The organism is Paraburkholderia sp. BL18I3N2, assembly GCF_003001875.1.
GTDB classification, from domain to species: Bacteria; Pseudomonadota; Gammaproteobacteria; order Burkholderiales; family Burkholderiaceae; genus Paraburkholderia; species Paraburkholderia phytofirmans.
This window is the reverse complement of the sequence record NZ_PVNC01000012.1, coordinates 170,649-222,161: the sequence shown is the minus strand read 5'-3', so window position 1 is coordinate 222,161 and position 51,513 is coordinate 170,649. Positions and strand designations below refer to the sequence as shown.

50 protein-coding genes and 2 pseudogenes (1 of these 52 cut by a window edge) are annotated in these 51,513 nt (G+C 61.8%); 22 read left to right on the top strand and 30 right to left on the bottom strand.

Annotation, left to right across the window (positions count from 1 at the left end; genetic code table 11):
* Positions 1-132, top strand: a 132-nt coding sequence (locus tag B0G75_RS41480) for an acyl-CoA dehydrogenase C-terminal domain-containing protein (protein ID WP_146142541.1), incomplete at its 5' end; no start/stop codon positions are given.
* 49 nt (positions 133-181) lie between these two features.
* On the opposite strand, the gene B0G75_RS27245 is transcribed toward B0G75_RS41480, so the two are convergent.
* Positions 182-1,207 (bottom strand): AraC family transcriptional regulator, encoded by a 1,026-nt coding sequence (locus B0G75_RS27245; protein WP_181309358.1) that lies wholly within the window; start codon positions 1,205-1,207, stop codon positions 182-184.
* Between the two features lie 286 nt (positions 1,208-1,493).
* Between B0G75_RS27245 and B0G75_RS27240 the strand changes: the two genes are divergently transcribed.
* Complete coding sequence (locus B0G75_RS27240) at positions 1,494-2,408, top strand: LysR family transcriptional regulator (RefSeq protein WP_106313010.1); 915 nt, start codon at positions 1,494-1,496, stop codon at positions 2,406-2,408.
* An 11-nt stretch (positions 2,409-2,419) separates the two neighbouring features.
* Here B0G75_RS27240 and B0G75_RS41475 read toward each other — a convergent pair whose 3' ends face one another.
* Genes B0G75_RS41475 through madL form a run of 3 tightly spaced genes read right to left on the bottom strand, consistent with a single transcriptional unit; the run spans position 2,420 to position 3,748 of the window.
* Complete coding sequence (locus tag B0G75_RS41475; RefSeq protein WP_258194715.1) at positions 2,420-2,548, bottom strand: hypothetical protein; 129 nt, start codon at positions 2,546-2,548, stop codon at positions 2,420-2,422.
* Positions 2,549-2,570: 22 nt separating this feature from the next.
* Positions 2,571-3,338, bottom strand: a complete 768-nt coding sequence (madM, locus tag B0G75_RS27235; protein WP_106313007.1) for a malonate transporter subunit MadM — start codon at positions 3,336-3,338, stop codon at positions 2,571-2,573.
* A gap of 14 nt (positions 3,339-3,352) precedes the next feature.
* Positions 3,353-3,748 carry a malonate transporter subunit MadL gene (gene madL / locus B0G75_RS27230; protein ID WP_106313004.1) on the bottom strand — a complete coding sequence of 132 codons (396 nt, stop codon included), beginning with the start codon at positions 3,746-3,748 and terminating at the stop codon, positions 3,353-3,355.
* A 508-nt stretch (positions 3,749-4,256) separates the two neighbouring features.
* Here madL and B0G75_RS27225 point away from each other — a divergent pair.
* Both B0G75_RS27225 and B0G75_RS27220 read left to right on the top strand, forming a co-directional pair.
* The gene (locus B0G75_RS27225) at positions 4,257-5,198 is read left to right on the top strand and encodes a DnaJ C-terminal domain-containing protein (RefSeq protein ID WP_106313001.1); all 942 of its coding nucleotides are present in this window, start codon (positions 4,257-4,259) and stop codon (positions 5,196-5,198) included.
* On the top strand, positions 5,195-5,524 hold the full coding sequence (locus tag B0G75_RS27220; RefSeq protein WP_106312998.1) for a chaperone modulator CbpM: 330 nt from the start codon (positions 5,195-5,197) through the stop codon (positions 5,522-5,524). Before B0G75_RS27225 ends, B0G75_RS27220 begins: the two co-directional genes overlap by 4 nt.
* A gap of 132 nt (positions 5,525-5,656) precedes the next feature.
* Here the strand turns inward: B0G75_RS27220 and B0G75_RS27215 are convergent, their stop codons facing one another.
* The 3 genes from B0G75_RS27215 to B0G75_RS27205 all read right to left on the bottom strand — a co-directional run bounded on the left by B0G75_RS27215 (position 5,657) and on the right by B0G75_RS27205 (position 6,907).
* Positions 5,657-6,088: a hypothetical protein gene (locus tag B0G75_RS27215; protein WP_106312995.1), complete on the bottom strand. Its 432-nt coding sequence runs from the start codon at positions 6,086-6,088 to the stop codon at positions 5,657-5,659.
* A 13-nt stretch (positions 6,089-6,101) separates the two neighbouring features.
* The gene (locus B0G75_RS27210) at positions 6,102-6,500 is read right to left on the bottom strand and encodes a DUF3564 domain-containing protein (RefSeq protein ID WP_106312992.1); all 399 of its coding nucleotides are present in this window, start codon (positions 6,498-6,500) and stop codon (positions 6,102-6,104) included.
* A gap of 71 nt (positions 6,501-6,571) precedes the next feature.
* Positions 6,572-6,907: a cytochrome C gene (locus B0G75_RS27205; RefSeq protein WP_181309357.1), complete on the bottom strand. Its 336-nt coding sequence runs from the start codon at positions 6,905-6,907 to the stop codon at positions 6,572-6,574.
* Between the two features lie 236 nt (positions 6,908-7,143).
* On the opposite strand from B0G75_RS27205, the gene B0G75_RS27200 reads away from it, so the two are divergent.
* Positions 7,144-7,428 (top strand): DUF1488 domain-containing protein, encoded by a 285-nt coding sequence (locus tag B0G75_RS27200; RefSeq protein ID WP_106312989.1) that lies wholly within the window; start codon positions 7,144-7,146, stop codon positions 7,426-7,428.
* 94 nt (positions 7,429-7,522) lie between these two features.
* Entirely contained in the window at positions 7,523-8,509 is a 987-nt protein-coding gene (locus tag B0G75_RS27195; protein WP_106313069.1) for a zinc-dependent alcohol dehydrogenase family protein, read from the top strand.
* 80 nt (positions 8,510-8,589) lie between these two features.
* Here the strand turns inward: B0G75_RS27195 and fnr are convergent, their stop codons facing one another.
* The 8 genes and pseudogenes from fnr to B0G75_RS40275 form a co-directional block, all read right to left on the bottom strand.
* Positions 8,590-9,378 carry a fumarate/nitrate reduction transcriptional regulator Fnr gene (fnr, locus tag B0G75_RS27190; RefSeq protein ID WP_258194718.1) on the bottom strand — a complete coding sequence of 263 codons (789 nt, stop codon included), beginning with the start codon at positions 9,376-9,378 and terminating at the stop codon, positions 8,590-8,592.
* Positions 9,379-9,465: 87 nt separating this feature from the next.
* A pseudogene (locus tag B0G75_RS41470) lies at positions 9,466-9,801 on the bottom strand (response regulator); the annotation flags it as partial.
* Positions 9,802-10,021: 220 nt separating this feature from the next.
* Positions 10,022-10,672, bottom strand: a complete 651-nt coding sequence (locus B0G75_RS27185) for a response regulator transcription factor (RefSeq protein WP_106312983.1) — start codon at positions 10,670-10,672, stop codon at positions 10,022-10,024.
* A complete protein-coding gene (locus B0G75_RS27180) occupies positions 10,669-12,015 on the bottom strand; it encodes a PAS domain-containing sensor histidine kinase (protein ID WP_106313066.1) in 1,347 nt (448 codons plus the stop codon). Before B0G75_RS27180 ends, B0G75_RS27185 begins: the two co-directional genes overlap by 4 nt.
* Positions 12,016-12,237: 222 nt before the next feature.
* Positions 12,238-13,074 carry a universal stress protein gene (locus B0G75_RS27175; RefSeq protein WP_106312980.1) on the bottom strand — a complete coding sequence of 279 codons (837 nt, stop codon included), beginning with the start codon at positions 13,072-13,074 and terminating at the stop codon, positions 12,238-12,240.
* Positions 13,075-13,261: 187 nt separating this feature from the next.
* Positions 13,262-14,560 carry an NRAMP family divalent metal transporter gene (locus B0G75_RS27170; protein ID WP_106312977.1) on the bottom strand — a complete coding sequence of 433 codons (1,299 nt, stop codon included), beginning with the start codon at positions 14,558-14,560 and terminating at the stop codon, positions 13,262-13,264.
* Positions 14,561-14,632: 72 nt separating this feature from the next.
* Positions 14,633-16,264, bottom strand: a complete 1,632-nt coding sequence (locus B0G75_RS27165; protein ID WP_106312974.1) for an oleate hydratase — start codon at positions 16,262-16,264, stop codon at positions 14,633-14,635.
* Between the two features lie 244 nt (positions 16,265-16,508).
* Positions 16,509-16,697 carry a hypothetical protein gene (locus tag B0G75_RS40275; RefSeq protein ID WP_146142540.1) on the bottom strand — a complete coding sequence of 63 codons (189 nt, stop codon included), beginning with the start codon at positions 16,695-16,697 and terminating at the stop codon, positions 16,509-16,511.
* A 347-nt stretch (positions 16,698-17,044) separates the two neighbouring features.
* Between B0G75_RS40275 and B0G75_RS27155 the strand changes: the two genes are divergently transcribed.
* The 5 genes from B0G75_RS27155 (at position 17,045) to B0G75_RS27130 (ending at position 21,777) form a co-directional block, all read left to right on the top strand.
* Positions 17,045-17,311, top strand: a complete 267-nt coding sequence (locus tag B0G75_RS27155; RefSeq protein ID WP_106312971.1) for a UDP-glucose 4-epimerase — start codon at positions 17,045-17,047, stop codon at positions 17,309-17,311.
* A gap of 470 nt (positions 17,312-17,781) precedes the next feature.
* Positions 17,782-18,471: a CBS domain-containing protein gene (locus tag B0G75_RS27150; protein WP_106312968.1), complete on the top strand. Its 690-nt coding sequence runs from the start codon at positions 17,782-17,784 to the stop codon at positions 18,469-18,471.
* Between the two features lie 193 nt (positions 18,472-18,664).
* Entirely contained in the window at positions 18,665-19,237 is a 573-nt protein-coding gene (locus B0G75_RS27145) for a cytochrome b (protein ID WP_106312965.1), read from the top strand.
* Positions 19,238-19,848: 611 nt separating this feature from the next.
* Entirely contained in the window at positions 19,849-20,361 is a 513-nt protein-coding gene (locus B0G75_RS27135) for a flavodoxin (RefSeq protein WP_106312962.1), read from the top strand.
* A gap of 375 nt (positions 20,362-20,736) precedes the next feature.
* Positions 20,737-21,777 carry a zinc-dependent alcohol dehydrogenase family protein gene (locus B0G75_RS27130; RefSeq protein WP_106312959.1) on the top strand — a complete coding sequence of 347 codons (1,041 nt, stop codon included), beginning with the start codon at positions 20,737-20,739 and terminating at the stop codon, positions 21,775-21,777.
* A 172-nt stretch (positions 21,778-21,949) separates the two neighbouring features.
* Here B0G75_RS27130 and B0G75_RS27125 read toward each other — a convergent pair whose 3' ends face one another.
* The 7 genes from B0G75_RS27125 to B0G75_RS40815 all read right to left on the bottom strand — a co-directional run bounded on the left by B0G75_RS27125 (position 21,950) and on the right by B0G75_RS40815 (position 28,731).
* Positions 21,950-22,732: an ABC transporter ATP-binding protein gene (locus B0G75_RS27125; RefSeq protein WP_106312956.1), complete on the bottom strand. Its 783-nt coding sequence runs from the start codon at positions 22,730-22,732 to the stop codon at positions 21,950-21,952.
* Positions 22,729-23,607 (bottom strand): ABC transporter ATP-binding protein, encoded by an 879-nt coding sequence (locus B0G75_RS27120; protein ID WP_106312953.1) that lies wholly within the window; start codon positions 23,605-23,607, stop codon positions 22,729-22,731. The genes B0G75_RS27125 and B0G75_RS27120 overlap by 4 nt, the downstream gene beginning before the upstream one ends.
* Before the next feature lies 1 nt (position 23,608).
* Entirely contained in the window at positions 23,609-24,523 is a 915-nt protein-coding gene (gene nikC, locus B0G75_RS27115; protein WP_106312950.1) for a nickel transporter permease, read from the bottom strand.
* 64 nt (positions 24,524-24,587) lie between these two features.
* Positions 24,588-25,658: an ABC transporter permease gene (locus B0G75_RS27110; protein WP_106312947.1), complete on the bottom strand. Its 1,071-nt coding sequence runs from the start codon at positions 25,656-25,658 to the stop codon at positions 24,588-24,590.
* A gap of 55 nt (positions 25,659-25,713) precedes the next feature.
* A complete protein-coding gene (locus tag B0G75_RS27105) occupies positions 25,714-27,321 on the bottom strand; it encodes an ABC transporter substrate-binding protein (protein WP_106312945.1) in 1,608 nt (535 codons plus the stop codon).
* Positions 27,322-27,386: 65 nt separating this feature from the next.
* Positions 27,387-27,950: a D-alanyl-D-alanine dipeptidase gene (ddpX, locus tag B0G75_RS27100; protein WP_106312942.1), complete on the bottom strand. Its 564-nt coding sequence runs from the start codon at positions 27,948-27,950 to the stop codon at positions 27,387-27,389.
* 532 nt (positions 27,951-28,482) lie between these two features.
* Entirely contained in the window at positions 28,483-28,731 is a 249-nt protein-coding gene (locus tag B0G75_RS40815) for a hypothetical protein (protein WP_181309355.1), read from the bottom strand.
* Between the two features lie 145 nt (positions 28,732-28,876).
* On the opposite strand from B0G75_RS40815, the gene B0G75_RS27085 reads away from it, so the two are divergent.
* Both B0G75_RS27085 and B0G75_RS27080 read left to right on the top strand, forming a co-directional pair.
* On the top strand, positions 28,877-29,248 hold the full coding sequence (locus tag B0G75_RS27085; protein ID WP_106312939.1) for a YciI family protein: 372 nt from the start codon (positions 28,877-28,879) through the stop codon (positions 29,246-29,248).
* Between the two features lie 6 nt (positions 29,249-29,254).
* A complete protein-coding gene (locus tag B0G75_RS27080) occupies positions 29,255-30,514 on the top strand; it encodes an RNA polymerase sigma factor (RefSeq protein ID WP_106312936.1) in 1,260 nt (419 codons plus the stop codon).
* A gap of 162 nt (positions 30,515-30,676) precedes the next feature.
* Here B0G75_RS27080 and B0G75_RS27075 read toward each other — a convergent pair whose 3' ends face one another.
* Complete coding sequence (locus B0G75_RS27075; protein WP_106312934.1) at positions 30,677-32,494, bottom strand: serine aminopeptidase domain-containing protein; 1,818 nt, start codon at positions 32,492-32,494, stop codon at positions 30,677-30,679.
* A 1,238-nt stretch (positions 32,495-33,732) separates the two neighbouring features.
* Here B0G75_RS27075 and B0G75_RS27070 point away from each other — a divergent pair.
* Complete coding sequence (locus B0G75_RS27070; RefSeq protein ID WP_106312931.1) at positions 33,733-34,926, top strand: hypothetical protein; 1,194 nt, start codon at positions 33,733-33,735, stop codon at positions 34,924-34,926.
* 151 nt (positions 34,927-35,077) lie between these two features.
* On the opposite strand, the gene B0G75_RS27065 is transcribed toward B0G75_RS27070, so the two are convergent.
* Positions 35,078-35,797: a GNAT family N-acetyltransferase gene (locus tag B0G75_RS27065; protein ID WP_106312928.1), complete on the bottom strand. Its 720-nt coding sequence runs from the start codon at positions 35,795-35,797 to the stop codon at positions 35,078-35,080.
* 148 nt (positions 35,798-35,945) lie between these two features.
* Between B0G75_RS27065 and B0G75_RS27060 the strand changes: the two genes are divergently transcribed.
* A complete protein-coding gene (locus B0G75_RS27060; protein ID WP_106312925.1) occupies positions 35,946-36,908 on the top strand; it encodes a GlxA family transcriptional regulator in 963 nt (320 codons plus the stop codon).
* Here B0G75_RS27060 and B0G75_RS27055 read toward each other — a convergent pair.
* Both B0G75_RS27055 and B0G75_RS27050 read right to left on the bottom strand, forming a co-directional pair.
* A pseudogene (locus tag B0G75_RS27055) lies at positions 36,905-37,600 on the bottom strand (FAD-dependent monooxygenase); the annotation flags it as partial. The gene B0G75_RS27060 and the pseudogene B0G75_RS27055 overlap by 4 nt on opposite strands.
* Positions 37,601-37,807: 207 nt before the next feature.
* The gene (locus B0G75_RS27050; protein ID WP_106312914.1) at positions 37,808-38,512 is read right to left on the bottom strand and encodes a GntR family transcriptional regulator; all 705 of its coding nucleotides are present in this window, start codon (positions 38,510-38,512) and stop codon (positions 37,808-37,810) included.
* Between the two features lie 208 nt (positions 38,513-38,720).
* Here B0G75_RS27050 and B0G75_RS27045 point away from each other — a divergent pair, with 208 nt between their 5' ends.
* The 6 genes from B0G75_RS27045 to B0G75_RS27020 all read left to right on the top strand — a co-directional run bounded on the left by B0G75_RS27045 (position 38,721) and on the right by B0G75_RS27020 (position 45,680).
* The gene (locus tag B0G75_RS27045; RefSeq protein WP_106312902.1) at positions 38,721-39,995 is read left to right on the top strand and encodes a glucarate dehydratase family protein; all 1,275 of its coding nucleotides are present in this window, start codon (positions 38,721-38,723) and stop codon (positions 39,993-39,995) included.
* A 222-nt stretch (positions 39,996-40,217) separates the two neighbouring features.
* Positions 40,218-41,546 (top strand): MFS transporter, encoded by a 1,329-nt coding sequence (locus tag B0G75_RS27040; protein WP_106312899.1) that lies wholly within the window; start codon positions 40,218-40,220, stop codon positions 41,544-41,546.
* A gap of 47 nt (positions 41,547-41,593) precedes the next feature.
* Entirely contained in the window at positions 41,594-42,883 is a 1,290-nt protein-coding gene (locus B0G75_RS27035; RefSeq protein ID WP_106312896.1) for an MFS transporter, read from the top strand.
* A 261-nt stretch (positions 42,884-43,144) separates the two neighbouring features.
* Complete coding sequence (gene yghU / locus B0G75_RS27030; protein ID WP_106312893.1) at positions 43,145-44,020, top strand: glutathione-dependent disulfide-bond oxidoreductase; 876 nt, start codon at positions 43,145-43,147, stop codon at positions 44,018-44,020.
* A gap of 296 nt (positions 44,021-44,316) precedes the next feature.
* Positions 44,317-44,901, top strand: coding sequence for a hypothetical protein (locus tag B0G75_RS27025; RefSeq protein ID WP_106312890.1), 585 nt, complete (start codon positions 44,317-44,319; stop codon positions 44,899-44,901).
* Positions 44,902-45,476: 575 nt separating this feature from the next.
* Positions 45,477-45,680: a hypothetical protein gene (locus B0G75_RS27020; protein WP_012428116.1), complete on the top strand. Its 204-nt coding sequence runs from the start codon at positions 45,477-45,479 to the stop codon at positions 45,678-45,680.
* Between the two features lie 104 nt (positions 45,681-45,784).
* Here B0G75_RS27020 and B0G75_RS27015 read toward each other — a convergent pair whose 3' ends face one another.
* Both B0G75_RS27015 and B0G75_RS27010 read right to left on the bottom strand, forming a co-directional pair.
* On the bottom strand, positions 45,785-46,234 hold the full coding sequence (locus tag B0G75_RS27015) for a DUF2501 domain-containing protein (protein ID WP_106312887.1): 450 nt from the start codon (positions 46,232-46,234) through the stop codon (positions 45,785-45,787).
* 177 nt (positions 46,235-46,411) lie between these two features.
* Complete coding sequence (locus B0G75_RS27010; protein WP_106312883.1) at positions 46,412-47,359, bottom strand: pseudouridine-5'-phosphate glycosidase; 948 nt, start codon at positions 47,357-47,359, stop codon at positions 46,412-46,414.
* A 230-nt stretch (positions 47,360-47,589) separates the two neighbouring features.
* On the opposite strand from B0G75_RS27010, the gene B0G75_RS27005 reads away from it, so the two are divergent.
* The gene (locus B0G75_RS27005; RefSeq protein ID WP_106312879.1) at positions 47,590-50,328 is read left to right on the top strand and encodes a glucosidase; all 2,739 of its coding nucleotides are present in this window, start codon (positions 47,590-47,592) and stop codon (positions 50,326-50,328) included.
* A gap of 144 nt (positions 50,329-50,472) precedes the next feature.
* On the opposite strand, the gene B0G75_RS27000 is transcribed toward B0G75_RS27005, so the two are convergent.
* Positions 50,473-50,781, bottom strand: coding sequence for a hypothetical protein (locus B0G75_RS27000; RefSeq protein ID WP_106312876.1), 309 nt, complete (start codon positions 50,779-50,781; stop codon positions 50,473-50,475).
* Between the two features lie 284 nt (positions 50,782-51,065).
* Positions 51,066-51,513 carry the 3' portion of a UTP--glucose-1-phosphate uridylyltransferase GalU gene (gene galU / locus B0G75_RS26995; RefSeq protein WP_106312873.1) on the bottom strand. The gene runs 434 nt beyond the window's last position, so 448 of the gene's 882 nt are visible here — the last part of the coding sequence; its start codon lies beyond the right edge, outside the window; its stop codon occupies positions 51,066-51,068.

Below are 51,513 nucleotides of genomic sequence, written 5' to 3'. Positions count from 1 at the left end.
TACGGCGCCAAGATCGCGACCGCGCAGTTCTACGCGGAGCATGTGCTGCCGCTGGCGTCGGCACTCGAAGCGTCGATTGTCAGCGCGAAGGGTGGAGAGAGTGTGCTGGCTTTGTCGGAAGATCAGTTCTGACGATAGGGCGTCGTGATCATCGCAAATTGGCAGATGTCTACCAATACGGCTAGATCGAGGCTTTCATAGCGCCGGCGTGCGCGGCAGTTTCTGAATGACTGGTCGAAACCGTCGTTCGGTAAGCGTTGGGCGTGCTGCCTGTCCAGTGCCGGAACGCGCGATGAAACGCGGACGCGCTATCGAAGCCCACATCGAAGGCGATCGACGCAATGGCATCCTCAGAGCGCGTGAGTTTTTGAATCGCGATGTCGCGCCGCACCTCGTCCTTGATCGACTGGAAATTGGTGCCCTCTGCAACCAATCGGCGGCATAGCGTGCGCACGGAATGGTGCAGTTCGAGTGCGACGTCTTCGATGGTCGGGATCTCCGGCAGAGAATCGGCGACATGCTGCCGGACGCGATGGCATATCATCTGCGCGCCAAAGGAGACGAAGATCCAGTCTTCTGGCGCTCGCGCCAGAAAGGTATTCAAGTCTGACTTGCGTTGCCGGATAGGCAGGTCAAGCAGCGCTGCGTCGAAGGCGATGCTGGTTCCGGTTGCACCGAAGCGGATAGGGCCGGGAAACAGATAGAGATGGTCGCCGGCCTGAGCCGGTCGCGGGAAATCAAAAGATACTTCAGCGAGCGGGATTTTTTGCCAGATTAGCCAGGATGCCACGCCGTGCACGAGCTTGAGCATCAATTCCAGGCCCAGCGGACTCACGGGCGGCCCGTGCGGATCGACCACCATCTCGACATAGCCGAATTGACCGTCGCGCCGGGTGTGCAGGCGAAAATCGTCGAGAATCAGGTGGAAAAACTGGCCGAAGCGGTTGAGGGCGACTTCGAGCTTGCGGGCGTCGAGCAGGCTCAGGCACAGATACTTCAGCAAGCCGTTGCGCAGCGGACGGCTGAAGATGCCGGGCATTTCATCATCGAGCTCCATCGCGAGCAAGCGGTATAGCGTCGAAAACTGCTCCTGGGTGACGCGGGCGCCCGGCTGCGACAGCAACTCGGGCGCAATGCCTGAGCGCTCGGCGAATTGCGTCATCGTCGCCCGATCGACACCGGAGAGGAACCCATGCACGACAGACATTGAGACGGTAGCTTTGAGTGGTTCCTGCATAGTGGGAAGAGGCTTCGTTTAGGAGAATGCCGCCGCTTTGGCCCGAGCTAACACCGTCTCTACCCAAGGATCTGTAACACGGCAAATGTGAGTATCCTGGCGGCTGAACGACAAAAGGGAAATTCGCAGTCGGTCGACCGTATTTTGGCACGATCGTCGCGTGGTCAGCGGCTGCCGAACCATGCGGGGTTGTCGCTATTGGTCCCGCACGGGCATACGCCGATAATGGCTCACTTCAACTATTCAATAGCCCCAGATGCGCGACCGAATCGATGAGGAGATCACCTTCCGCAAGCTGGAAGTTCTGCTCGCGTTCATGGAGACCGGCAACCTCTCAAAGGCGGCCGAGGCGTTGAACGTGAGCACCGTCAGCGTGCACCGGGCGCTGCATTCGCTCGAACAAGGCGTGCGCTGTGCGCTGTTCCGGCATGAAGGCCGCAACCTCAAGTCGACGGAAGCGGCGCAAATGCTCGCCGATGTCGCCCAGGAAGTCCTCGCGCTGATGTCCGATGGCATTCGCGCAACGCGCGACGCGGCAGGCTACTCGTCGGACCGCCTGAGGATCGGCTCGCTGTACTCGCTGACCATCAAGACCGTACCTGACATCGTCGTCGACCTCAAGGTGCGGCGGCCGGCGCTTCAGGTCGAACTCGCGCTCGGTTCGAATGCCGAGCTGCTCGACAAGCTCAAGCAAGGCACAGTCGATGCGGCCCTGATGGCCGTGCCGGAGACCGAGCCCGAAGTCGACGCGCTGCCTCTTTTCGAAGACGACATCTTTTTCGCCGCACCTGCCAACTCGCCGTACGCGAAACTCGAAGCGGTCGATTTGCGTGACTGCCGCGACGAGACATTCGTTTCGCTCGGCGAGGGTTTCGTCACCTATCACGGCTTTCTTGAGGCGTTTCGCGTCGCGGAATTCACACCGAACGTAACGATGAGAGTCGGTGACATCTTCTCGCTGATGAACCTGGTGAGCGGCGGGGTCGGCTATACGCTATTGCCGGGCCGGGTGCGCGGCGTGTTCGGCGACAAGGTGCAATTCATTCCGCTCAAGCCGCAATACCTGATGCGCCAGACCATCGGCGTCAGTTTCCTGCGCGCCCGCGAGCGCGATCCAAATCTGCTCGCGCTGATGGCCGTCTGCCGTCTGCGCACGAGAAGCGCGGGCTGAGATTCAGACCGTCAGCCGCGCGCCGACTCGCGCTCGATCAGCATGCGACGGTCCGGCAGCGCGGAGTCGCCGCAGCTTGCCGCGATGCCTTCGTCGAATGCCGCGCTGGTCAAGCGGGTCAACACGTTGCCGAGCGGCATGAGTCTCTGCTTGCCTTTGCTATCACGCGCCCACCAATGCCCGCGTTGCAAAGAACAGCACCGAAGGCCCGAGCAGGCAGCCGATGCCCGTGTGAAACGTCGCGATCAGCGCACCGTACGGCACGAGCCGCCGGTCGGTCGCGGCGAGTCCAGCGCTCACGCCGCTCACCGTACCCGCAAGGCCGCCGAAGATCATCGCGGAGCGGGGCGTCTTCAATCCCATGAAGCCGGCCGCGATCGGCGTGCCGATCATCACGATGATCGCCTTGATCAGCCCCGTCGCGATGCTGAGCGCAATCACGTCGGAGCTGGCGCCGATGGCAGCGCCCGTCACCGGACCGACGATATACGTGACCGCGCCCGCGCCGATGGTCGTCATGCTGACCGCGTCGGTGTAGCCGAACGCATGAGCGATGCTCGCGCCCACGATGAACGGCAACAAGGTGCCGAGCAGCAGAGACACGACACCGATCAGCCCGGCCTTGCGCGCCTCGTTAGCCTGCACCTCGAATGCGGTGGCGACGATGGCGAAATCGCGCAGCATCGCGCCGCCCATCAGGCCGACGCCTGTGAAGAGCGGCAGGTCGGCGAGACCTTTCTGTCCGCCCGTGAAGACGCCGCCGAGCCAGGCGAGCACGAGGCCGATCACGATCGCGATGGCCGAGCCGTGCACGCGTCCAAACGTCAACTTGCGCGAAATCACCGACGACACCCACATGATCAGACCCACCAGCGCGAACGAAGTCACGAGGCCATTCTGAACGAATATTTTTTCGAGCATGTGCAACATGATGGACTCCTGCTTCAGATCTCTTCGAGTTGCGGGGCGTTCACGAACGACGTGCTGTCCCTACCGGTGCGGGTGAGGACGGCGATGCAGCACGCGCAAACAGCGGCGGCGGCGAATGCCGACAGCAGCGCCACCGGCCCGCCCTTGATCGCCGCAACGACGTTCTGGTTGGCGGCCATAGCGACCACTACGGGGATGTACATCGCGCCCCAGAAGGCCACGCCCGCTTCGGTTTCCTTGGGTAGCAGCCCCTTTTTGTGCAGATAGAGGCGCAGGAAGATCAGCAGGAGCATCGCGATGCCGACGCCGCCCACATTCGTCTTGACACCGATGGCGACCCCGAGCAGATCGCCGAGAAAGAGTCCCGCCAGATGGCAGAACGCAAGCAGTGCGGTTCCGTAAATGATCATGTTGTGTCTCCTGAATAGCGTTATTGGTTTATGGTGAATGGATGCGAAAAAGCAGCACGTGGCGCCATTACGGCTGAATCAATGTGGCGTCATTGCCATTGCTCCCATAATTTTTGGCGTACCTTCACCGACGCGGCCCAGTGCGCGCTGCTCAGGACATGACGCGAGTCTAGGAAGCGAGAAATGCTGGTTCAATCAAGTTCGGGATGCGACTGTTATCCCAAGCGTAACGATCTTGAGAGGTGAGTGCTGAAAGCCTGACAGGACGGGCTGGCGCTACGGACACCGTTGCCCTGGGGTCTTCCCGAGCTTGCCGGCCCCTATTTGGTGAGCGGGGGAGCCGGGTTCGCGGGTCCGGGCTCGGACAGGCCCGTCCGCATGAGGGCCGAGGCGGAGCGTGCGACTTTACCGGCTTATCAGGATTCGTATAAAGTAAATCCGTCATCTCCGCCCGAAGTGTCCGCATTGTCGCGCTTGTTCCCCGTTGCCCGATAGGCGAGCCGTCAGTATGAAATACAAAGACTACTACCAGACGCTGAATGTCGAGCGCGGCGCGTCCCAGGAAGACGTCAAGCGTTCATATAGGAAGCTTGCCCGGAAGTACCATCCCGACGTCAGCAAGCTCCCGGACGCTGAAGATCGGTTCAAGGAGTTGGGTGAAGCTTACGATGTGCTCGGAGATCCTGAGAAGCGCGCGGCTTACGACCGCATGGGGACCGAGTGGCGCAACGGCGAGGACTTTGAACCGCCACCGAACTGGGACGAAGGCTTCGAATTCCGCGGCGCAGGCAACGACGCTGGCGGACAACCCGACTTTCACGATATTTTCGAAAGGATGTTTGGTGGAGCGCAAGGCACGCATGCGCGGCAGCGACCTGTCGATGCGCGCGGCGAGGACCATCACGCGAAGGTGCTCATTGATCTGGAAGATAGCTATCGCGGCGCCCAGCGCTCGATTTCGCTGCAGGTGCCAGTGATGGATGCGCAAGGGCACGTTTCGCTAGAAACCCGTACGCTCAATGTGTCCATTCCAAAGGGAATTCGCGCGGGCCAGCACTTGCGTCTGGGCGGGCAGGGTGGCGCAGGCGCCACGCCCGGGGCGGCGGGCGATCTGTACCTGGAAATCGCCTTTCGGGAACACCCGCGTTTTCACGTGGACGGGCGCGACGTTTCGCTCGAAGTGCCGGTTGCACCGTGGGAAGCGGCTCTCGGCGCGCAGATTGCCGTGCCGACACCAGACGGCTCGGTCGAGATGACGGTGCCCGCGGGTTCCGTCGGCGGCAGACGCTTGCGGCTTAAAGGTAAGGGTGTCCCCGCCAGTCCACCTGGCGATCTCTATGTGATCCTTAATATCGTGCTGCCGCCGGCGGATAGTGATAGTGCTAAAGCGGCTTACGGCGCGATGCAGCAAGCCTTCAACTTCGACCCGCGTGCGCATTTCTATCGGTGATCATCGTGAAAGAGACAAGTACGACGACCTATTTGCAAGGGCACATTGTCGATGAAAGCATCGAGTTCACCCTTGTTGAACTGAGCCAGGCTAGTGGGGCATCGGAGGAGGAACTGACGCTCTGGGTGTCCGAAGGCATGTTTGAGCCCAAGGGCGAGCGGCCCCAGGAGTGGCGCTTCAGCGGCGCGGCGTTGAAGCGCGTGCGGACCGCGCAGCGACTGGCACGCGACTTTGAAATTAACCCACCCGGCGTGGCCCTGGCGCTCGATCTGCTCGACGAGATAGATTCATTGCGCTCGCGTGCGAAGCGTCTTCGTGGCGGCTAGTGCGTCTGCGCGTGATGTATTGATGCACTGCCAACCGCGTTATCACGCGGCTTGAAGTGTTTCCACCGATGCTGAGTCTGCGGTCTCACCCGCGACGTGTGGACGTATTTTTGAAAACTGAATCAATTCCCGCTACGAAACGTCGTTCGGCTCCGGCAGCAGTGCACCCCAGCCCAGCGGGGCAAACACACGGCCGCTGGCCAGTTCGACCAGTTCCACGAATTTCTCGAGTGACACGCCCGCGGCAATCCGGACCGGCGCGTTGCTGATGAAATTCTGCGTGCGCAGCCATGGCGCTTCGCCTCGATTGATTTCCTTGACACTGCGCGCATGGCCGTCGTAACCCGCGTCGGGCGGCAGCAGCGGCCCGTCGAACGCGACGGTCAGGATCTGCCGCGCCGCATCGTCGTAAGGCGGGCCGGCGTGTTTTTCATAAGGCACGCGCTCCCATCCGTCGCCCCATTGCTGATCGAGCGGCAAGCGCGTGAAATAAGCCCGCGGTGCACGCACGAAACAGAGCCCGTAAACGTGGCGGGCATCGTCCAGATCGGTCGTGAGTCCCATGGCGTCAGCTCCTTCAGGTGTCGGAGAAGTGAGTGCCTCCCATGTCATTCCCGGCGGCAAAAAGACTGTGTTCCGGTGCGATCTGATCGGTGTCGATACATTGCACGTGCCAGTGACCAGACATCAGGTCGCGGCCGCGTTCCGCGCACCACTGTGCACGTCCGGTCTCGCCCTCGAAAGGCCCGTCAGCGTCGTTCAGATCGAGCCCTTCGAGCACGCAAGCCGGCGCCGAGTCATCCGGGCCGCACACGAGCGTATTGCCGCAATCTACGTGCAGCACGCCCCATTCGGGCAGGTCAAGACCGTGGTGGCCTTCGCGCGACCATTGCCGGGTATCCTTGTCAAGCCACAGGATTGCGAATGCCATCGGATGGGCGCGGTCGAACGTGTCGAGGTGGACGGTGAGGCGCATGGAGAATTCTCCGTAACTTGCAGTCGCTTTCAAGCGAATTGGACCGCGAAACTCGTGACTTGAAGGATGGGTCATTGACTCAGGACCCATTGCACCAGCGTGTGCGCATCCTCTGCCGACAACGGGCCGCCGCGATCAGCGGGCAACGGCATCGCCATGTCGCCCCAATGCGCTTTGCCGCCGAGGCGCAGCTTGTGCTCCAGCATGAACTGCGCGTCGGGCACATTGCGGTAGCGCTCGGCGATCTGCTGGAACGACGGCGCGAGGAACGGCGCATCGCGCGTGTGGCAAAACATGCAATGCTGCTGATCGACTAACGCGGTCGGCTCCGGCTCGGCGTGCGCGGTGGAGGCAGCCACCACAAACACGGCACATGCCGCCAGGCAGCTTCGGGATACGATGTTCAAGGCACGCGCTCCTTTGCAACGGGCATGAGTTCAGTGTAGGAGCGGTGGCTTGCGTGCCGTTGACCTCGGTCAACCAGAATGCAAGCCCTGAATTTGACGTATCGCGCTTAGCTCCTATGCTGATGACAGATGGGCGTCGCACGCAACGGGCTGCCCCGAGAACGCGGTGCACGACGCGTGGGCGTGCAGAAACGCCGTCCCGGGCTCCCAGCCTCCCATCCTGCGCAACGAACCAGGTGGCGGTCATGAAGATCTATTTTCCCGAGGAACATCCGGAGTATTGCGCGCGCGATCTCGTCGTCGCGTTTCCGGCCGAGGTGGATGGAGCGCGCGTGCAGTGCGCGATTACCGCGGAGGCGCTAGAAGATCATTTCGGCGCCGTCTCGCTGCGCGAAGACGATCTGATCGCCGCATTCAACTCCAACCGGCATCCGATCGAACACGCAGCAAGGCGGTTGCTTAGCGAGATCGGTGCCAAACCGGTGCTGATGCACAGCGGCTACTTCCGCTTTTGCGAGTGAATCCCGTGGGACGGCGGAGCGCCCGCCTCTTTCGATGCGTCACGCCGGCACGAAGCCGGTTATTCGTCGCTCGGGCAAGTTCGAGGAGAATCCTATGCGTGCGATGCTATTCGACGGCAGTACGTCGTTTTTGCGCGAGCAGGAGTTGCCAGATCCCGTGCCCGGCGCCGGCCAGATCCTGATCGATATTCACGCGTGCGGCGTGTGCCGCACCGATCTTCATCTGGTTGACCATGAGCTCGAGCATCCCAAACAGCCTGTCATTCCAGGTCACGAAATCGTCGGCAGGGTCGCCGGGCTCGGCGTGGGCGTGACGGGGTTCGTCCTCGGAGACCGGGTGGGCGTGCCTTGGGTTGGCCACACGTGCGGGCATTGCCGCTACTGCCTGTCGGCGCGGGAAAATCTTTGCGACGATCCCGGTTTTACCGGCTACACGATCGACGGCGGTTTCGCTGAGCGCACCGTTGCCGACAGCCGCTACTGCTTTCACCTGCCGGAGCAGTACACCGACATCGAGGCGGCGCCGCTGCTATGCGCCGGCCTGATCGGCTATCGCACGTTGAGCATGGCGGGCGACGCGCAGCGCATCGGTATTTACGGTTTCGGCGCCGCGGCGCATATCGTCGCGCAGGTCGCGCGTCATCAACAGCGTACCGTGTACGCGTTCACGCGCCCGGGCGATCACGCGGCCCAGCAACTCGCGCTGCGTCTCGGCGCGGCGTGGGTGGGCAGCAGCGCAGAGGCGCCGCCCGAGGAGCTCGATGCGGCTTTGCTTTTCGCGCCGGTCGGTGCGCTCATTCCGTTAGCATTGCGAGCGGTCGCGAAAGGTGGCGTGGTGGTCTGCGGCGGGATTCACATGAGCGACGTCCCGTCGTTTCCGTACGCGTTTCTGTGGGGCGAGCGGCGCGTGGTGTCGGTTGCGAATCTGACCCGCGATGACGGGCTCGCCTTCATGCGCATTGCTGGCGAGACGCGCCTCGAGATCAAAACGACGACTTATCCGCTGACGGAGGCCAATCAGGCCTTGAGCGATCTGCGCGATGGCAGGCTCACCGGTGCGGCAGTGCTTGCCGTCCGTTAGCGTGGCGGGCCCGGCGGCCAGCGTCGCCTCACGATCGCGGTGTTCGCGGCCGACGGCCGGGTCGCGAGCCGCGTCCGTATTCAAACCCGCACAAGGCCTTCGTGATCGAGGATCCGGATGTCCTTGCCGTGCGTATCGAGCAGTCCGTCGCGCTGAAATTTAGAGAGCATCCGGCTGACCGTTTCGAGCTTGATTCCCAGATAACTGCCGATTTCCTCGCGCGTCATGCGCAGGTGAAATTCCGCCGGCGAATAGCCGCGCATTCTCAGGCGGTCCGATAAATTCAGCAGGAATGTCGCCACGCGCTGCTCGGCGGACATCGTGCCGAGCAACATCATCTGCGATGACTCGCGCACGATCTCGCCGCCCATCATGCGGTGCACGTGTTGCTGGACGGCTTTGACTTCGCGGCACATGGCTTCGAGAAGATGAAAGGGGATGATGCAAACCTTGCTGTCTTCGAGTGCGACAGCATCGCAACTATGGTAGCCGGAGCAGACGCCGTCCAGGCCCAGCGAGTCGCCGGCGAGATGAAAGCCGGTGACCTGTTCGCGGCCGTCGCGATGCATGACGACGGTCTTGAACGAGCCGGCGCGTACGGCGTAGATGCTCTGAAACGAGTCGTTCGCGCGATAGATCGTTTCGCCCTGTTTGATGGTTCGCGACGGGCAGATAAGCGATTCGATCCTTTGCAATTCTTCGGCTGTCAGGCCGTGCGGCATGCAGATAGAGCGCATCGAGCAGGCCGTGCAGCGCGGTGCGCCCTTGCGCGACGCGCTTGCGTTTGCCGATACTTGTCCGGGGAGCGGCGATCCTTGCGGACGGGCAAGCGCGGGCGCGATGGCGGCAGATGCGGCGACGTCAGACATGGTGTGCTCCAGTTGAAAGAGGGCGTGCGCGCGATGTTCGCCAGCGATCCGTTGGATCGTGCTTAGTGCGAGATCGAATTCGCCGGTCTTGTCGAAAAAGTAGTGGGCGCCGCCTTTCAGGCAAGCGCGCCGAAACCAGGCGCCGGAATGATTCGTCAGCACCATGACAATCACATGCGGCATCCTTTGTGCAAGCAACCCTAGCAACTCCATGCCGGTGCCGCCGCTCAGATGCAACTCCGTCACGACCAGATCGGCCATACCCGTGTCGATGCCCGCGAATGCCGCAGCGGGCTCCTCGGCTTCGCCGGCGATCTCCACACCGTCGAGTGCGCCGAGCAGCGCGGTCAGACGGCGCCGCACCAATACGGCATCGTCGGCCAGAAAAACACGCAGCGCGCGGTGGTCATTGCTTGAGTTCATGGCTCGAAGTATCGGCCGCGTTATCTCAAAATAAAATCGGCGCCGAATGAGCTTCGAGTAGGCAAGCGGGAAGGTGTGTAGGGAATTTCCTACACGATGGTCAGGCGGGTGAGGAAGATGCTGCGTGCTGCGTGCGTATCGAGCTACAGACCAGAGGGGCGCGGTGTTCCGGGTCGCACACGGTGCGGCGCCACCCGCCAGCGGAAGGCTGCGAAGGCGCTCAGATGCCGTCTTCTTCGTCGCTGACCAGTTTGTGGCGCATCGCATAGCGCACCAGCGCCGCTTCGTGCGGCATCTGCATTTTTTCGAGGATGCGCGTCTTGTACGTGCTGACGGTCTTGCTGCTCACACACAGTTCAGCCGCGATCTCGGTGATCGTTTGACCGGCTGCAATACGCTTCAGGACGTCGAATTCCCGATCTGACAGCCGCTGATGCGGCAGCAGATCGGTCGGTTCGTTCAGGCTTTGAGCGAACCGCTCGGCCATCGCAAGGCTCACGTATACGCCACCGGCGGCGACCTTGGTCACGGCCGCCACCAGTTCGGCGCTCGCGCTTTCCTTCGTCAGGTAGCCGGACGCGCCGGCTTTGAACGCGCGCACCGCGTATTGCTGCTCGGCGTGCATGGTCAGCACCAGGATACGCAGCGCCGGCTTTTCTTCCTTGATTTGCTTGATCAACTCGACGCCGTTGCGGCCGGGCATGGACAGATCGAGCACCAGCACGTCGGCTGCCCGCTCGCGGATCAACGCTACGGTGCTGACGCTATCGTTTGCTTCGCCGGTGACTTCGAAGCCGCTCGCGCCCTGCAGGATATGGCGCAGACCGTCGCGCACCAGCGCGTGGTCGTCGGCAATCAGGACGCGAGTCATGTTTGTATCTCCTGCATTTGTACGGTCTCCGCCGGAATGGTGACAGTCAACACAAAGCCTTTGCCGTGCGCGGTATGAATATCGACCGCTCCGCCGAGCATGTGCGCGCGTTCGCGAACGCCGAGCAGGCCGAAGGACTTGGCCGCCGGCTCGGCCGTGCGGTGCGCGCCCTGGCCATTGTCGGCGATGCTGAGCTCGAAGGCCTGCTCCTTCGCCTGCAGGCTAAGTGTCACCAGCGTGGCGTCCGCATGGCGCGCAACGTTTGTCAGCGCCTCCTGCACGATCCGGAACAGCGCGGTGGCGCCTGCCGGGCTGAAGCGAGCGTCACCGGTCTCGATCTGACGCTCCACGTCGATGCCGTAGCGGTTGGTGAAGTCGTTGGCGAGCCATTCGATCGCTGGAATGAGCCCGAGGTCGTCGAGCATGACCGGCCGCAGATCCGCCGCGATGCGGCGGACCGAGGCCACGGTTGTATCGATCAAGCGGCGCATGCCTTGCAACTGGTCGCGCACCGCTGCGCCCGCCGAGGCATCCAGCGCCTGCTCGACCGACGAGATATCCATTTTCAACGCGGTAAGCTGCTGGCCAAGATCGTCGTGCAGTTCACGGGCGATGCGCGTTTTCTCGTCTTCGCGGATCTTCTGCAGATTGGCCGACAGTTCGCGCAGTTCCTCGCGCGCCTGACGTTGCGCGCGCTCCGCTTTGACGCGTTCCGTGATGTCGCGCAGCATCACCGTGTAAAGCCGCGTGTCGCCATCGCGAATCTGCGAGATCGAGGCCTCGAGCGGGAATTCCTCGCCGTTAACCCGTAAGCCCGCCAGCACGCGTTGATTGCCCATCTGCCGGTCCGACACGCCGGTCACGCCGAATTGGGCGACATGCTGCGCATGCGCCGCCCGAAACCGCTCTGGAATGAAGCGAGCAAGCGGGGCGCCTATCGCGTCCATGGCGGAGCAGCCGAAAATCTGTTCCGCCATGGGATTGAAGATGACCACCCGCTGCTGTTCGTCGATAGTGATAATCGCTTCCATCGACGAACGGATGATCGCCATCATGCGAGCCTCGTTCAAGGCGGACTGACTAATGCCTGCGTTCGTTTCGCCGTTTGCAGGAGCGCCATCGCGATGCGTGCGCACGAGCACATAAGCGCTCGTGGCGAGAAGCAAAGCGGCGGCGACGCAGATGAACAGCACGGGATCGAACCAGCGCCGTGCGGCCAGCATGACGGCCAGTGTCACGACGAACACTGTCGCCGCTGCGAGAGCCGGCGGCGCCGCAAACGAGCCGCACAGCCCGAGCAAAGCGGCAGTGCGGGAAGGTGGCGGGGTACCACTGACGGGCATGTGCGCCTCTTTGGAAAGGCTGCGAAAGGATGGGTCGCGTTGCCCGCCGATGCCCGCACGGCGGCGCGTGAGGCAGACACGTTTGTTCGGCGGCATCTGCACCTGGCGAGCAACTGATTTGCGTTCATTTTCCGTGAAATGCCCGCTACATGCCAGTGCCGCCAGGCGGCGTGCTTGGTGCGTGAGTGTGGGCGCCCCGTACCGGGCCGGTTCCGGCGCCACTCAGTGCGACATCAGCACGGGCACCGTCATCGAGCGGAGAATCGTGCGCGTGGCGCCGCCCATCACCAGCTCGCGCCAGCGGGCGTGGCCGTAGGCGCCCATCACCAGCAGATCGGCGCCGCTGTCGGCCACCTGTGACAGCAGCACCTCGCCGACCGAGCCGCCCGGTCCGGTTTCGATGTCGACGCTTTCCACCTGCACGCCATGCCGTGCGAGCGCGGTGGCAATGTCCGCGCCGGGGATACGGGCGCGCTCGAATTCGTGCATCCCGTTGACAGTAAGAATCGTCGTGCTGCTCGCCGTGCGCATGAACGGCAGCGCGTCGTGCACGGCGCGCGTGGCTTCGCGGCTGCCGTCCCACGCGACCAGGACCCGCCCGCCCGTCGACCTTTCATTGCTTGCGTAAGGCACAAGTAGCACCGGGCGGCCGCACGACAGAATGAGGTTTTCCGGAAAGAAGTCGCCGACATATGATTCCGGATCGCCCGGATTGTCCTGGCCTGCCACGATGAGGTCGGCGCAGCGGCCCGCACGCGGCACGGCGAGACTGGCGGCCTCGTCCATGGTGACCCATTCGCCCGGCACGTCGGCGCGCCGCAGTTCGGCGTGAAACAGCCGTTCGAGCGCCGCGCGCCGCTCCGTGCGCGTCTCTTCATGCTGCCGGTAGTACTCCGCAGTCCCGGCCATGACATAGAGCGAGCGAGGGTCCGGGCTGAAGACGGCGAAGGCGCCGGTCAGATGTGCGCCGAACTGTTTGGCCAGACGCAGCCCGATTTCGAGCCGCGGATGGGCGTTCGGGCTGGTGTCGAGGTGGACAACGATCGTTTTGTAGCTCATGGCAGTCGCTCCTGGAAGGGACGGTGAAGCGCGGATAAGTGAGCTTGAGTCTAGGAACGATGGCCGCGGCCCCTTTGATGCAGATCAACGGCGGCTGTGGCGTGGCGCGGCTTTTCGTCAGCGGGCTGAAACGCCACCTCGCGCATGACGAAGCGCGGGAGTGGGCCTGCTGATCCGCGTGCCGCGTCTAGGTCGGCAGCAGCATTATTACGGCGGCCGAGCCCATGACCACCGTCGCGATCGAGCCGAGCACGAGGAGCGGCCGGCTCGCGGTGAAGTCCCCCATCACCGCGCGCTTCGAGACGAGCAGCAGGATCACCACCATCAGCGGCACGGCGACCACGCCATTGATGACCGCGCTCCAGAACAGCGCCTTCATCGGACTGATCGACGAATACTGGATGGCCAGCGCGACCAGCACGCTCACGGCGATGATGCCGTAGAAGCCGCGTGCATCGCGCAGCTTGCGCTCGAGTCCCTCCGGCCAGCCCATGGCTTCCGCCAACGCATAGGCGCCGGAGCCGGCCAGCACCGGCACCCCGATGAATCCCACGCCGAGTATGCCGAGTGCGAACAGCAGATAGGCGAAGTCGCCGGCGAGCGGACGCAGCGCGCTCGCCGCCTGAGCGGCCGTGGTGATGTCGGTCACACCGGCCGCGTGCAGCGTCACGGCGGTCGCCAGCATGATGAAGTAGGCGGTGAGGTCCGAGTAGAGCATGCCGCTCCACGTGTCCCAGCGGATACGCTGCAGTTCCGCGCGCGCGAAGCGGGCGTCGCTGACGAGCGGCGCGCTGTCCGTACGCGCGTGCAGGTCCTCGACTTCTTCCGAGGCCTGCCAGAAGAACAGATACGGGCTGATAGTCGTGCCGAACACGGCGACTACCATCGCCGCCGCATTCGCATTCAGGGCGAAGTGCGGCCAGAGCGTGCGCAGCGCCACGTCGCCCCACGGCACGTGGACGACGAACAGCACGGCAGCGTAGGCGAGTAGCGATACGGTCAGCCATTTCAGAAAAAACACGTAACGATGGTAAGGCACGAAGATCTGCAGCAGCAGCGTGGCGAACACAAAGCACACTGTCATGACGTGACGGTCGATGCCGATGACCAGTTGCGCGACTTCACCCATGGCCGCCACGTCGGCGGCAATGTTCAGCGTATTGGCCACTAGCAGCAGCAACACCACGGCATAGAGCACGGCGGGCGGAAACGCATCTTTGATGTTCGCGGCCAGCCCCTTGCCGGTCACGCGGCCGAGGTTCGCGCACATGGACTGGACGGCCGCCATCAATGGGAACGCGAGCGGCATGGTCCACAGCATGTCCAGACCGAACTGCGCGCCGGCCTGCGAATAGGTGGCGATGCCACTCGGATCGTCGTCGGCGACGCCCGTGATGAGGCCGGGTCCGAGCCGCGCAAGCGGATGTTCCTTGAGGCGCGCCAGAAGCGAGCCGCGGGGTTTCAGCGGTGTTCCGTCGAGATCCACGGCGTTTCTCTCAGCGTGCGTGCGGTAGGGTCTGTCAGCGCGCCGGCACGAGGCGCTCAAAAACAGCGGCGCTTAGTGGCTGTGCAGCGCCGAAGCGGCGCCATACACCACGCGAGGATCATGCTGGCCTTTGTACACCGCCGGCACCGGGCGATTCAACCCAAGCAGCGTGTACACCGCGGTCTGCGCGGAGCGCACCGAATATTCGACAGTGAACACGACGTCGTTCGGCAACTCGCAAAACTGCCCGACGAACGCGAGATTCGCCCAGCCCTCGGGTACCACTCTGGGCCTGTCGCCGCGTTTGCGCCGCAGGAACTGGCTGGTGATGAACGGCATCAGGCACGGAATGCAGATCGCGTCGTCGAGAATACGCGACGCCTCCGCCTGAACGTGCAGATGACCGAGCAGCTCGATCATGATTTCGCGCCCCGAGCATCCGATCATCGGCTTGCCGACGAAATTGCCGGGCCTGTCGACGAAGAGCCCATAGCCCCAGAACACCTCGACGTCCTTCGGCTGCCCGATGAAATGCGGCTGGTGCGGCAGGACGATCGAGGCGAGCCAATTCGATTGAGGAAACGTGATCAGGCCGCCTTCGCCCGGCACGTTGCCGGTCAGATCGCGGATCAGGCGGAACAGTGTCGGATCGTGCAACGTCGCGGTGAAGGAAAGCCATTTCGATTCGTCGACGTGATCGGCGAAAACGGATGGGTGGCCAAATTCGGCGCGTCCTTCCGCGATCGTTTTCCAGAGCGCCCACGCGCCGCTACTGTCGTGATGATCGAGCACAGCAACGCGGTTCGTGCCGCCGAGGCTCGATCCCGCCGTCATCGAACCGAGCGTGACGATAACGTTATCGGCTTCACCCACCGGAACTTCAATGCGACGGTTGTCCTGTTCGCAGACTATAGCCGCGACCCGGTTCAGTGCGCCGCTTTCGTCATATCGCAGATCGATGACCCGCGTGTTAGCGCGAAATCGCACACCGCGTTCGTCGAGCCACTTGCGCAGCGGCCGCACCATCGAATCGTACTGGTTGTATACCGTGCGCATGATGCCGTGCAACTGGTTGAAGCCCGGCGTCATATGCGTGAAACGCAGCAGGTAGCGCCGGAATTCGACGGCGCTATGCCATGGCTGGAAGGCGAACGTCGTGCACCACATGATCCAGAAGTTGGTTTCGAAGAAGTCGGGCTCGAAGTGATCGGAGATCCGGCTGTCGCCCAATAGCGCTTCGGGTTCGAGAGAAAGGCGGCCAAGCGTGAGCAGGTGCGTCTCCGCAAGTCCGTAAGGAGGCGCGTTTTCGCGCTGGCCGTTGCGCACGAGGCGCGCTTTCGAGGAAGTGCGAATCGTCTCGTTCCAGTCGAAGATTTCCTTGGTGACGCTGCTGCGGCCGTCGAGCGTGGGAATCGAATCGAACAGATCGTAGGTGCACAGATACTTGCTCTCGAGCATGCGGCCGCCGCGCACGACGTAACCTTCCTGCGGCGAGCCGGCGCCGTCGAGGCTGCCGCCCGGTTTGTCGAGTGCTTCGAAGATCGTGATCAGACAGCCGGGCACGTCGGCGTCGCGAATCAGGAAGGCCGCGGCGGCCAACGACGCAATACCGCCTCCCACGAGATAGAAATGCCCGGGTGCGATGGTTTCTTCCCGGGCCCGATCCGCGACCGGATGCCTGGCGGGATATGCGGAATTGCTCATGGTGGGATACCCTGATGGCCGTGGAGGTGTTCCCCAGACCATACTCGCGCGGCAGAGACACCCGTTGAGTTGGATCAACGGAGCGCGACTGGGCCCGCCGGCGCAGCGTAAGTAATGCGCGCGTCAGGTGAGAGAGAAGACGGGCGTTACACGACCCACCAGGCGATTGTGCGTTGCACCGGCGGCAAGTCAGTGTGAGTGGCGTCGACTCCGACTGAGCGGCGCGCGTGGTCATTGACCCATATCAAGTAGGAAGCGGAGCGCCGCACTCGGGCATGGCAGGAGTCTGGCGAGCGGCACGAAGCGCGGCAGCCTTGATGGAAATCAATCGCAACCGCGCCGCAAGGACGATGATGATTTCTTCTTTCGTCGCCCACCAGTCGTCGTGACTAACAGCGCGCTGCTCTCGCGACGGAACGATGATCCACGTCAAATCGCTCGCGGCGTCCTGACCATACTTTTAAAGAGCAGGCGAGGGGTCCGCAACGGCACGCCGTGCCGCTGACAGTGAGAATGGGCAGCCAGAAATGGACAAGCGGCGGCCCGCAGCTTGTGCGCTGTTGAAGGCGGTGTTGACATGAAGGAGAGTTTGCGCGGTGCGGGCCTCGGCGGCGTCGACCCTCACGACGATGCGCGCGCGTTGCGGGCATGGCGGTGGATGCAGTGGGTGCTATTTGCCTTCAGCGTGCTCGCCATTCCCCACGGGCAAGGTCGCCTCGATGGCGGAGCGCTCGGCAGTGCGCGGTTCATTTCGACAACGTATCGAACAAGGAGCGACCCATGACGATCTCGGGTAACGTGAGTGACGGCGACTGGTCGGTCGCCGCAACGACGCATTGCACGGCGGGCGGCTTCGACTGCACGATCCAGCTCAGTCATCGCACGCCAGAGGGAATTTTCGAACACCGGTTCACGCACAGCGGCATTTTTCCGACGGAGCGCGAAGCCGTCCTGGCGGGTTTGCGCGAGGGCATGGAGTGGGTTCGGCTCAAGATGTCCCATACCCTGTCGGTTCAGCCGCGTGACTGTCCCGCTGAGCCGGAGTGAGGTCGGTCACGCGCCCTTGGTCCATCGCTTCATGTGTCCGCCTTTTCGCGTTCGAGCGCACGAAAATCCACCCTCACGGCGTCCTTCTAATTCCTCCGCTCAGCCGCGTCTTCAAGATGCGAGCCGCCCGGAACACGCTCAGGTGAAATGGCCGCAGACCGGTGCTTCGGCCGAATGTGCCTTCCGGAAAGAACAGCAGAGGGGTGCCGCCTCCGCCTGATTGCCGGCGGCGCTCGAGAAGACAGATGGTATGCCGATTATTCGACAGCGAATGGCGGGCGTCGGGTTGATATGAGCCACGTTCGGGCCGACAGGTGCATGCAACGCCCTTCGAGATGATGCATATCAAACGATAGGACGTCCTGCCGGCCTAATCTCAAATCACAACGGGGGCATGGCGCTTCCGGATACTGACGGCCGAGACGGGCGTCCCACGAATTCAATCATCCTAACTGTTCAGGAGACTTACCATGCGCGCATCCGATGTCATGACCAGCAACGTTATATCCGTGACACCTGAAATGACCGTGCGAGAGGTCGCCAGAATTTTTGTCGACAACGGCATTAGTGGCGCGCCGGTCCTGGATCACGACGGCCATGTCGCCGGCATGATCAGCGAAGACGATCTGCTCCGCCGTGCCGAAATCGGCACCGACGAGCGCACGCGAACCTCGTGGCTCCATTTCTGGTCCGCGAGCGAGGAGGCACGGGATTACATCAAAACCCACGCGGCGAAAGTTCGCGATGTGATGACCACCGACGTCGTGACCGTTCAGCCCGAAACGCAACTCGGTGAAGTGGCCGGCATCCTCGAGACGCGGCGCATCAAACGTGTGCCCGTGACGAACGCGGGGCGGCTCGTGGGCATTGTGAGCCGGGCCAATCTCGTCCAGGCGCTGGCGAGCGTACCGGATGAACCGGCATCGGATGTGACACTCTCCGACGGCGAGATCCGCGCGATGTTGATGGGCGAACTCGCGGGTCGCAAGTGGAGCTTCGCCGGACGCAATATCGTCGTCACAGATGGAGTCGTGCATCTGTGGGGCATCTTCCATTCTTTGGAAGCCGTCGAGGCGGTTCGTGTGGCGGCGCAAACCATACCGGGTGTCAAGCGCGTGGAGGATCACACCGAGCCCTATCCGGTCATGCCGGGCATCTAGCGGACTCTCGCGGACAGCGGCCGAAAAGCCGCCGTTAAATCCGCGAGGCGGCTCTGCTCGCGTCAGCTTTCCTTAAGGTGAGGTCGTTAGTATCGGTTCGTTTGGGCGGTGTGTTTTCCGGCTGTCGATTTGAGAGTTTCTGGCCGCGCGCGTCGTCATTCCAATCAATTTCTGGGCGAATCGAGGAGCACGGATGGGTAGGGTCTATGAAACGCGGCTTCCCGCATATGATGCAGTAGCGCGGACGCTGCACTGGCTAACGGCCGTCCTGATCGCGATGCAGTTTGTGATTGGCTGGACGATGCCGGATGTCCACAAAGACACGCAGCCCGTCGGCCTGATAGCCTGGCATCTCGGCGTCGGCTCGGCACTCATCGCCGTCATGCTGGTCAGGCTTCTATGGCGATTGACCCACTGGCCAAGCCCGGAAGATTTGCCGCCGTTGCTCAACACGGTCTCGCGCATTACGCATTTTCTGCTCTATGCAGCCTTGCTGGTCGTGCCCCTGCTTGGCTGGATCAACGCATCGTCGCGCGGCTGGACGGTTCGCCTGCTGGGCCTCGTGCCGTACCCGGCGTTGAGCGAGCCGGGCTCGGCTTTCGGCCACGAGATGGGTGATGTGCACGGCATCCTCGCATGGGTGCTTTTCACGCTTATTGGTCTGCATGTGGTCGCGGCGTTATTCCATCGCTTCGTTCTGAAAGACCACGTGCTGCAACGGATGCTGCCCCAAGCAGGGCCGCCGCGCCATCCGGCAAACAAGTGAGAACAAGTTTCCGCGAACCCATCGACGGCTACGGCGAGGATATTGCCAGCATGGCGGAAGCGCTCCTGCGGCGCACCGGTATGCCAGTTCTCATTGTTCGGCGCGCGCATGACATCGAGGAGATCCCATCGGGCCTCTGAAGCGGGCGGCAATGCCGAAAAGAGAAGCACCCGGCAAGCGCGCGCTTTAAAACTACGCGAGGGGCTCTTTCCGCGTAATTCTGTGATTTCCACGAGTCCTGATGCGTCGGTTCAATGCGACATCGGCACAGGCACGGTCAACGACTGAAGCATGTTCTGCGTCTCGCCGCCGAGCAGCCGTTCCTGAACGTGCGTATGGCGCGTACGCGCCCATCGCAAGCAGACCGATATGCCGGTCGGCAAGCAGATATCTTGAGCCGGTGACGGTTTCCGCCGCGCCAAAAAAGTCACTTTCGTTTTCCTCCCCCTTCTAGCGGACGAACTGCACGTTCTACAGGCAACGGCGCAGTGGTGACGGGCAGGCTCGACGTTTGATATGGATCATGAGAATTCTCCGAACCGCACCTATGCTCTGGGCATGCACTGCGAATCCCGCAGGTGAATGCATGGCGGCTTGGTAGGGAGATCGAAATGTCCGAAGCAAAAGTGCTTGTCGTCTATTACTCGCGCACCGGCACCACGCGCTCGCTTGCGTCGGGGTTGGCGAAGATACTGGACGCCGATCTGGAGGAGATCTGCGACTTCAGCAATCGCGGAGGACCCGGCGGCTATCTGCGCTCGCTCGTGGATGCTGTCCGTAAGCGGCAAGTGGAGATCGTGCCGGCAGGATTGGACGTCTCGGCTTACGACCTGGTTGTCATCGGCTCGCCGGTGTGGGCGGGTTCGCTGGCGGCCCCGGTGCGTTCATACCTCATGGAGAATCGAGCGCGATTGCCTCAAGTGGCGTTCTTTTGCAGCTTCGGCGGGCGGGGCGCTGACAAAGCGATGCGTGAGATGCAGCAGATTGTGGGCAAGCCAGCCGTCGCCGAATGCAAGGTCACTGTGAAAGAGGCGCTTCATGGTGTACACGCTGCCCTTGCCGTGTTTGGCAGTGACCTCAAGCGGCACATCGCCAGATCGCGCAATCTCGAATGGGCATGCTGATTCGCCGGGGAGGAGCGGACATGCGAAATAGATTGATCCTCGGCTTGACGATTCCCGGGCTCGCGGCGTGCACCTCGAGGCACGCGTTGTCGCCTCCGCGATACGGAAATTCAGTTTGACGAAGCACGCTCCCATGCCTCGGTGCAATGTTCCGCGCGCAGATTGCGAGCCACGCCGACGAAACGGTGATCGAAACTGCCGAGCCACGCATGTCTGTCGCCGTCTATGTCTGGGCGACGCGGACGATCGACGAAAGAGGAGCCTCGACGCTCAGCCTCAAGAGTATGTGCCGGGGTATGTGTCGGGCAGATGGCCACCCCGGCCGGCCTACATTCACTCGTACAGCAGTTCTGTTCCGTCCAACGGAGGCATGACATGAAAGCGCTCGTGTATCACGGTCCCGGCAACAAATCGCTCGATGAACGGCCGATTCCCAAGCTCGCCGCACCCGGCGATGCGATCGTCAAGATGACTCGCACCACGATTTGCGGCACCGATCTGCATATCCTGAAAGGAGACGTGCCGACTTGCGAGCCTGGGCGCATTCTCGGGCATGAGGGCGTTGGCATCGTCCAGGAGGTCGGTGCGGCCGTTTCCGCGTTCAAGCCTGGCGATAGAGTGCTGATCTCGTGCATCTCTTCGTGCGGCAAATGCGACTACTGTCGGCGCGGGATCTATTCGCACTGCACGACAGGGGGCTGGATTCTGGGTAACAAGATCGACGGGACGCAGGCCGAATACGTGCGCATTCCCCACGCCGAGACCAGTCTGTACCCGATTCCGGCTGGCGCTGATGAGGAAGCGCTCGTCATGCTCTCGGACATCTTGCCCACAGGCTTCGAATGCGGCGTGCTGAACGGCAAGGTGCAGCCGGGTTGCACAGTGGCGATTGTCGGCGCGGGCCCGATCGGTCTAGCCGCGCTCCTGACCGCGCAGTTCTATTCGCCGGCGCAGATCGTGATGATCGACCGTGACCGCAACCGTCTCGGCGTCGCTAGCCGCTTCGGCGCCACGGCCTGCATCGACATCGGCAGCGCCGATCCGGTGGCCGCCGTGATGCAACTGACGGACCAGATAGGTGTTGATTGCGCGATCGAGGCCGTAGGCGTGCCCGCGACGTTCGAATTGTGCGAGGCACTGATCGCGCCCGGCGGCGTCATCGCGAATGTCGGCGTGCATGGGATCAAGGCCGATCTGCACCTGGAAAAACTGTGGGACCGCAACATCTCGATCACGACGCGTCTGGTCGACACCGTCAGCACGCCGATGTTGCTCAAAACTGTTCGCGCGAAGCGCATCGATCCCGCGCAGCTCATTACCCACCGCTTCCAGCTAGAGGACGTGGCCAATGCCTATGACACCTTTGGCCGTGCGGCTGAAACGCATGCGCTCAAAGTCATTATCGAGGTGTCTTAGGTATTTTATGAGACCCGGTCCCCATGACGTTCATGGCTGGTTCGAGGAGTAACGCCATGAGCAACTCGACTCATAACGGCACAAAGGTTGCGTCAATGGCCGGCTCCAGACCGCAGGCGCCGCGCACTGCAGACCGGCCACTCGACGCAACGCGCGCCGTCTGCATGAGCCTTTACAACGCTGCGTCCACTCCCATCGCCTGAACCGGCTCGCGCTGATAGCCCGTGGTCGCGAGCAGCAGGCGGCGCGTGTACTCATGTTCGACCTGTTGTGCACGAATGGACGCGATATCGCACTGCTCGACGATCTCGCCATTACGCATGACCGCGACGCGCGAGCAGAGAAAGCCGACCACCGCCAGGTTGTGGCTCACGAGGATCATCGTCAGGTTGCGTTCGCGATGAAGCCGCCGCAGCAGGTTGAGAATCTCGGCCTGCACGGACACATCGAGCGCGGACGTCGGCTCATCGAGCAGCAGCACGCGCGGTTCGACAATCAGTGCCCGTGCGATCGAGACGCGCTGCCGCTGGCCCCCCGACAACTGATGCGGATAGCGGAAGCGATACGCCGGACCCAAGCCGACTTCGTTTAGCGCGTCGACAATACGTTCGTCCTGGCGGTCGATGCCGTTGATGGTCAGCGGTTCGCGCAAGGTCTGATCGACTGTGAAACGCGGATGCAGTGCGCCGTACGGATCCTGAAAGACCATCTGCACGTCGCGTCGAAACGAGCGGTTGATCTTTACTCCGGGCGCATGCGAGCCGATCGTCATACTGCCGCCGGCAACGGGCGCGAGGCCGGTCAGCGCGCGCAGGATTGTCGACTTGCCGGATCCGGATTCGCCGACCAGCCCGAAAACTTCTCCTTCGCCGACGTGAAAGCTCGCCTCGCGCACTGCGTCGAAGTAACCGGTCTTCGTCTTGAAGCGGACCGTCAGGGCGTCGACGTCGATCATACTGATGCTCCTGTCGATTGCGTGAGCCACGCTGTGTCTCGCTTCAGCACGGGCAGTTCATCGGGCGGGTTGACGAGCGGGGGATTCGCCGCGAGCAGGCCGCGCGTATATGGATGCTGGGCGTGGATGAGATCGCGGGCCGCACAGGTTTCCACCACTCGCCCCGCGTACATCACGACGACGCGGTCGCAGAACGACATCACGAGCGGCAGGTCGTGGCTGATGAAAATGAGGCCCGTGTCGTGCTTTTCGATCATTTCGTCGAGAATCGCGAGCACCTGCATCGAGACGAGCACGTCGAGCGCGCTGGTCGGCTCGTCGGCGACCAGGAGCCGCGGGCCGGACGACACCATCATGGCGATCATCACGCGTTGTCCCATGCCGCCCGACAACTCGTGCGGGTACGCATCGGCGACACGCTCCGGATTGCGGATGTGCACCGCTGCCAGCGCCGCGACGATCTTCTCGCGCATCTCGCGGCGGCCGAGCTTCGGGCCTTGCAGATCGAACGCTTCGCGCATCTGCTGCGCGACGGTCATCACCGGGTTCAGCGAGTATTTCGGATCCTGCAGGATCATGCCCATCTGCCGGCCGCACAGTTGCCGGCGCTTGCTTGCAGACATCGCCAGCAGATCCTGACCATCGAACTTCATCGCCTTCGCATGGCATTGCGCGGCGGGCGGCAGCAGGCCGAGCAGCGCGCGCCCGGACAGCGATTTGCCCGAACCGGATTCGCCGACGATGCCAAGCCGCTCGCCGCGATGGAGCGTCAGCGACAGGCCGCGCACGGCTTCCGTCAATTCGCCGTCGTGGCCGCGAAAGCCGATTCGCAGGTCGTCGATTTCGCACAGGGGTTCGGTCATATCGGCCGGCATGTCAGCTTCCATGGCGAGGATCGAAGACGTCGCGCAGACCGTCGCCGAGCAGGTTGAAGGCGAGGCTCACCAGCAGAATGGCGAAGCCCGGAATGGTGGCCACCCACCACGAATCGAGCAGCACGTTGCGCCCCGACGCGACCATGTAACCCCATTCGGGGCTCGGCGGTTGTGCGCCGAGGCCGAGGAACCCGAGACCCGCGACGGTGAGAATGATGCCGGCCATGTCGAGCGTCGCGCGCACGATCACCGACGACGAGCACAGCGGCACGATATAGCGCAACAGGATGCGCAGTTGCGACGCGCCCTGCAACCGCGCGACGTGAATGAAATCGGCTTGCACGAGCCGCAGGGTCTCAGCCCGCGCGAGACGCGCATAGGCCGGCCACGCCGTAATCGAAATCGCGATCACGGCGTTCATGACACCCGGTCCCAGCGCGGCCGCGAACGCCAGCGCAAGCACGATCTTCGGAAACGCAAGGGCCACGTCGGTGATGCGCATCAGCGCGTTATCGACCCAGCCGCCAAAGAAGCCGGCCGTGGTGCCGATCAGGAGGCCGACCGGAACCACGATCACCACCACGAGAATCGCGATCGACAGCGTGAGCCGCGAGCCGAAGATAAGCCGCGAGAGGATGTCGCGGCCAAGCTGGTCGGTGCCGAACCAGTGCGACGGCGAACCCGGCGGCAGAAGGCGGTCGGAGAGGACTTGCTGCAACGGATCGTGCGGCGCGATCAGCGGTCCGATTGCCGCGACGACGATCAGCAAGGCGAGAATCACAAAGCCGAACACAGACAGCGGGTTGCCCGCGAAGCGTCGCCAGCGCCGATAAGCGAGTCCGAGCGCGGCCTGTTTGCGTGACGCGGGCGTGTCGCTTAGCAGCCAGTCTTTCCATCGTCGGGGCGTGGCATTCATCGGCCAGTCCTGCGTTTGCGTTGATCGATCCAATGGGGGAAGCACGGAAGAAACCTCCGGAGCATCAGCGGGCGCGCGGATCGAACACGCGATAGAGCGCGTCCGTCAGCAGATTGAGCGCGATGAACGTGACGCCGATCACGAGCGTGCTGCCAAGCACGGCGTTCATATCGGCATTCAGCAGCGCGCCCGTCAGGTACGAGCCGATACCGGGCCAGGCGAAGACGATTTCCGTCAGCACCGAACCCTCGAGCAGATAGCTGTACGTGAGCGCGATGATGGTCAGAAGCGGCACGGCGATATTGCCGAAGGCGTGACGCCAGATCACCCGGCGCTCGGGTAAGCCCTTTGCGCGCGCCGTGGTGATGTACTCCTGGCTCAGCTGCTCGAGCATGAACGAACGCGTCATCCGGCTCAGATAAGCGACCGAGTAGTAGCCAAGAATGGCCGCGGGCAGCGCGATATGGGAGAACGCATTGAAAAACACGTCCCATTCGCCCGCGATGAGTGAATCGACCAGCAGGCTGCCCGTATGCGTATCGACCATACCGTCGAATACGGGATCGACGCGCCCCGGACCGGCCACCCAGTGCAGCTTCGCATAGAACAACAGCAGTCCCATTAGTCCAAGCCAGAACACCGGCACGGAGCTGCCGACGAGACCGACAAAGCGCGCAACATGATCGATCCAGCGGTTGTGGCGCACGGCGGCGATCACGCCCAGCGGCACTCCTATCAGCACACCGATGATGGTCGAGAGGGTCGCGAGTTCGAGCGTCGCGGGGAACACGCGCTGGATGTCTTCGACGACAGGGTGCGCGGTCAGCAGCGACATGCCGAAGTTGCCATGCAGCACATCGCGCGCGTAGATCAGGAATTGCACGGTGAGCGGCCTGTCGAGCCCGAGTTGCAGGCGTGCCGCCGCGTAGGCCGCCGCCGAGGCGCGATCGCCGAGAATCGCCAGTACCGGGTCGATCGGTATCTTGCGGCCGATCACGAACGTGATTGCCAGCAAGCCGGTGAAGGTAATCACGAGCGTGAAGATCCAGCGCACGAGGCGCAAGGTCCAGCGCACGCCGGCGCTTTCAGCCGAAAGCGCGCGCATGCGCTCGAAAGTCGTGAGAGGAGTCGACATGATGGGTTCCCCGGTCGAAGGCGAAGCCAGAACAGTTTCGCCTTCGCCCCATACGTTACTGCTTCTTCAGGTCGCGATACGACACGAGGTCGTTGATCGGACCCACTTCGAGCCCCGTCACGCCCGGCCGCGCGGCGACCTGCGAGACCTGTTGGAACATGATCACGAAAGGAGAGTTCGCAAGCACCTGCTTCTGCATCGTCTGGTACAGCTCGGCGCGCCTCGTGGTCGACGATTCGGCGAGCGCCGCGTTGGTTTCCTTCGTCAGATCAGGAATATTCCATGAGTTGCGCCACGCGAGCATCTTGTAGGCCGACTTGTCGGAGTTGTCCGGATTCCAGGTGAAGCCCTGCGCATTGCTGTGCGGGTCGATGTAGTCCGCCGACCACTCGCCGATATAGATGTCGTGCGAGCGCGAGCGGTACTTCGCGAGCGTCTGTTTGTTGTCGCCCGGGATGATCTGAACCTTGATGCCGGCCTGGGCGAGATTGGCCTGCACGGCCTCGGCGATTTCGCCGTACGGGTAGCCGTTGCGCACATCCATCGTCACGGAGAAGCCATTTGGAAGCCCGGCTTTTGCGAGCAGCGCCTTGGCCTTCGCGACGTTCTGCTGGTAGGGATTCGAGTTCAGCACGCCGAGAAAGCCTTCCGGGAGGAATGTTTCGTGCACCTTGTAGGTGGTCTTCGCGACATTGCTCTGGATGCCGTTATAGTCGATCAGCCACTTCATCGCTTCCTGGACTTCCGGTTTTGCCAAATTCGGATTCTTGACGTTGAGGCCGAGGTACAGAAGCGTCGCCTGCGGCACGGCGCTCACATGCGCCTTGCCGGACTTTGTCAGTGCGGCGAGGTCGTCCGGGCTCAGATTGCGCGCCACATCGACGTCGCCGTTCTCGAGCAGCAGGCGCTGGCTCGATGCTTCCGGCACGTGACGCAACACAATGCGCTTCATCGCGAGCGGTAAGCGATAACCGTCGAAGCGCTGCAGCACGATGCTGTCGTTGGCCGTCCACTTGACGAGCTTGTAGGCGCCGGAGCCCGCCTCGTTCGTGCGCAGCCAGTCGTTGCCGAAGTCATTGCCTTTCTGGTGCGAGAGCAGCAACTGCTTGTCCACCACCGATGCAGGCCACGCGCCAAGCACGTTCAGGACAAACGTCGGAGCGTATTTCTGGTCGGTCGTCACACTGACGGTTGTGTCGTCGATCTTTTTCACGTTGCTGAGCGCGTTGTCCCTGGTCAGGCCGATGCCTTGCAGCACCGCGGCCGCGCCTTTGTCGAGCAGGACCGTGCGCTGGATCGACCAGGCGACGTCGTCGGCGGTCAACGGATTTCCCGAGTGGAACTTGAGACCCGGGCGAATCTTGAACGTGAAGGTCAGACCGTCGGGGCTGACGGTCCATGATTGTGCGACATCGCCGTTGAACTTCGACGGGTCTTTCAGATCGACTCGCACCAGCCGGTCATAGGTATTGGCCACATATTCTTCTGGCACCAGTTCGTAGACTTCGCCGGGATCGAGCGTGGTGAATTCGTCGAGGAACGTCGCCATGACGAACATGTCTTTCGGCGTTGCCGCCGCAGCGGAGCTCGCCGCCGTGAACGACAGGGTCAAGGCGGAGGCGATCGCTGCCGCCGCCAGTGCATTGCGCAATACCAGTTTCATACTCGCTCCATAAGGAATGGGGTAGAGCCTGTCGGGGGAACAATGGATGCGAAAATCGAAAGCCACTACATGAGACGTAACGGGCCGCTTTCGCTGTTGTCGATCACAGGCAGCGCACGGGAGCCCGGCAGTTCGTAATGCCACCATTCGTTCTTGATGTGCGCGAAGCCTGCAGCGTGCATGATGCCGAGCAGTAACAGGCGGTTGCGCTGCACGTGCTCGGGTAGGCCCGGATGGAAGTGCTCGGATTCGATCGTCATGGCGTCGAAGCCCGTGCCCATGTCCAGTTCGTTGCCACTGGCATCGAGCAGCGTGAGGTCGATCGCCGTGCCGCGGCTATGGTTCGAACCACGGCCAAGCTCAGCGACGTAGGTGGGATCCGGCAGGAAATCCCACAGCACCTGCTGCGCCTGGGGCGGACGGTAGGCGTCGAAAATCCGCAGCGTCAGGCCGGCCTCGCGGGCAACCGTGACTGCCTTGCGCAAAGCGGCTTCGGCTGGTTCGAGCAGCAGGCAGTGCGCCTCCTTGTAGATGGGCTTGCCGGTCAGGTTGCGCTCGGTGGCATAGACGAGGTCGATGTCGACGCCGTGCCCGGCGCGCGTGATTTCGATAAGTCGCGATTCTGTCATGGAGGGCGCGGTGGAATATTGAATGAGAGAGGGTTCAGAGATCGAACTGGTTAGATCCGCCTTGCGGTTCGCGATTATGTGTGACGCGTTTGTCGATGGCAGACGTATTCGAGGTATCTATGAAACGCGTAGCCGATGCCGCGCGTCGGCTGAATGCCGAGGATACACTGAGCCGGCGTTGCAAATGCGCTCTGCGATGTGCGCGAACATCGCAGATTGCGTTGGCTGGTAGACGTGCTGAACCGGGTCGCACGGGCGGGCTTGGTTAGTTGCATGTCATTTAACGGAGTGATGACATATATCTAACAAGACCAATAACTTCAGCGCGAGTATAAAAAATCAATTGAGGACGATTCTTTAATAGTCTCGGCAGAAGTGATCGGGCGGGTTCGTGCAATTGTGCTTCTACGGTGCTGACCGTTCGGGGGCGTAAATATGCGCCGCGAAGAATGTGTTGGTCTGACGCCGCGCCGCCGGCCATCAGCGCGCCGACGTGCGCGAGCACGATAGATTTGCCGCCGATCGCTGACGCTCAGAACTTACGACGGATTCCCGTGACGGCAATGAACTGCGTGCCGCTACTGGACGGGCCTGATGCCCCCTCGATCTGCGCGACCGCGTTCGTGGCGCGCCGGTACAGCAAGTCGATAGACACGTCGGTCGATTTCGACAGGAAGTACTGAAGCCCGAGACTGGCATAGCATCCCTCGAATCCGATCCGATCAGCGGAACCTGCCATGCATTTGCCGCTTGCCTCGCCGAAGCACTGGACAATCTCCATGCGCTGCGCGAGGCTGTTTAGCCTCTACCATGTATCGCCGTCCGACATTTTTCGCGGCCCCCTGTCCGTCGGCATGCGGCGCGCGCGTCATTGTGATGGCGGCCCGATGTAATTCACCCGCCTCAACCTCATGACGGAGGCTCACATGCAATACCTGTTGATGATCTATTCGGAAGAAAACGGCTGGAACCAGATGAGCGCCAGCGAGCGGCAGCAGGGCGTCGCCGCGTATCAGGCGTACACCGAATCGTTGAAAAAAGCGGACGTGCTGGTCGGCGCCAACCGGCTGCAGCACACGAACACGGCGACCACGGTGCGGCTCGTCGATGGCAAGCCGCAAGTGCTCGACGGACCGTTTTCGGATTCGAAGGAGCAGCTTGCCGGCTACTACCTGATCGACGTGCCCAACCTGGACGCGGCGATCGCGTGGGCGTCGCGTTGCCCCGGCGCGGCGCACGGCCTGATGGAAGTGCGCCCGGTCTGGACTGCCCCGTACGAAGCACCTTCTGTTGTATGAGCCGGTATGGCTGCGGCAGTGAACGCTGACGGCGCCGCGCGTTCGATTGCGGAGGCGGTCGCTCGCCGCAGTTACGGCAAGCTCGTCGCGCTGCTGGCAATGCGCACGCGCGACGTTGCCGCAGCCGAGGACGCGCTGGCCGACGCGTTTGCGTCCGCGCTCGCCGACTGGCCGGAGCGTGGCTGCCCCGCGAACCCCGAAGCGTGGCTGATGACGGTCGCGCGGCGCCGGGCGATCGACGGCGCGCGGCATCGCCGCGTCGGCGACGAAGTGACGAACCAGCTCACGATCCTCGCCGACGAGATCGACGAGCGCGAAGCAGGCGCATTGCCCGACCGGCGGCTTGCGCTGCTGTTCGCGTGCACGCACCCCGCGCTCGAAGCCGCGATCCGCACGCCGCTGATGCTGCAAGTCGTGCTGGGGCTCGAAGCGAAGACGATTGCCTCCGCGTTCCTGATGTCGCCCACCGCGATGAGCAAACGCCTCGTGCGGGCGAAGAACAAGATCCGCGCGGCGGGCATTCCGTTTAGCGTGCCCGAGCGCGAAGAGTTGCCGGGCCGCCTCGCCGCGGTGCTGGAAGCGGTCTATGCGGCGTATGCGGAAGGGTGGACCGACCCGCTCGGCCGCGATACTGAGAGGCGCGATCTCACCGGCGAGGCGCTGTTTCTTGCACACCTGCTCGTCGAACTGCTGCCCGAGGAGCCGGAGACGCTGGGTTTGCTCGCACTAATGCTCTATGCGCAGGCGCGTTGCGACTCGCGACGCGATGCGGCCGGCGACTATGTGCCGCTGTCGGCCCAGAATCCGGCGACATGGAACGCGTCGATGCTCGACGCCGCCGACGCATTGCTGCGGCGCGCGAGCGCATTCAATGCAATCGGACGCTTTCAACTGGAGGCCGCGCTGCAGTCGGCGCATGTGCACCGTTGCCGCACGCATCGCTCGAACTGGGACGAGATCGTGCGACTCTACGATGCCCTGTTCGCGATTGCAGCGTCACCGGTGGTCGCGGTGAACCGCGCGCTCGCGCTGGCGGAACGCGACGGCCCGCAGGCGGCGCTCGGTGCGCTTGAGCCGTATGCAAACGATCCGCGGCTGGCCGACTACCAGCCGTACTGGGCCGCGCGCGCCGATCTGCTCGCGCGCGCCGGGGCAACGGCTGAAGCGCTCGGCGCGTACGATCTTGCGATTGGACTTGAGCGGGATCCTTCCGTGCGTCGATTTCTGCAGCGCAAGCGCATCGAGCTGTCATCGGCGAGAGGCTAGATTGGCATCTCGTGGTTGCGGCGCGAGGTTGCAAGGCGCGCGTGATCGCGCCGAAACTCCCGCTCGCGATCAACGCATGGATGGCGTGCCGCGCAGTCCGACACCCGTCGAGGCAGACCGAGCCTCGTCCCTTTGCTGGAAGCCGAGACCGCGGCTTCTCGCTCAACGCTGCTGCGGCACGGCCAACAGCGGATTGACGACCTTGGGCGCCGCCGCCTTCTGATGCAGATCCTTGATGAACGCCTCGCTCAGCGCAATGACTTTTGCCGACGCTCGCGGATCGAAAAGCGCATGGTCGAGCTCATCGAAGACGACGGCCTTCACATGCGAGAAGCGCGACAGCTTCTTCCCGCGCTTGCCGAAATGCGCATTGAGCTGATCCATTCCTTCGTCGCTAGAACCGTAGACGAAGAGAGTCCGCACGCCCTTGCGTTCGAGCGCGTGAACGACGCCGTGCGGGTGCGTCAACGTATCGGCTTCGGCCGCGCCGGTACGGTTGGCGGCTGCGTCCAGCCGATGCGAATGCAGGCGCGCGAGCAGAATTGACCCGACGGCTTGCGCGATCGGCAGGAACTTGCGCTTTCCGCTCAGGACGAGCCACCATTTGGACGGCTTGAATATCGCGGGCCCGACGCGCTTCAGCGAGTTACGCTGCAACTCCTCCAGCTCCGCCATCGACATGTGCGGGGGTATGTAAAAACGCACGATGTTGACCGCGATGACGGCGGTGAGAGCCGGCTCCACGAGCGCCGCGCGCAAGGCGCTGTAGGCGCCCGAGCAGATCCCGAACGAGATGACCGTTTGATAGCCCTTGCGCTTGAGCCAGGCGGCGGCCGTCGCGACATCCTCGATGGTCGTGGACGCATGGATCTTCGGGACCAGGTCGAGTGGCCCTTGTGGCGTACGCGGAGGACTGTCGCCGATGCCGCGCGCGTCGATGCGCATCGATGGGATGCCGCGCCGAGCCATTTCCCGCGCGATTCGCACCGATAGCCGGCTGTCGCCATGGTGCACGCTGCCGGCGGTATTGGTGATCAGCATGACGGGCCCGTACGCGACCCTGCCGCGCGGTTCGCACAGCATGCCGAACAGGCCGTTGGCGCCGAAGATGACCGGCCGCTCGCGGGCTTCGGGCGTCTCGATGATCGCTTCGTCGTCGAGGGATACGCTCGGGCGCGCGCCTCTGTTCATCGAGTTGTGGACGCGCATTCCCGGGGCGCCGTCCACGATCCACTTCACGACCTCTCCGAATGCGCGAGCCGGCACAGTCGAGGACTTCGTCTCGTCCATATATTCGAGGTAGCCGTCCAGCAGGCCCGTTTCGACCGCGACGCCGCGTCCGCGTAGCGTCGAACACAGCGCGGCGCTTGCGCGAGCGCGTGCATCGAGCACGAGAGCACGCGTGAGAACCGGCGCGTGTTGGTCCATCGCTTTCGAGAGATCGAGCGCGTCCAGTTCACCGCAAAGCCGGTCGCTGTAGATCTGTCCCAGCACGTTGAACGGCTTGTCGCGCTGCGCGGCGCGCAAAGACGGGGCGAGATTGTCGAGCCAGACCTTGCGCACCGCGGCCAGTTCGCGCAGGTAGGTACGCCCGCGCGTGACGGGCGCGAGCAGCACGAGCGAGTCGGCCGCGCATGCACGCGATGCCAGCGCTGCGAGCGCCCCGCCGAGACGCAAGCCGCAGAGCGTCACGCTGGTCACGCCGGTCAGTGCCTTGAGGCGCTTGACGGCCGCGACGATATCGGACACGAAGGCTTCGAGATGATGGGCATTGCCGTCCACGCCTGCGGAGTCTCCCGTTGCCAGATAGTCGAAGCGCAGCGCCGGAATACCGTACGCCGACAGCTCTTCGGCGAGGTAACGGATGCCCTTGTGGCACCACGGCTCTTCATGGCCAAACGGGCTGCAGAGCACCACGCCATGCGTACCTTCTCCAGGATGAAGCCATCCAAAGCGTCCACCGAATGCGATCGGTTTCATGGCTTGCCTCGAGCGGTCTGGTTATTGTCGCCGACTGGGGCGGGGTCGCAAAAAGCGGACGTTGCAACGTCTTTTGCAACTGCACCCCGCAATGTTCTTGTCTCGTAGTGCATCAGTGTGGGCCTCTTTTTGTATTGAGCGTTTTGGTCGATTGGATCGCTCTTTAGAGGCCGGCTCGGTGCGCTAAACAACATTGCACGAAGCAGAGAATGAATTTAACCTGGACGACGTTTGCCTTTTAACAAACGTTCAATGATTGCGCATATATTTTTTGAAAAAGTCGATTAAGGATTTACCCGTAGTTGTTGTGCGTTTTAACTTAATTTCACGCGAACTGTGCGAATTCGCACATAGTGCTAACGATTGCCGCACTAACGTATTTTCGGGGAAAATCGACCTCCAGAAAGAAGCGGGCCATAAATTGGAATGGACTATTCGCCGGCACTCGTCCGACGAAATAAAAAATACACTAAATGCGTTGTTTAGGCCGCGGCGCGGGTAAATCAATCCTGCGGATGGGGGCAGCGTCGCGACGCGTAAGTATGCAGGTGCGCCGGAGTCCGACGCTCGACGGAAACCGCCGATGCTGCTGGATTCGGCCTCGCTGTCACCCGGCTGGAACCCGGAAGCACGCCAACCGCAAATCTTGGTAATGGATTCCTTTCGAATCAATTACTCATATATTAATCAATATTTAATAAGACAATAAAAATGTGTCGTTCTTGATACGTTTTTATCTTCATACGTTTAGAAAAATTTACTATTCAACAGACAAAAGTATCGGTACGGAAGTCTTTGAAAAGATGGAGGTTCAGGGAATTTGTTCCGGATTTCTGAAAAAGTATGATGATATGATGTACATATTGTAACAAGTGTGACGTAGGACTGACTTTGGTAATCTGATACGATTATTAAGAGATGGTAATAATTTACCTTCTAGCTATTACTGTGCATCTCATCGGCCGCTTTAGCGCCATCGAAATGCAAGTCTGGTGACCCCTTCCGGAAGATCTGCTTTACCAATCCGAAGTTCTCTTTGCTTTAAGCGGAGATCTCTTCGGGTATTCGTTTGCGCCTGCGCGTATTCGCATCGCCGATTACGCGGGGTAACTCGTACTTAAGCGTTCGGGCTTTTGCGCCCGTTATCTCGCTTAATTTCCCTATTAACGCCTGTATGGTTGCGGTCGTTCGCCTGGGCTTTGGCTTTTGATCGCGCCGGCATAGTTGGAAAGACTTGAATGATTAAGAATACACCAGCGGCAACACTCCCTGTTTCAAATACTGAACTCACGGTACGTCGTAAATTTCTGACGTCGTTGTTGGCCGGCGGCGGCGCGTTCGTGCTTGCCGCATGCGGCGGCGGTGGCGATGCCGCCAATCCCGAAGCGGTCGCGGACCGCTACCGACGCGGCGGCGCATCGAACCCGCGCGGCGCCAGTTCGTCGAGCGGCGCGAGCGCGCCGGCAACAGCAAGCTCGCCGGCAGCGGCAAGCTCCCCGGCTGGCGCGAGCTCGCCGACGAGCAACGAAGGCGTTCTTCTCGACACGTCTTTCGGCGTGAAGGGCGATGGGACCACCAACGATCGCGCCGCACTCCAGCGTGCAATCGACGGCTCCATTGGACAGATTTTGCTGATTACCGGCCAGAGCCGGATCGACGTGGCCGGCCTCGACCTGCGCACCAATAGCCACGTGCGCTTTGCAAGCGGCGCTTCGATCAAACTGCTCGCGCATAATACCGATACGTATGAAATCCTGCGATTGGCGGACGTGGATAACGTCACGCTCGAAAGCCCGTATCTCGACGGCAGCAAGGAATTGAATTCGGCGAGGTCGGGCGAGTGGGGGATGGGGATTTCGATTAATGGCGCAACGAATTGCACCATTACGTCTCCGACCACGATCAATTGCTGGGGCGACGGCATTTATATCAATAACAGCGATAAAAAGAGCAACGGCTACAGCACGAACATCACGGTCAATTCGCACCACGCGACCGGATGCCGTCGCCAGGGCGTATCGATTATTAGCGGCAGCGGCATCACGTTTAATAGCCCGCTTTGGGAAAATATCGGCGGAACGGCCCCCGGTGCCGGTCTCGATATCGAGCCGAATGACAATACCGCCGTGTTTCAAAATATTCGCATTGTCAACCCGACGACGAATAACTGCGCCGGCGGCGGGATTAACGTTTATTTCGGCTTCTTCCCGGGCCCGGTCAACAAGACGGTCAGCATCAGCATTACCGGCCATACGGATACGGGAAGTCCCGGCGGCTCATTCAACGTTCAGGGCCTTCAATTGAATGGCTACGTCGTGAATGGATCGATTACCAGCGCCAACCCGGTCTGGAAGAAAACCGGGCTGAGCCTGGAAGACTGGGACAGGAATGGCCCGGCGGTGACAGTCAGCAACGCGCGCATCGGCAGATGAAGCGTTCGGCCGGTGGTGCGATACAGCAACGAATCGCGCCCCGGCTGCCTGACAAGCCGGTTGGGCCGGCCTGGTGCCGGCCCAAGACGTATTTCACGCCGCTGCGAAACCCGGCGTTATGCGAACCCAATTCGACTCTCTGTAAATGGGTTTAAGGAGCTGTGGCCGAACGCGAATCAACATGTCCGACACGTGTAAGCTGAAACGTGCGACGTAATTCGAAGCCCAGACGCTCATACAACCCGATCGCGGAGGTGTTGTTACTGAACACGTGGAGAAACGGCGTGTCTTCCCGTTGCTCAATTTCTCTTCGCAAGACTTTGATGAGCCGGCCAGCAAGGCCGCGGCCCCGATAGTCTTCATCTACGCAAACGGCGCTGATCTCAACGTATCCGCTGACGCGCATCCGTTCGCCGGCCATCGCGATAAGACGCCCCTGGTCGCGAATTCCAATGTAGTTGCCCATTTCCCCCGTTCGCTTGCCGAAAGGACCAGGCTTGGTCTTCTGGGCGAGGTCGAGCATGTCTTTCGCGTCCGCGTCACCCAGCCGGATTACGTCGTGGTCGTCCGCGCTCCCTTCTTCGCGATGCCGGGCGATCATTTGATGAATCACGCCCGCGTGCGTGATCTGAAGCCCGTGTATCGGACCGATCGGGTCATCGGCGCGCAGGACGGCGGCCTGCTCGTGAGGCAGCAAAAGCTGAAGAAGCGCTTGGTATGCCGCGGGCGTTTCGAATGCCAGAGCGGCGAAGGGCGCCACGTCGGAGTGGTATCGACGGGCAAGTGCATCGCCGTATCCGAGGTGTGCCTGCTTCGTTGTGAGGGCCGTCCAGATCGGACGGTCGAGGTCAGCTTCTATCGAACCGCTCATGCTTTCTCCTTTGCAAGCGCGACTGCGTGCCGGCGGCTTGATTGAATGGCCAGCCGGCGCTCCACCTTGGCCGCATTGCTGTGCAGTCTAGACGGCCGACAGGCGCGAGACTATAGTCGCGAATGACATTAATGGGGTTATTTGCGACATGAGACTGGTCATCTTCGCGCTGGACGGCCTGTTCGACACGGGGCTCACGGTCCTGTTGGATACCTTTGCGACCGCCAACGAACTGGCCATGGCCCAAGGCTTCGCCGCGTCTCCTTTCGATGTCAGGGTGGTCGGCGTGCGTAAACGCATTCGCACCGCGCATGGCTTGTCGACCGTGGCCGAACCGGCAAGCACCGTTCGCCGTCCGGACTGGGTGGTGGTGCCTGCGCTGAATGTCAGACAGCCGGAGCGCCTGATCGAGGCGCTGGAACGACCAGACGTACGCGAGACGATGGCGTACCTTCGTGCCTGGCACGCCGACGGCGTGGGTGTCGCGGCTGCCTGTATCGGGACTTTCCTGCTGGCCGAAGCCGGGCTTCTGGATAATCGCGAGGCGACAACGACCTGGTCGCTCGCACCGTTCTTCCGCCAACGCTATCCGGCTGTCAATCTGGATGATTCACGCATGGTCGTCGCCTCGCAACGCGTAGTGACGGCGGGTTCCGCGATGGGCCATCTCGACCTCGCACTTTGGTTGCTGCGTCAGGCAAGCCCCGAACTTGCCACGCTGGTTGCCCGCTTCATGCTCATCGACAAGCGTTCGTCCCAGTCCGAATACATCATTCCCGATCACCTCGCTCACGCCGATCCGCTGGTCGCGCGATTCGAGCGATGGGCTCGCGACAATCTTTCGTCGGGGTTTTCGCTTCAGGCGGCGGCTGCCGCGTTGTCAGTCGGACCGCGCACTTTGCAGCGACGTACCGAGGCCGTGCTCGGTAAGTCGCCACTGGCCTTTTTCCAGGACTTGCGAATCGAACGCGCGCAGAACCTCGTCTCGATTGGCTACGACCTCGAGAAAATTGCGAGCGAGGTTGGCTACGCCGACTCGGCGACGTTGCGGACTTTGCTGCGCCGGAGGCTCGGCCGCGGAGTGCGGGAACTTCGCGCCGAAATGCGCTAGCGTTGCGACGACAGTTTGCCGACCCATCGCGACGCGGCGTGAGGAGCCTCCTCATGATCAGGAGATGCCTCGCCGGCCCAGGCGACGAAACCATCAGGGCCCACCAGCTCCGCGCGCAAGCCGAGCCGATCCTCGACGTCACTGCCGACATACTTGATCTGACCACTCCAGCGACTCGCCAGTGCTCGAAGCGATGCACGAGCGTCAAAGTCCAGAAATAAGCCTCTTCCCTTCGTGAGAAGCTCGCCGAGTTTCGGCCCGTCGGTCAACGCGAAATCGGGAGCGCTGCGGCCCACCAACGGGTGGTTGCTGCCGAAATCGTAACGGAGAGCCGTACCCCAGACGCGCCCGGCGAAGTAGGTAGCACCATCGCGCGTGTCGATGAGATCGCGGATGATGGCTTCGAGCGCGCGCGAACTTCGGCTCGGCCGCATGAGCGCGACCCGGGCGCGCGACCAGTTGAGGACCTGCGCTCCGACCGGGTGCCGTTCGCTCGCATAGCTGTCGAGCAGACCGACCGGCGCGTCGCCGCGGGTTGTTGCAGCAAGCTTCCACGCGAGATTCATCGCGTCGCCTAGACCTAGGTTGAGGCCTTGGCCGCCTAGAGGCGAATGGATGTGCGCGGCATCGCCCGCGAGCAGCACCCGCCCTTTGCGGTAAGCCGTTGCGTGATAGGCGCGATTGGTCCAGGTGACGCCTTGTTGGTCACTGCGGACTTGTCGCGAAACGACTGGGCCGCTTCACGCAGCCACTTCGTGAAGCGGCCGAGACTTTTTTACGGCGCGGCGAGGACATCTCCACGGGGCGATACGAGAATCGTGGCAGACAAGGGCCTTCGCCATCGCCGAAACTGGCTGATCGAGTTCCGATGGCGCTTGCTCACGTTTCTCCGATTGTATTCAGACGTCCGTCAGGAAGTCCGGATGCCTCGTACGGATCTGATCGACCTGGCTCAGCGTACCCGAGAGGTGGTTGCGCAGCGCCGCCTGCGCAGCCTCGGCATCGCCTCGCTCGATTGCATCGACGATCTCGGTGTGATCGCGCACCACCGCCATCGTCTTGCCCTCCACTGGCAGATGCAGGCGGCGCAGCCGGTCGATGTGGCCACTCAGTCGGCGCACCAGATCCCAGAGTTGCGGCACGCCCGCCGCCTCGTACATCTGGCTATGAAAGGCCTGGTCGAGCAGCGAGAACTGCTCGATGTTCTTCGGGTCGCGCACTTCCATCTGTCCGGCAATCGTGGCGCGCAACTGAGCGATCAGCGCGGCGTCGCGCTGCTCCGCAAGCGTGCGCACGATTTCCAGTTCGATCGAGCGGCGCAGAAAGTGCGCCTGCAACGCAGAAGTCACGTTGATCTGGCTGACGACTGTGGCGTGCTGCGGAAAGATGTCGACGAGGCCTTCCTCGCCGAGCTTCATCAACGCGTCGCGCACGGGCGTCTGACTCAGACCGTACTGCGTCGCCAGATCTGCGCGCGAGAGCACCGTGCCGGGCGCCAGTTCGAGCGACAGGATCATTTCGCGCAGGCGTTCGAATACTTGCGGCGCGGCATGGCGGGACCGGTCGAGCCGGGTCGCCCTCGTCGGGGAAGCGTTGGTTTTCATGGCAGGACCAGAAACGTGGGCGCAGGCGGGCACTGCGATTTCCACCCGCTGAAATATTAATACTATAGCCGACGCCCACCCGCTCCCAGCACGCGTGCGGCCGTTTTCCCGCACGGCAGGCCATGGGTTTTCCCCACTGACGCACTAATACATTAGTGCTTTACCATGGCTCGATCTACTTTGAATCTGCCATTACCGGACTGCCGCCATGACTCGCGACATCACCGTCACCCAGGTGCGAATTACGCCGATCGCCTTCCGCGACGGCCCTCTGCTCAACGCTGCCGGCATCCACGAGCCGTGGGCGTTGCGCGCCATCGTCGAGCTGGAAACGAGCGATGGCCGCGTGGGCATCTCGGAGACATATGGTGACGAGCCGATGCTGCGCGTGCTCGAGCAGGCCAGCGCGCTGGTGATCGGCCTCTCGCCGTTCGACCTCAACCGGATGGAGGAACGCGTGCGTGCGGCGATCAAGCCGGGCTCGGGCGCGGTCGAATTCGAACTCGCCCCCGGCTCGCATTCGACCAAGAACGCGCCGAAAGTCATCAGCACGCTCGAAGTCGCGATGCTCGACTTGCAGGGGCAAATCGTCGGCGCGCCGATCGTCGATCTGCTCGGCGGCAAGGTTCGCGACGCAGTGCCGTACAGCGCCTACCTCTTCTTCAAGTACGCGGAGCACATCGACAAGCCATATGCGCCCGATGCCTGGGGCGAAGGCCTTAGCGCGGAGCAGATCGTCGCGCAGGCGCGTCGCATGATCGACCTGTACGGCTTCCAGAGCATCAAGCTCAAGGGCGGCGTGTTCGAGCCGGCGCACGAGATCGCATGCATGCGTGCGCTGCATCAGGCGTTCTCCAGCGTGCCGCTGCGCCTCGATCCGAACGCCAACTGGACGCTCGAAACGAGCATCGCGGCCGCCCCGGAACTCGACGAGCTGCTCGAGTATTACGAAGACCCGTGTCCGGGGCTCGCAGGTATGGCAGAACTGGCCAAACATTCTCGCCTGCCGCTCGCAACCAACATGGTGATCACGACCATGGAAGATTTCCGCCGTGGCGCCGAGATGGGTTCGGTCAAAGTGTTGCTGTCGGACCATCACTACTGGGGTGGTCTGCGCGCGACCCAGACACTCGCGCGCATGTGCAAGCTGTGGGATCTGGGTATGTCGATGCACTCGAACTCGCACCTCGGCATCAGCCTGATGGCGATGACCCACGTCGCGGCGAGCATCCCCAACCTGACCTACGCGTGCGACACCCATTACCCGTGGCAGGAAGAAGAAGTCATCAAGGGCGGCCGCGTGAGCTTCGACAATGGCGCGGTTCGCGTGCCCACCGCGCCGGGCCTCGGCGTCGAACTCGACCGTGAACGGCTGGCCGAACTGCACGCCCAGTATTTGTCGTGCGGCGTGCGCAATCGCGACGACTTGAGGCAGATGCAGAAGTACGACCCGAGTTTTAGTGGCAAGAACCCGCGCTTCTGACTTGATGGGAAGTCCGGCGCGCGATGCGCATTGCCACTCGGCAACTATGTTGCATGGGACCGCTTTGCATGTGAGCAGAGTAAGCGCTGAAGCGCTAACTCTGGTCGACCGCTGTGCATGGGACCGCAGTAAGCGCTAAAGCGCTAACTGCGATCGACCGCTTTGCATGGGACCAGAGTAAGCGCTAAAGCGCTAACTCTGGTCGACAAAGGAGACAAGCCGATGAGCAGATCCATTCCGGCCACGGCCGGCCCGGACCGAGCGGAAGCACTGGCGAGCGCCGTGCGCAAGATCAAGTGGCATGTGCTGCCGCTCTTCGTCGTGATGTTCATCGTCAACTACATCGACCGGGTGAACATCGGCTTCGTCCGTGAGCATCTGAGCGCGGATCTCGGCATTGGTGCTGCCGCCTATGGACTCGGCGCGGGGCTTTTCTTCATCAGCTATGCGGTCTTCGAAGTGCCGTCGAACATTCTGTTGCAGCGCTTCGGCGCGAAGGCCTGGCTCACGCGCATCATGTTCACGTGGGGTCTGGCCGCGGTCGGCATGGCGTTCGTTCGGGGCGAGATGTCGTTCTATGCGATGCGCTTGCTGCTCGGCGCCGCCGAGGCCGGCTTCTTTCCGGGCGTCATCTTCTATTTCACCCAATGGCTGCCACGCGACGAGCGAGGCAAGGCGATGGCGATCTTTCTCAGCGGCTCGGCGCTCGCCTCGATACTCTCCGGGCCTATCTCCGGCGGATTGTTGCTGATCAGCGGCGGGGGCCTGCACGGCTGGCAGTGGATGTTCGTGATCGAAGGCATGGCCTCGGTCGTGCTGGCCGGCTTCATCTGGTTCTGGCTCGATTCGAAACCGCGCGACGCCAGATGGCTGAGCAGCGCCGAGCAGGACGCGGTCGTCGCCGAGATAGAGGAGGAGCAGCGCGAGCGCGACGCGGCTCATGCGGTCATGCCGTCCGTCTGGACTCTCCTGCGCGACCCGCAGATTCTGATCTTCTGCGTGATCTATTTCTCGGTTTCGCTGACGATTTACGGTGCAACGTTCTGGCTGCCCAGCATCATCCGCAAGATGGGCCATTTCAACGATTTCCAGGTCGGGCTCTTCAATTCGATCCCGTGGCTGATCTCAATCGTGGCGATGTATCTCTTCGCGATGCTCGCGGCACGCTTCAAGTTTCAGCAGGCATGGGTCGCGTGCGTGCTGCTGATCGCCGCGCTCGGCATGTATGCGGCCGGCCAGGGCAGTCCGATGTTCTCATTCGTCGCGATCTGCTTTGCGGCGATTGGTTTTAAAGCCGCGTCAGCGTTGTTCTGGCCGATTCCGCAGGGCTACCTGGACGCGCGGATTTCAGCGGCGGTGCTGGCGCTGATCAATTCGATCGGTAATCTCGGCGGCTTCGTTGCGCCGGCGGCCTTCGGCTTGCTGGAGCAGAAAACCGGCTCGATCGAAGGCGGTCTCACCGGGCTGGCCTTGATGTCGGTCGTGGCCGCCGGGGTCGTCTTCTTTTGCCGGATGAAGCCTCGCGAGGGGCGGCCCGCCCTCGCGCTGTAGGCGATACGTGAACCAGTTTGCCTGATTAGAAAATTCCCGGAGACACGATGAAAATGTTAGATGCCGGTTCCGTCGCCGACCAAACGGCCGTCGGACGATATAGGTGGACCATCTGCGCACTCATCTTTTTTGCCACGACGATCAACTACATGGATCGCCAGATGCTCGGGCTGCTCGCGCCGCTGCTGCAAAAAGACATCGGCTGGACTCAGGTCCAGTACGCGCAGACCGTGATGGTGTTCACGGTCGCCTATGCGGTGGGTCTCGCGACGTTCGGCCGTATCGCGGATCGGATCAGCACCAAAGTGGTCTACGGCGGCGCTATGGCGATGTGGAGCCTGGCCGCGATGCTGCACGCAATAGCGGCGACCGTCCCCGGCTTCGCAGCTGTGCGCGGTTTGCTCGGGTTCGGCGAGGCGGCCAATTTCCCCGTCGCCATTCGCACCACGGCCCTATGGTTTCCGAAGAAAGAGCGTGCGTTGGCCACGGGCCTATGGAACATGGGCGCAACCGTGGGCGGGATCGTTGCGCCCGCATTCGTACCGATCGCCGCTGTCATGTGGGGTTGGCGTGCGACGTTCATCGTGGGAGGGGCGGCCGGTTTCGTGTGGCTGGCGGTGTGGCTGCTCGTCTACCGTCCTCCGGCGGAGCATGCCTCGGTATCGAAGCGCGAACTCGATTACATCGACTCGGATCGGGACGAAAGCGTCGAGCAACGCGTGAGCTGGCTTTCAGTGCTGAAGTACCGCGAAACGTGGGCGTTCATTTTCGGCAAACTGCTGACCGATCCGGTGTGGTGGTTTTATTTGTTCTGGCTGCCCAAATGGCTCAATGAGTCGAGGCACATCGACATCGCCAATCTTGGGCTGCCGTTGATCGTCATTTACACGATGGCATCCGTCGGCAGCGTGGCTGGGGGATGGTTGTCGTCCCGGTTGATGCAGCGTTCCCACAAACCTAATGTCGCGCGCAAGATCGCGATGGGTGTCTGCGCGCTGTGCGTACTTCCGATTGCCACACTTTCGCTCTTTCAGAGCCTCTGGTACGCAGTATTCGCTGTCGGGCTCGCCTCGGCGGCTCACCAGGGATGGTCGGCAAATCTCGTCACGACGGTCGGCGACGTGTTTCCGCGCCGGATGGTCGGCACGGTGGTAGGTATCGGCGGCGTGGCGGGGATGATCGGCTCGTTCTTCTACTCGGGCGTCATCGGCGAGACGTTGCAGCGCACCGGTCAGTATTGGGTGCTTTTCGCTGTCGGCGCATCGGCTTATCTGGTCGCGCTCGGCATCATTCATCTGCTCATGCCGCGCATGACGCCCGTGAAACTCGAGCACTAGACTGTTCCCGGTCGAAGATCGTCCTGACGGAACAGATGCCGGCGAACGAATAGCGCAGCCACAAAATTATCAGATTCCCTGGGTCGTTGCGTAAGGTAGCGCAACGACGAAATCAAATCGTCGCATTGCGAGCACGCTTCGCAGTTGTTGCTCTCAACGCCCTGTTCGCCGAGGTTCGCTTGCCAGCGGACTTTGCCGCAATTTGTTAATCTCGCTGCAAAAACCTAACCCCGTCATATGCGGACGCAAGGAGTTTGCAGCATGAGTGATTCAGCCGATTACACGCCGCCGAAAGTCTGGACCTGGAACAAAGATAATGGCGGCCGATTCGCCAACATCAATCGCCCGATTGCGGGGTCGACGCACGACCAGGATCTGCCGATCGGCATTCATCCGCTGCAACTGTATTCGCTTGCCACGCCCAATGGCGTGAAGGTCACAGTTATGCTCGAAGAGCTGCTCGCTCTCGGTCACGGCGGCGCGGAGTACGATGCCTGGCCAATCAGGATCGGCGATGGCGAACAGTTCGGCAGTGGCTTCGTAGCGGCGAACCCGAACTCGAAGATCCCCGCACTGGTGGATCGCAGCGGCACGAAGCCAATCAGAGTGTTCGAGTCCGGCGCGATTCTTCTTTATCTCGCGGAAAAATTCGGAGCGTTTCTACCTGCCGCGACCGACGCTCGCGCCGAGTGCCTGTCGTGGCTGTTCTGGCAAATGGGAAGCGCGCCTTACCTGGGCGGCGGCTTCGGCCATTTCTACGCGTATGCGCCAACCAAAATTCAATATGCGATCGACCGCTTCTCCATGGAAGTGAAACGTCAGCTCGACGTACTCGACAAGCAACTCGCCGCCAACCAGTACGTCGCCGGCAGCGAGTACACCATCGCTGATATGGCTATCTGGCCCTGGTACGGCGGCCTAGTGCAAGGCCGGCTCTATGAGGCCGGCGAATTTCTGTCGGTGCAAGACTATAAACACGTCCAGCGCTGGGCGAATTCGATTGGCGAGCGCCCCGCCGTGCAACGAGGCCGCAAGGTCAACCGGCTCTTTGGCGAGCTTGCGGATCAACTCCATGAGCGGCATGCCGCGAGCGATTTCCATTTCAACACACAAGACAAGCTTGCTGAGCAGAAATAGCGTTCGCCCGAAATGCGCGCGGACTTACCTGCCATTGAAGGTAATCGGCTTTGTCCGTTGCGCAAAATGCCGGTAATCCGTCGCGATCGAAAACATTAACCGGCATCTGGAGCGGGGCAAGCCTGCATCCGGATGAAATCCCGCTGGGAACGCGGCCGCCGAGCCTTGCGACGATTCGGAGCCAATGGAGCACGCGGATTCGCTGCACGCCTATCGGTCGTTTGACCGATGCCTTAAAGACAGGCCGAATGCCATGATCTCTATCAACACAGGATTCTTGTTTTGAAGGAGCTCCCATGGCTAATGATCTTTCGGACGCCACCCGCCTTCAGGGTGAGCGGTGGCTCAAACACTATTATTTTATCCGTGCCACATTTTCTGTCGTGTGGGTCGCGCTCGCGTTCGCCATCGGGCAGCATGTCACGGCGATCGGAGCGGCACTGCTCATCGTCTATCCCATATGGGATGCGCTGGCCAATTACGTCGACATGTCGCGTAGCGGCGGGATGCGCGAAAACCTTACTCAGGCTTTCAACGTCTTTGCTAGCGCGGCGATAGCGATTGCGGTGATTGTGGTTTTGAGCGTCAACGCAAGCCTGGTCCTTGATGTATTCGGAGTCTGGGCCGTTCTTTCCGGATTGCTTCAGCTCGCCACCGCCGTGCGCCGCTGGACGCGCTTTGGTGCGCAATGGGCAATGATTTTGAGCGGGGGCCAATCGGCTCTGGCGGGCGCGTTTTTTATCGCGCAGGCCCATGCATCAGTGCCTCCGGCGATTGTTAAAGTGGCCGGCTACGCAGGTGTCGGCGCGATCTATTTTCTTGTCTCCGCGTTGTGGCTATCGGCCGGCCAACTGCGGCGCAAGTCTGCATCGACGCATTAAGTGTCCGGATTATCGCGGCCATCTTTTCGCATGGCCTGCGATTCGGCGACCACTACAAGGTCAACGCTGGCATAGGTCGAATAGACTGCTACGCGATGGTACGTCTTACGTGTCAACGGATGGCTTTCGCCGGCGACCTCGCGAAGATCCGGCGCAAGCATGGCGCGAGCGACGCGCCGTTTGGACGTCACTTGCGAGCGAACCAGGCTCGCACGGCTGGGCGTCGTTTGCGTGGCGACTCGAAGGCATCCCCACGCCGGCTGAGTGTTAAAAACGCCAGATCAATGAAGGTCGATCTCACCGCGCAGCCACCGCAAAAAAACATCAATCGTGTCGAGCTTGGTGCTGTGAGGACGCCAGACTGCGAAGTAAGCATGAACGTCGACGATGCTAATTTCTATAGACGCACCAGCTTCCCCGAAGCAAGGTCGGCTTCGTCTCTGGAAGAACAGCAAGCGGAGCAATCATGGAACCACCTGGCGTCACGCTGCCGTCGTCGATCAGTTTTGTTCCGGTGTAATTGCGAATGATTCTCAATTGTGTATAAACTGCTGGTTTCGCTGTTGTCCTGAACTATGAAAACCTTTCTGCGTAACGATCTGATTGAGCGCTTCGGTTATGGCATGGCCGTCTATATCACGGCCAAGGCTTCCGCGATGCAGCGAAGCATCGATGCCATTAACGCCGAACGGACGGCGGCTGGTGGCCGCCTGTTGAAAAACGCGAGTATCGAAGAGGTAGTCGGCGTGTTACGCAGGAAAGGTAAGCTGCCGGCCTGAAGTTCAAGGGCGATGTCACACGCGAACTCGTTGTGGTTTGGCCGCTTGCTACGTGAACGAAGTCGGTCCACCACCTGCTTCACGTGGCGGGCGCCGTCACTCGCTTAAAGCAAAGATTTCCCTTGGGCCAGAATCTTGTCGCAGACCTGTTTCGTGATCTGCTCCTTCAGACCGCCGCCACTCAGGTCCACCTGCTTACCGTCGCCGCTGTTCAGGATGCCTTTGGCGCCGTCGGTGTACCCGCTGTCGCTCGAGGATGAACCGCCCGGCAGCTTGCTCATGAGCCCATCTTTGACCGACGACGCGCTGCCGCCGAGATAGTTGTTCTTGATACAAAATTCAAGTACGCCCGCGACGTTGCCCGTGCTGCCGGACGTTAGCGACTGCAACGACAACCCACTGCCTAGACCGCCCAGGCTGCCGAGTCCACCAGCGGCCGCGCCCTTTCCATTCTGATTGAGAAGGTTGCCGAGCTGGGCGTGGGCGGTTGGGAAATAGAGCAATGTAGCGACCAGGAGCCCGTTGGCCCAGGTGCGACGGTTGCATGCGATCATGAAAGGCCTCTTGCCGCGGAGTGAAGGAAGTCTTCACTATAGTGCCTTACGGACTTAAACAAAGGACGAGGTCATCGACGATGTGAACAGGTGGCCGCGCCCGCTATCACGGGTGAAGGCCTTCGCGCGGTGAGAGCGTAGGCTCCTGTTTGCGCAAAGAAGCCGACGTCCACGCGGCTACGCGGCGCCGGCCCCGCGCCCAGCATGTGCCAACGCCAGCGCCAATCTTGCCCCGACCTCGGCATTGTGTTTAATGAGCGCAATGTTTGTCGCCAGGCTGCGTCCACTCGTCAATGCCTTGATGCGAGCCAGCAGGAAGGGCGTCACGGCCTTACCGGCGATACCTTTCGCCGCGGCCTCGGCGAGCGCCTGCTGGGTCAGCGCGTCGATCTCCTCGGACTTCATCGCTGCCGCTTCCGGCACCGGCGTGCTCAATACCACGCCGCCCACGAGACCCAGGTCCCACTTGGTGCGGATGAAGCGTGCCTGCTGCGCCGCATCGTCCAGCCTGAAGTCCGCACGAAAACCGCTGTCGCGCGTGTAAAACGCGGCGAAATTGTCCTGCTCGCAGCTGAGCACCGGCACGCCGTGCGTTTCCAGGTATTCCAATGTGAGTCCGATGTCCAGAATGGACTTCGCACCCGCACAGACCACCGCCACTGAAGTCTTCGCCAGTTCCTGCAGGTCGGCCGAAATATCGAAGGTTTCCGGCGCACCCCTGTGCACACCGCCAATGCCTCCGGTCACGAAGACCTCGATGCCGGCCAGGGCTGCGCATATCATCGTGCCGGCCACTGTCGTGGCGCCAAGCCCCCCGCCGGCCAGCACGGCTGGCAGGTCGCGACGGCTGACCTTGTGTACCTGGTCCGAGCGCCCGAGCAGTTCCAGTTCGTCGTTCGAAAGGCCGATGCGGATTCGCCCGTCGATCAATGCGATAGTCGCCGGCTCGGCGCCCAGGCCGCGGATTACGGCCTCCACTTCACGCGCAGTGCGAACGTTCTCCGGATAAGGCATGCCATGAGCGATGATGGTCGATTCCAGCGCCACGAGCGGGCGGCCGGCGGATCGCGCAGCGGCCACAGGCGCGCTGAAACTCAACCACGAGTGAGCAGGATCCGTAATCATCGCGATGTTCCCGGCGGTATATTTCGTTCAAGTATGCAACAGGAGGCGGCTCCAAGGTTCACTCGTTGCGGTGCGATGGCGCTTATCATTAGAGAAGCGTCTGGCCGCCTTTACTGGGAGCGTTTGTTAACGCAGGGCTGTGGGCCGTGCACACGGTACTCCTGATAGAAAAGTACAGACGTTTAATCTACTGAACATGTTGGATGGTCAATGTCGGGTCGGGAGGTTCCATGCCACCGCTACGCGCAATCAATCTGCTCCAGTCGACGGAAGGTGCCCGGCTCCATGGTCCGGAGCTCGACCGCTGGCGCCGTTGGGGGCCTTATCTGAGCGAGCGGCAATGGGGCACTGTTCGCGAAGACTACAGCGAATACGGCACCGCATGGGACTACTTTCCGCACGATCATGCGCGCAGCCGCATGTACCGCTGGGGCGAGGACGGCATTGCCGGATTCGGCAACGACCCGCTCGACTGGTGCGTATCGCTCGCGCTCTGGAACGGGCACGATCCGATCATCAAGGAACGGCTCTTCGGTTTGGCGAATGAGCAAGGCAATCACGGCGAAGACGTGAAGGAGCTTTACTTCTATCTCGACGGCACGCCGACGCATTCGTACATGAAGATGCTGTACAAGTATCCTCACGACGCGTACCCGTACCAGGACCTCATCGAAGAAAATCTGCGGCGCGGCGCGGAGCAGCCCGAATATGAAATCCTCGATACGGGTGTGTTCGACGATAACCGCTACTTCGACGTTTGCGTCGAGTATGCCAAGCACACCCCCGACGATATCGTGATGCGGGTGACCGTCGAAAACCGCGCGGATCAGCGCGCGGTGCTTCATCTGTTGCCGCAATTCTGGGCGCGCAACAGATGGGCCTGGTCGGGCAAGCCCGGCAAGCCGTCGCTTACGCTGGAGTCGAATACAGAGGATGGCGCGCGCGTCGTCGCGCGCCATCCCGCGCACGCCACGATGATCGTCACGGCGTCGGCGCAACAGCCGATCGAGTGGCTCTTCTGCGAAAACGAAACGAATGTGCGCCGCATTTTCGGCCTCGATGGAGCAGGGCCGTTCAAGGACGGCTTCAATGACTATCTCGTCGATGGCGACGAGCGGGCCATCCGGCGCGACAAGGGCACTCGTGCCGCCGCGCATGTGATCCTGCAATTCGCGCCTCATGAGCGTTCGGTGCTGTATCTGCGCTGGCGTCCCGAAGCGGCTGCGGATGCCGCGCCTCTCGACATGCAAGCGCTCTTCACGCGCCGGCAAGCGGAAGCCGACGAATTCTACGCGGCGCTTCAGCACGACATTGCCGACGCCGATGCGCGGCTCGTGCAGCGTCAGGCGCTCGCCGGCATGCTGTGGTCGAAGCAGTACTATCAGTTCGACGTGACGCGCTGGCACGACGGCGACCCCGGCCAACCGACGCCACCCAGAGCACGCAGGAACGGCCGCAACGCGGACTGGCGGCACATGTGCAATGGCGACATCGTGTCGATGCCAGATAAGTGGGAGTACCCATGGTACGCGTCGTGGGATCTCGCATTTCATGCGGTCGCGTTCGCCATGATCGATCCCGACTTCGCGAAGAAGCAATTGCTGCTGCTCGTGAAAGAACGCTATATGCATCCGAACGGACAATTGCCCGCCTACGAGTGGGCGTTCGGCGATGCCAATCCGCCGGTTCATGCGTGGGCCACATGGCGTGTGTATGAACTCGACCGCGAGGTGACGGGCGTTGGCGATCACGAGTTTCTTGAAGTCATGTTTCACAAGCTCCTGCTCAATTTCTCGTGGTGGGTCAACCGCAAGGACGCCGATGATCGCAACATCTTTCAGGGCGGCTTTCTCGGGCTCGACAACGTGGGCATCTTCGACCGGTCTTCGCCGCTGCCCACCGGCGGCCGCATCGATCAGGCCGATGGCACGGCATGGATGGCCTCATACGCGCTCGATCTGATGCAGATCGGCCTGGAACTGGCAATGACGAATAGCGCGTATGTTGAAATTGCAGTGAAGTTCTTCGAGCACTTTCTGTATATCGCGGAAGCGGTCAGTTGCGGTGAAGGGTGCAAAACGGGGTTATGGGACGGACAAGATGAATTCTTCTACGACGTACTCCACCTTCCGAACGGTGCCCGTGTGCCGATGCGCATTCGTTCGATCGTCGGGCTGATTCCGCTGTTCGCTGTTCACGTGCTCGAAGATCGCGTGTATGGCCATCTGCCGGGATTGCGCGAACGGCTGGCCTGGTTTCTCGATCATCGGCCGAATCTGGCCAAGCTGGTGTCGCGCTGGACCGAGCCGGGAAAGGGCAATACCACGCTGCTGTCGCTGTTGCGCGGACACCGGATGAAAACACTGCTGCGCCGCGCGCTCGACGAAAACGAGTTTCTCTCCGAGCATGGCGTGCGGGCGCTGTCGCTCGTGCATCGCGATGCACCTTATGTGTTCGACCATGACGGCGTGAAAGTCTGCATTCAATACCAGCCGGCCGAATCGGACTCGCGTGTTTTCGGCGGGAATTCGAACTGGCGCGGGCCGGTATGGATACCCGTCAACTACCTGCTGATTGAATCGCTGTATGAGTTCTATCGCTACTACGGCGATGAGTTTCGCGTCGACTATCCGACAGGATCGGGAAACCTTTTTTCGCTGAGCGAGATTGCCGACGACCTTGCGCGGCGGGTCACCACGCTCTTTCTCAAGAATGCACAAGGCGTGCGGCCCGTCATGGCGGCTTATCCGATGCTTCAGGCCGACCCGCGTTCGCAAGATCTCATCCTGTTTCATGAGTACTTTCACGGTGACAACGGACGCGGCGTCGGCGCTTCGCACCAGACCGGGTGGAGCGGGCTCGTCGCGCTGCTGCTTCAGCCGCGCATGATGAAGCTGTCGCATGTTGCGGCTGATGTTGCGTCGGCGGATGCGGCAGTGGGGGAAGACACTGCATCGGCCTCGCTCTGAAAAGCGTGTCGTTGACCTTCAATCACGCTGGCCGCAGGCTCATGCAAGGGCGGGTAACGGCGCTCGTGGTCGCAGTTGGGATCGCCAATCAGATTGATCGCGACTCGTCGAAAAACCCGCGAGGACTTGAAACGTGAGGGGTGACTATTCGTAGCCGAGCTTGTGACTCAGAATGGGCGCGAAAAAGAGTGCAATCGCCGAGCCCGCCGCCTTACCTTCGAGTTCCGCGGCCGCAGCCGCGGCCCGCATTCCATACGAATGCATGAACAGATCGAATAACTGAGGCAGACAGTAAAGTACTGCAATCGCAATGCAATAAGATTGCACGACGGATATGCGCCAGCCCTTCTCGACGGCGACAGCAGCGGCAACAATGCGCAGAATGGCGAACAATACGAGCGCGCCCACGGCTGCCTGTTCGCGGACCAGATACTCTGGAATAAACTCGCCCATAACTTCCCGTGCACCCGCTACGTTAAACCGCCTTGGATTGAAAATCATCCGTTCGAACTTTACGGTCGACTGGCCGACTGCCTTGGGGCAATCGTTCTTCGACGTCGAGGGACGAGCCGACAGGTTTTGATATTACCGATGCCACGCTAGCGGCACGAAGGCGCGGCTGAATGAACCATAGTCTTGGCCGATATCGTCAAGATTCATCGGCCGTCGGACAATGCCCATTTGTTTTGTCGCAAAACCTGCGGTCGTGTTGGCCGTATCGGCGGCAGATCAGTTTGTCAGAATGCGGGTACTGGCGAGCGCGCAAACAGGTACTCTTCGAAATCGGCAGCCACTTCCGGGTGACGCAAGGCGAACTCGACGGTCGCCTTCAGATAACCCAGCTTGCTGCCGCAGTCGAAACGCGTGCCGTGATACTTGTACGCGAGCACCTGTTCGTCGGCGAGCAGCGATTGAATTGCGTCCGTCAGTTGCAATTCGCCGCCCGCGCCCGGCTTCAACGCACGCAGATGTTCGAAGATGCGCGGCTTCAGCACATAGCGTCCGACCACGCCGAGATTTGACGGCGCCACGCTCGGCTCCGGCTTCTCGACGATGCCGGACATCTTGATGATCGAGTCTTCCCACTTCTTGCCGTCGACAATCCCGTACGCCTTGGTCTCCTGAGCGGGAATCTCTTCGACGCCGATCACCGAGCTGTGATAGTGGTCGAACACCTCGATCATC

Coding starts and splice junctions, on each gene's coding strand:
- B0G75_RS27245 (WP_181309358.1), bottom strand. CDS start 1,207: ATGTCTGTCGTGCATGGGTTCCTCTCCGGTGTCGATCGGGCGACGATG.
- B0G75_RS27240 (WP_106313010.1), top strand. CDS start 1,494: ATGCGCGACCGAATCGATGAGGAGATCACCTTCCGCAAGCTGGAAGTT.
- B0G75_RS41475 (WP_258194715.1), bottom strand. CDS start 2,548: ATGCCGCTCGGCAACGTGTTGACCCGCTTGACCAGCGCGGCATTCGAC.
- madM (WP_106313007.1), bottom strand. CDS start 3,338: ATGTTGCACATGCTCGAAAAAATATTCGTTCAGAATGGCCTCGTGACT.
- madL (WP_106313004.1), bottom strand. CDS start 3,748: ATGATCATTTACGGAACCGCACTGCTTGCGTTCTGCCATCTGGCGGGA.
- B0G75_RS27225 (WP_106313001.1), top strand. CDS start 4,257: ATGAAATACAAAGACTACTACCAGACGCTGAATGTCGAGCGCGGCGCG.
- B0G75_RS27215 (WP_106312995.1), bottom strand. CDS start 6,088: ATGGGACTCACGACCGATCTGGACGATGCCCGCCACGTTTACGGGCTC.
- B0G75_RS27210 (WP_106312992.1), bottom strand. CDS start 6,500: ATGCGCCTCACCGTCCACCTCGACACGTTCGACCGCGCCCATCCGATG.
- B0G75_RS27195 (WP_106313069.1), top strand. CDS start 7,523: ATGCGTGCGATGCTATTCGACGGCAGTACGTCGTTTTTGCGCGAGCAG.
- fnr (WP_258194718.1), bottom strand. CDS start 9,378: ATGTCTGACGTCGCCGCATCTGCCGCCATCGCGCCCGCGCTTGCCCGT.
- B0G75_RS27185 (WP_106312983.1), bottom strand. CDS start 10,672: ATGACTCGCGTCCTGATTGCCGACGACCACGCGCTGGTGCGCGACGGT.
- B0G75_RS27180 (WP_106313066.1), bottom strand. CDS start 12,015: ATGCCCGTCAGTGGTACCCCGCCACCTTCCCGCACTGCCGCTTTGCTC.
- B0G75_RS27175 (WP_106312980.1), bottom strand. CDS start 13,074: ATGAGCTACAAAACGATCGTTGTCCACCTCGACACCAGCCCGAACGCC.
- B0G75_RS27165 (WP_106312974.1), bottom strand. CDS start 16,264: ATGAGCAATTCCGCATATCCCGCCAGGCATCCGGTCGCGGATCGGGCC.
- B0G75_RS27155 (WP_106312971.1), top strand. CDS start 17,045: ATGACGATCTCGGGTAACGTGAGTGACGGCGACTGGTCGGTCGCCGCA.
- B0G75_RS27150 (WP_106312968.1), top strand. CDS start 17,782: ATGCGCGCATCCGATGTCATGACCAGCAACGTTATATCCGTGACACCT.
- B0G75_RS27145 (WP_106312965.1), top strand. CDS start 18,665: ATGGGTAGGGTCTATGAAACGCGGCTTCCCGCATATGATGCAGTAGCG.
- B0G75_RS27135 (WP_106312962.1), top strand. CDS start 19,849: ATGTCCGAAGCAAAAGTGCTTGTCGTCTATTACTCGCGCACCGGCACC.
- B0G75_RS27130 (WP_106312959.1), top strand. CDS start 20,737: ATGAAAGCGCTCGTGTATCACGGTCCCGGCAACAAATCGCTCGATGAA.
- B0G75_RS27125 (WP_106312956.1), bottom strand. CDS start 22,732: ATGATCGACGTCGACGCCCTGACGGTCCGCTTCAAGACGAAGACCGGT.
- B0G75_RS27120 (WP_106312953.1), bottom strand. CDS start 23,607: ATGCCGGCCGATATGACCGAACCCCTGTGCGAAATCGACGACCTGCGA.
- nikC (WP_106312950.1), bottom strand. CDS start 24,523: ATGAATGCCACGCCCCGACGATGGAAAGACTGGCTGCTAAGCGACACG.
- B0G75_RS27110 (WP_106312947.1), bottom strand. CDS start 25,658: ATGTCGACTCCTCTCACGACTTTCGAGCGCATGCGCGCGCTTTCGGCT.
- B0G75_RS27105 (WP_106312945.1), bottom strand. CDS start 27,321: ATGAAACTGGTATTGCGCAATGCACTGGCGGCGGCAGCGATCGCCTCC.
- ddpX (WP_106312942.1), bottom strand. CDS start 27,950: ATGACAGAATCGCGACTTATCGAAATCACGCGCGCCGGGCACGGCGTC.
- B0G75_RS40815 (WP_181309355.1), bottom strand. CDS start 28,731: ATGGAGATTGTCCAGTGCTTCGGCGAGGCAAGCGGCAAATGCATGGCA.
- B0G75_RS27085 (WP_106312939.1), top strand. CDS start 28,877: ATGCAATACCTGTTGATGATCTATTCGGAAGAAAACGGCTGGAACCAG.
- B0G75_RS27080 (WP_106312936.1), top strand. CDS start 29,255: ATGGCTGCGGCAGTGAACGCTGACGGCGCCGCGCGTTCGATTGCGGAG.
- B0G75_RS27075 (WP_106312934.1), bottom strand. CDS start 32,494: ATGAAACCGATCGCATTCGGTGGACGCTTTGGATGGCTTCATCCTGGA.
- B0G75_RS27070 (WP_106312931.1), top strand. CDS start 33,733: ATGATTAAGAATACACCAGCGGCAACACTCCCTGTTTCAAATACTGAA.
- B0G75_RS27065 (WP_106312928.1), bottom strand. CDS start 35,797: ATGAGCGGTTCGATAGAAGCTGACCTCGACCGTCCGATCTGGACGGCC.
- B0G75_RS27060 (WP_106312925.1), top strand. CDS start 35,946: ATGAGACTGGTCATCTTCGCGCTGGACGGCCTGTTCGACACGGGGCTC.
- B0G75_RS27050 (WP_106312914.1), bottom strand. CDS start 38,512: ATGAAAACCAACGCTTCCCCGACGAGGGCGACCCGGCTCGACCGGTCC.
- B0G75_RS27045 (WP_106312902.1), top strand. CDS start 38,721: ATGACTCGCGACATCACCGTCACCCAGGTGCGAATTACGCCGATCGCC.
- B0G75_RS27040 (WP_106312899.1), top strand. CDS start 40,218: ATGAGCAGATCCATTCCGGCCACGGCCGGCCCGGACCGAGCGGAAGCA.
- B0G75_RS27035 (WP_106312896.1), top strand. CDS start 41,594: ATGAAAATGTTAGATGCCGGTTCCGTCGCCGACCAAACGGCCGTCGGA.
- yghU (WP_106312893.1), top strand. CDS start 43,145: ATGAGTGATTCAGCCGATTACACGCCGCCGAAAGTCTGGACCTGGAAC.
- B0G75_RS27025 (WP_106312890.1), top strand. CDS start 44,317: ATGGCTAATGATCTTTCGGACGCCACCCGCCTTCAGGGTGAGCGGTGG.
- B0G75_RS27020 (WP_012428116.1), top strand. CDS start 45,477: ATGAAAACCTTTCTGCGTAACGATCTGATTGAGCGCTTCGGTTATGGC.
- B0G75_RS27015 (WP_106312887.1), bottom strand. CDS start 46,234: ATGATCGCATGCAACCGTCGCACCTGGGCCAACGGGCTCCTGGTCGCT.
- B0G75_RS27010 (WP_106312883.1), bottom strand. CDS start 47,359: ATGATTACGGATCCTGCTCACTCGTGGTTGAGTTTCAGCGCGCCTGTG.
- B0G75_RS27005 (WP_106312879.1), top strand. CDS start 47,590: ATGCCACCGCTACGCGCAATCAATCTGCTCCAGTCGACGGAAGGTGCC.
- B0G75_RS27000 (WP_106312876.1), bottom strand. CDS start 50,781: ATGGGCGAGTTTATTCCAGAGTATCTGGTCCGCGAACAGGCAGCCGTG.